Origin of the sequence: Priestia sp. LL-8 (assembly GCF_036227845.1) — a bacterium.
GTDB lineage: Bacteria > Bacillota > Bacilli > Bacillales > Bacillaceae_H > Priestia > Priestia zanthoxyli.
The window spans coordinates 2,550,861-2,607,991 of sequence record NZ_JAZAQH010000001.1 but is presented as its reverse complement, the minus strand read 5'-3'; the positions used below and the strand labels follow the sequence as shown (position 1 = coordinate 2,607,991).

Here is a 57,131-nt window from a genome sequence, read left to right as displayed (position 1 = left end):
ACTGACCAAATACTTGAAATAATTAGCCTAGTGGGTATTATTGTTTCGTATAAGGATATTTATGATGAACGTGATATTGGACTAACATTTGATTGTACATGGGATATAGAAAATGGATTGGGACTTCGTTTATTAGATGAACAGGTGAACGACGTAGGGTGGCATGATGTGACCATCTAAATAAACTGTTTTTTATCCGACAACAATCTATAAGCATATTTACAAGAGAAAACACGGTAGAAAATAAAGATAGTTTAATAAATGAATTTAAGCGGATAAATAGGAGTGATTCTAAGTGGATAAGTTGTCTTTTCTGCAACAATACAGAAAAAGTATTGAGTTTGTATCTAATGAAGACTTACTAAATATTAAGAAAGAGAACATCCCGAAAGAATGGGTGGAAGTATTTATAGAAACTGACAAGACTGAGAGGAAAGATAAACTAATTGCTTTATGGAATCGGGTATGTGAAAAAGAATTAAGTCACACGATTTCATATTTAAAAGAGAATTTAGTAGATGTTGAACTCATTATAGATAATGGACAGTACGCCATTCTATATAGTGTGAAGAGTGAAAATGACGAAATTCTTTATTATGAAGGGGGAATACCAAACAAATCAATTTACGATTTAGACATGGAACAAGCTTGGTCAAGTGTTCCGCAATCTATTGTTAAATTTTACGGAAAGTTACATAATGGCTTTTATTATATGCCAAGTCGAGCAATGGGTCTAGTACCGTTAGAGAGAGTAACTTATTTTAAAGAAGATGAATGGGGGATTCTTGATGATTTAGAGCATCCATTAGAAATCAATCTTGATACCACTTATGGATTTTTTGAGAATGGTATGGGTGGATACGTTGCGGTAGATTTGAACAATTGTACGCATAATGGAGCAACACTGTGGTTCACCAATGACCAGCCTGAATATAGTGTTGATTTCTGGGATATTGTAGATGAATGGATTTTAATAGGGTTACAAGATAATTAAAAAATAATGTGTAAATAGACTAAGTAAGTTTATATAGCATATAGCACTTGATTGTCCATAAAAGGAAGCAGGTGCGTTCTTTTATTTGAGCGTAACAATCAGTACAATCATAGAAAAGTTCAAAAATGAATTACGTGTACGTTAAAAAAATGGAAAGATTATTAAATAAACATAAAGAGGATTTTGTGAAAAATAAATTCATTCTTAATTTGCAAAGTGAACGAAAAGTTGGGGTTGTTTTAATTGTTGCTGAAAGAGTATTTTCTGTAATAAGTAAAGGTGATGAAAGATATCCAGCAGGTAGAGAAGCGTTAGACAAATGTTGGTTATGGGGTGAATCTCATACTGTAACTGGAGATGAACTCTATGAGCTTATTGACAATGCAGACTATACAGGGATCTCAGAATTTGCTGAGGAAGAAGAAGACTTGAATATGGCTAGGCTATGGTCACTACTAGTGGATGCCGCCGCTTATACATCTTGGGAAGCTTATAAAAACGAAAAAGTAAAATATGTACCGCAAGCACTGGAAGGTATCGGTGCAGATAGTAGCACTGTCTTTTTGAATAGCGCAGTTGAGACCGGTTTTATCACAGTAGAGGAAATTGAAAGAATGGAATTAGTTTTTTATGATTATGAGTGTACAAGCAATGAAACCTCAATAAAAAGAGAAGATTTTATGAAATTATTTTAACTCAGTGTATGGAACCCATTGAATAAAGAGAACGAATGAGTAAGTGTAGACCACTACAGCAAATAGTGAGAACTAACAGTCAGCAAACCTCAATAAGCAGTTAAATGCACTATTTTTAACAGCACGTAATTGTTAAAGAAAAGAAAAAGGTGTTTTTTACGTTTTAGGATAGGGATTAATAGGTCTAGTCAAATTTTATAAGTGCAAAACTATTAAATAACAATGTATCTTTAGTCTTAACAAGTCATCCCATTTTATTAAGGAGAATGTAAATGAAAATGGAATTAAATATCCAACAAAGAGTTGGAGAATATAGAGTGAAAAGTGATCAGTTATTTGAACAGAAAAATTACCAACAATCTGTTGATGTATTAATCAAAGGGTGGGAAGAAATTCCGCTTCCAAAAGGGTTATATAGTGATACTTATGAGGTGGTAAAAGATATCATTGATACCTTTATCATAATGAATGACTATGAAAGTGCCCAATATTGGCTAACTCATCTATACTCATCAGGCTTTAAACGATTTGATGATGGTGAAAAAGAGTTTATTTCAGGCGTTATTTATTATGAAGTGGGATCTCTTTTAATTGCCAAAGAGTTTTTTGATATAGCTAATCGAAAATCAGAAGGAAGATTATTTGAAGGGAAAGATACGAAATACATAAAATTACTCAAAAGGTAATCATGTATGAAGGAGAATCACCAAATCAAATGAATCGATTTAATAATTTGAGCAAGGATGCTAAAGTCGAGTATCTATTGTCACTATCTAATTTACTATTACACTTCATCATAATGTTAAGGAGGTATACAAATGGAATGTAAGGATGGATCAATCAATCATTTATCCCTTGCCGGACGATACTGTGCTTTCTGAAAAGGAAGGTAAATGGAGAATAAATTTACCAGAAACGTATAAAGAATTTGTGAAAAAAAACAGCACTGTTAGTAGAAATATTATGGGAAGGTGTACAAGTGACTATGGAAATGTATTATTGTGACGAATGGTCAGATATCAAAAAGAAGCCTTGGAACATTCTTGATGAGCATACTGCATACACATACCACCAAAAACATAAACCCTATACGGTCGTACTAAGGGAAGATGAGAAGCACAAGTATATTATAAATATTACAAATGAATGGGTTTCGGTAGGGTTTTACGATGAACTAATTCGTAAATATTTAAATTATGACTTCGAAGTTATGAGTGAAGGTATGGTTTTTTTAAGAACAGCCATGTATTGGGAATATGATGATGAAACTGATACAGAAGTAGGTATTTTGATTTTACATTTCCGAGAAGATGGTTACATAGCAATGGAAAAGCGAGATTTAAAGAATGGTTCAGTCGAGGAGCGCGAAACAAACAATATCCTTGGGGAAAACTGGGATGCGTTTCCTGAATTTGGCCAATACTTATATTTGTGCAAAGAAGAACGCTAATTCTTTTGTAAAGCTAGAGTTCATAAGATGTGTCAGCGTAATAGTTGCTACGATATATATAAGTATCATACTTTTACTATGAAAGTTACAACATTAATGCTACTAAAAAACAGATGGCCTTAAAGCACTTGATTTTGTACAAAAGTAACCAAGGGTCTTTTTTTAGTTGTCTGACATGGATTTGAAGAAACATAAAAAAGTTAAAGATAAACAGTTAGAATAACATACCAAATTGAAGATGAAGAACTAGGGATAGCAACAGTTGAAAACCAGTCAGGAGGATAAATTCTATGCAAATGGAAAGCCAGTTACAGGAATTGTATCAAGAAATAGCAGAAACGGTTAATAATATGATTCCAGAAGAATGGGAAAGATTTTATTTTTATGCACAGATTGATGAATCCGGGGGGCGAGTTTACTTTTTTTATAAATCAATTAGAGATAATAGCTACACGTACAGCCTAGATATACCAAAACAATTTAATCTATCGGAACTAGAATTTAATAATAAAGAAGATAAGCTTTTTGATCTTAGTGAACAGCTTAGAGAAATCTTTAAAGAAAATAGCCAGGAGCTATGGTATTCTTTTACGCTAATGTTAGATCAAACAGGGAAGTTCTCTGTATCATTTGATTATACAGATTGGCTGAATACAGATTACGGATTTGTAGCACAGAAAAAGATTTGGAAGTATAAATATTTGGATGAAGCACCAGCGGATGAAAAAACTAAAAGTTTAATAGATCAATATTTAAAAGAATATCCAAATAATCCTATTTAAACAATTATTAAGGCTATACAAATGAAGGAAGCAGTAAGCACAAAGTGAAAATGCGGGATTTTCGAGTACAAATATTTAAGTAGAGAATTAGCGGATGAAAAAGGTAAAGAACAAATGATAAAAAGAAATAACGGGGCTTCTCCAGAAGCAAAAGCTTTTAAAGTGAAGAGTCATAGCTATGTATTAATAAGGTTTTTATGTATTCTTGAAGCCCCAGAGAACAATGAAGCCGGTACGTTTGATATTGATGTAACATGGACTCAATTAGAGGATCGGCTTACAGATGATGGAGATTTATTGGGAGTAGCTTTATTACCAATCGCGACTTTATTTGCAGGAGATTTTGTGTGTTTAGATTATAGAAATTCAAGAGATAACCCTAGCGTTTGTGTATGGGATCATGAAAATTCTGCTGAGCTTGAGCCGAACACGTACCCTGTTGCAGATACATTCAAAGAATTTTTAGCTATGCTTCATTAATCCGCAGCTAAAGTAGGGCATGAAAATAATTGTGGATTTTTTGAGGCTCTCATAGAAGTAGGCGTGATCAAATAGTAAATGTTGATTCAATTAATTATAAAAAGGGGATACAAATGAAGAAAATCGTAGAATTATTTCATGATATAGATTGTACGTTGTCTCCCATGATAAGTTTTTATAGCGCTTTATCAGATCAAAAATTTTTAAAAGTCTTACACTATTTTTCAGAGGAAACTGGTTATGGAAATGAGTACCACATTTGTACATTTTCAGACGACTTAGAGCCGTGGGAAGAGGGCTATGTTGAAAACGGCATTGAATTTCTAGACGGTACGGGTGACACTGACAAAAGTGTTATTGTCGATTATGAAACGTTTTTAACTTACTTGCACAAAATTTGCCACGTATATATGGAAGATCATGCCCATGATAAAGAAAAAGTGATGGCTCTTTTACATAAAATCAAACAAAATCATAGTAATGAAGACTAGTAGGAGTATATAAAGAAGCAACGAATCGAGTCTTGCTATAGACAATAAGCTCCCCACACTACAGCGCATCACACCAAGCAGAGAGACGATATATTTTGGAGAGGATTCTACAAGGTAGAAAGTAGAGGGAAAACGAAAAATGGAAACAACTCACATAGCAAAAGCTATTAGAGGTGCTATAAAAGGTCGTCACTTAAATAAAGTAAGAGACTTATTTGAGAAAAATCCAGAAATGTTAACATTGGTCACACCTTTTGGCACATGGCTACATGTAGCAACAGCTCATGGTCATTTAGAAATTGTACAATACCTTATTCGTGCTGGAATAGATGTGAATGCACAAGGAGGAACTTTTTCTACCAATGCCTTAGAAAGAGCGGCTGCAAAAGGACATATAGATATTGCTAAGTATCTTATTAACCATAATATTGAACTTGATATTAGTGAACCAGATAGAAATCCGCTGTTTGCTGCCATATATAACGGTCATTTTGAGATGGTTAAACTGTTAGTTGAGAATCATATTAATATATCGATTACATACTCTGGTGAAAATATGAAAGAGATGGATGCTTACGCATTTGCGATTGAACGAGGACAAATAGAAATTGCTGAATATTTAAAGGGAAAGTTGAAATAGATAATTTACTTAGCGAAAGCAGGTGTAATGATGGTAGGCTCAAGAAACCTTATGAATAGTATATGGTTTGGTGAAAAAACCACTTTATCTCAAGCTGAAATAAAAGAACATCTATTGAAAAGCCATACAGAAAGAGACATTTTATTTAATTTAATCGAGTTATATAAAATAGGGGATTTTACTCAAAAGCCGCTATTAATTCAATTGATGAACGGGACTCAAGATGAAGCGGTTTTGAATTTATGTATAAGGGTCTTTTTCGCTATCGCAACACATGACGACTTAAGAGATTTAAACAACCTGCGATTTTTGAGTAAAGGTACTGAAGAAACGATTGATACGTTTGCATCCGCAGCGACAACATCATTTTCTCTTGAAGTAGTTCCGTATTTATTGGCTTTACTTGAAGACTGGAATGAAATTGACGATACGGCTATTATCATAAAGGATTCGCTTGATTTTTTCCTTGACTATGAAGCAAAAATCGGAGAAGAGGCGACTGTCGAGGAAATAGGAAACTATTATGTTGAGTATTGCAATGAGAATGATACAGAAAGTTATTACTTTCAACAAAATGTAGCTTTTCCCGGAGACTTAGCAAAAAAATTAGTCCAAAGAGCGATGATTGCAGCACATAACGAAGAACCATTAAAAATGGAGTTGATTCCATCTTTATTATCCATTTTAACTGGGGAAAAAGTGCCTGTAGATTACCGCACAATTATGAATGCAAGCTATTATAAAAAAATGATGGAGTATATCGATAATCTTTCCATTAAAAACTGGGAAAAAGGACAAAAGTATTTTTATGGGTATAAGCTATAGAAAGCAACCTTACGTACTGTCCAAACGCAATATATTTGGCAACAAAATTAGTGAAAAAAGAAAGGGAAGAATAATTGAAAAAATTCATTAAAAATATAGGGGATAAAGTAGTCGTAGTTCAAGCAGAACACGAATTAAAAATGCAGATTGAGAGTCTATTTCGTATCTTTGAAACGATAGAAAGAGAAAAATGGACTGACGGCTTTTCGATACAAATAGGATGGTCGAACTTTATTGTTTGTGTAAAGAATGAAGAGTATTACATTCTTTCACCGGACTATTCAGGGAATCCCTTTGAGGATTATACAGAAGATTTAACGCTTGCTCTATGGGTGCAGTTGGAACAAGTTCACTTTTTGCGCAAGTTAAACATAAAAAATGGTGAAGGTGTCAGCTTTAGAGATAAAGTCGTGGTAGCTAAAAATATACTAGAAGTAGATAGTATTTACTTACAAAGAAGCGGCGGAGCTGAACGAGGAGATTCTGGCTGGTACATAGGGCCGGTAAATGAAGAAGATGATACAGAAGAGCTTGAGGCTTTTTATGTTTATCAATTATTAAAGATTCGTCCATCCCTTATTCAAGTTTTAGCTTTACCATACGAATATATGGTGATTTTTGAAAGAGATCAAGTGAAGGCAGTATTAAATGAAAGAGATGAAGATATTTTGAGTGGAGGAAGAAATGATACAAATTGAACCTGAAAAGCAAGTGAGAATTGAGAAATATAAGACCAAAAGCGATGAATGCTTTGAAAATAATGATTACAAAACATCTATAGATTTATTGGTACAAGCTTGGGGTGAAATTCCACAGCCTAAAGGTTTATATCCTGACACTTACAATATTGTACGGGATATTATTGATACATTTATAGTGATAAAGAATTACAAAAGCGCTAAGCAGTGGTTAAATCATTTATATACATCGGATTTTGAAAGAATAGATGAGAGAGAGCGTGAATTTTTATCAAGAACTATTTATTATGAGTTGGGCGAATTAAATGTCGCAAAAGAATTTTTTGATATTGCTAATAAAAAGTCAGAAGGAAGATCGTTCGAAGGGCAAGATGTCAAATATATAAAGCTGCTAAAAGGATCATGAAGATGAAACCTTATTATTTCAGTAGGGAGATGCTGTAATGGAAATGAACAAGCAACTTCACCAGCAAATTGTCAAGTTATGTGAAGAAGGTGATCGATTCGCTGAACTGAAACAAATGAGTGAAGCGATTGCATCTTATCAACGAGCACTTGAATTAGTTCCAGAGCCAAAGGAAAAATGGTCAGCGGCTACGTGGATTTACGGAACTTTGGGTGATACATACTTTTTAATAAAAAACTACGAAGATGCTATACGCAGCTTGGAATATGCCTTGAAGTGTCCGGACGGAAATGAAAATCCTTTTCTGTTGTTGCGGTTAGGGGAAAGTTTTTATGAGCTTGGAGAGTTTGAAAAAGCAAAAGCGTATTTGTACAAGGCTTATCAAATTGAAGATTATAAAATCTTTTTTCAGGAAGATGATAAATACTTTAAACTTATTATAGAGTTAATTTAAATAGAGAAAAATACAGTTTAAGTGAAGAGTAAAACCCTCAGTAGAGCAGGCTATTGAGGATTTTTGGTTTTAATGCATATGAGTAGGGCGTGTGAACCAATATGCTGAAATAGAGTAAGAGTTTAATAGAGCACTATTTAAAAGAATATCCACATAATCCTATTTAAATCATTAGAAGAATTCTGGAAGGGGTTTCAGAAGGCTAAAGAAATCTCTCTGATACTATAAACTGGTGAAGAAGCCGTATGAACAAAAATATCTTAGGAGGTTTCTATGGATAATAAGGAAAAAGCAGTTAAAACCTATGATTTCATTAAGAACGGTGATACAGAACAAGCAAAAGAGATTCTGATTGCAGATAAAAGGTTGCTTGAATTTATAACTCCTTTTGGAACGTGGCTACACGTGGCTGCTAGAGCTGGTAGCCTTGATATGATAAAGTTCCTAGTTGAATACGGGATGGATATTAACACAAATGAAGGTGTACCAAAGTCAGCGCCAATTGCACATGCAGCGAGTGTAGGTGAATTTAGCATAGTTCAGTACTTATACGATAGAGGTGCAATATTAGATGTAAGCGATTCGAGTAGAAATCCTTTATTTTCAGCGATTTATGGTGGTCATCTTGATATTGTAAAATACCTTGTTCAGAGTGGTATTGATATTACTGTAACATATACAGGGGATACGATGAAAAATATGGATGCCTGTGAATTTGCGATTGAACGAGGACAAATAGAAATTGCTGAATATTTAAAGCAGAAGGTGGACAGTAAATGGAATTAAAGCTTAATAATATTTATCAAAAGGTGGCCGATAATTTAAAGGAAATGATACAAGAAGACTGGCGAGAAATCTATTTGTATGCAGAAGTAGGAGAAGGTTCTCAAACAACGTATTTCTTTTATTATCCAAAAGGAAGCGATGAACCTATATATAGTCATGATATACCTGAACTATTTGAGGTGTCAGAACAGAGCTACTTAGTGTTATTAGATAAACAGTTAGAGTGCTTTCGTGAGTTGTTAGATGTATTTATAGAAAACAAACAGGAGATATGGACAAGTTTAACTTTGCATTTAGGTCATGATGGGAAATTTGAGATAGACTACAGGTATGAAGATATTCTTACTGTTGACCCGTATGAACAACAGGTGATTTGGGAGTATAAGTACTTAGGGATTATTTCAGAAGATGAATATGATAAAAAGATCATAAAAAAATTTCTTTCCTAATCATAGAAGAGCAAAAGATATATAGACGGAGGAGTTAAGCTCATCATAGTGAGAGAAGTGGAAATGGAGTTTAAGAATGACTAATGCTAATTTCAATAGTTTAACAGAACATGATAAAGTGATATTTTTTCTGGCACTTTCAGAAAAAGTAGTACCGGTACTTTCTCGTACGGAAGATCAAATTTCAGCCCGGAAAGTTATATGTAAATGCTGGGAATGGTTAAAAGACAAAGAAAATAGTGGAGATACTCTTTATGAATTATTAGATCACGAGGAAAATGGTATCACAATAATTCAAGAGACGTCAGATAATAAAACAGATGTTATAGCCTGGGACTGTATTATTGATGCAGTTGCCTATACTAGTAGAAAAGCATTTGAAAGAGAAGGCGTCGAATATTATCCCGAACCCATTGCTTTAGTTAATGATACATTAGTAGAGCATTTTATAAATGGTTTTGAAAGATGTATAGAGAATGCGGATAGTTACATAGAAAGATTAACTTCTTTATTAAATGATGATAAGAATAGGAAAACAGTGAATGATCTGCGAACAAAAGTCTTAAAAGAACTACAAGTACGACAGTGAAGTTCACTGACCACAACTATTTAAAAGTAAAAACGGTAGAAACAGCTAAATTAAGGGGGATATGCTTTGGAGAAAAACAGTGTCAATAAAGCAATAAGAAATGCAATTAAACGTGGTGACATTAACTCAGTCAAAGAATTAATAGGTAGTAATAAAGCAATTCTACACACCATGACTCCATTTGGTAGCTGGTTGCATATAGCAGCAAAAAAAGGACAGATGGAAATAGTAGAGTATCTAGTGCATAAAGGAATCGATGTAAATATAAAAGGGGATATATTTGATGCTTCTCCCTTAAGAGTGGCAGCAGGTGAGGGGCATGTAGAAATAGTACAGTACTTAATCCAATCTGGAGCAGAATTAGATGTAAGCTCAGCAAAAAGAAATCCATTATTCGCAGCAATTTACGGTGGTCATAGAGAAGTAGTTGAACATCTAGTTGATCAAGGTATAGATATTTCCGTTCAATATACCGGAGAGAATATCGAGGATATGGATGCGTATCGATATGCTAAGGAATTTGGACAAATAGAAATTGCTGAATATTTAAAACGAAAGCTGAATGGAAAAGTACAAAAGAGAGTGCTTGAAGACTAATAAAATTGTATACAACAGGTCACAAAACTAATAAAAGCAAGGAGGTCCATCTCATGCTAGAACCCATATATGCTGAAACCGTAATTGTCGGAGTGATACATAAAAAGCAGTTTCAATGGTATGTAACCGATCGAGAGCTATGGTATTTAGATTATGTAAAGTTTGCACAAGCTTTTGAAAATGAAGTTGATTCAGCGGTTAATGAATACATCGAACCTGAACGAAAAGGGATCGAAGTTCTCAGCAATGAAAATGCTGAGCTTTTTTTAAAACGTATAGAGTCGTATCAAGCAGACACAACTACTCTTTTAAAGCTGTTTAAAGATAAAATAGAAAGCCAAGATGAAGAAGACGTATTAGATTTTAGCCCTTCGTTTTTGGTGGATTTTGATCAAAAGACGTTTTACTCACTGTTTCCTGAGCCGGCTTCATTTGAAGAATATGTTCCAAGCGATTGGAAAGGAACGTATGAAGACTTTACAGCTTTGATTCCAAAAATAGAAAAGTATTGGGTAAATAAGGACGGAGAAAATTTATTTGAGCTGTGAAAGTAAACAGAGCATGGAGGGATAACGTTGTTTTGTGTTCAAACATTCATTAAGCGTCCAGATATTTTGATTACCGATTTATCATCTCTATATGAAAAGGAATCGCACTATTTTATCGATATATCGAACGAAGAAGAACTCATTCGTTACGGTAATCAGCTTGATTTTACTTGCCTTGAAGGAGCTATTAAGCTTGAATACTACGGTGAGTCGCTTCTTGATGTATCTGCATGGGATGTTATAGATGGGATGTGGCTTTATTTGGTGGATGTAATGGAGAGTTTAAAAGAGACCGGATATGGAGAGATGAATTTTCCAGATCAATCGTTAGTATTAACCTTAAAATCGGCTTCTGAACAGTTTGTACTGTATACCTTGCATACATCTCCTCCCGTAAAAGCAGTGCTTCCGAAACAAGACTTTTTTATGATGGTGTTAGGAGGAGCGGAGCAGTTTTTTAAAACGATGGAGAGATGTTTTAAAGGGAACTTTCAGTATTTCAGTGAAATTAAACGTATTGAAGCGTTAAAAAGGCAGTAAGGAAGACGAGGTTACTAGTAAAAGACTACAGGGACTATGGCCACATTGTGACGGCAAGTGTAATTACTCGGCGGGCGCTTCCTTTTTCGAGCTGTTGTCCGATAGCACTTGATGTTTGCACCCAATTCACTTCATCCGGATAATTTGTAATGACTCCGTCGCTTTTTGTTTTCCACAAAAATGAAGCGGGAAGCCGCTTGGTTCCAGACCACGGTGATATTTTCATTCCAGCAGAATGGACTTGGTGGATAAGAGCAGGCGTTAGGATGTCATAGGAAGGGTTAAAGTAAGTGGCAAAGTCAGCGAATTGCTGAATTGAGTTTGGGTCTGTATCTCGCTCTGAAGAAGTTAGTATGCCTATAGGAACGTTTGGGAGAAGCTCATGTATTTTTTTCATGGATGAAACGTTAAAAGACTGAACGATGACGTGATCGAGCTTTCGCTTGTTGATTTCAAAAGCTACTTTTTTTTCAATTCCAGGATAAAGTTCCGGGGCTTTTAACTCCATTAATATACCGATTTTCCCTTGAAATTCATCTAACACTTGTGAAAGAGTTGGAATTTTTTCATTCGCAAACGAATTGTCTTTCCAGCTTCCTGCATCCAAGCGCTGAAGCTCCGCGTACGTTAACTCTCGAATGTGTCCGCTTCCGTTTGTCGTTCGGTCTACGGTACGGTCATGCATAATAACGAGTACACCGTCTTTGCTTTGCTGCACGTCAAGTTCAATGTAATCTGCATTCATTTCTAGCGCTTGGTGAAAAGCAGCCATTGTGTTTTCAGGTGCGTAAGCGGAGGCTCCTCGGTGCGCGATATTTGTAAGTTTTTCTTCCGTGCGTGCAAAAGCAGAAGAGGCGATTGAACAGCATAATAAGGCGACTGCGCTTAGACCAGCTAAATATTTTTTCATCACGTTTCTCTCCTATACGTTAGTATAGAAATAGCGTAACGAAAAAATGTGATGCTGATATAGAGAAAGTGTGTAAAAAGCGTTGACATTTCGTAAAGAAAAATAGGGATTTTTTCATGGCGATGTTTACAAAAAATGCGTAAACGAATAGGGATTTTAATCAAACGTTAAGGAAACAGCGCTATAATAAAAGGTGTGAAAAAAAGAATAGGAATTTCTTAGAAAATAGTTGTATAATAGGTGAGTCAGTCAATGAAAGGAATGGAACATGGATATTCAGTACATACATACGTTTACGATGCAAACGAAAGAGGAGTGCCGGACGCTTCAGCAAAAGCTAAAAGCACAAATTGATTTAACATCAGGCGTCAAAATGACGCATATACATAACTGTGCTGGTGTTGATGTTGCGTATTGGGAAGAAAACGGCATATCTTACGGAGCTTGCAGCATTGTAGTGGTTGATTATCAGATGAAAAACGTTGTAGAAAAAGTGCACAGTGTAGGAGAAGCAACCGTTCCTTATCTCCCTGGATTCCTAGCTTTTCGAGAGCTTCCTTTAATTCTTGAAGCGGTTAAAAAACTTCAGGTAGAGCCCGACGTGTTTTTATTTGATGGCAACGGATATTTGCACTACGAGCACATGGGAGTAGCCACACATGCTTCGTTTTTTCTCAATAAACCTACCGTTGGAATTGGGAAAAGCTATTTAAAGATCAAGGGACATGATTACGTTATGCCTGAAGATACAGCAGGCGCTTATGAAGATATTGTGATTGATGGCGAAGTTTATGGTAGAGTAGTAAGGACAGCCAAAGGGGTAAAGCCTATTTTTCTGTCGTGCGGAAACTATATTGATTTGGACATGTCATATCAGCTTATGATGCATTTTATTTCAAAAGAAAGTAAGCTTCCGATTCCAGTCCGCCTAGCAGATCTGCATACGCATGAGCTGAGGAAAAGGTACCGGCAGTCAACAGGGAAGTAAGCTGTTCATAATGAGTTCATAGTTTCCTTTTATACTGATGGTTGGAATATAGTAGTAGTGTAAAATTATTAAAGAATGAGTAAGGTGATTAAAGGTGAGTTCATTTATTACGAGTATTTTGGATTTTTTAACGAGCCTTGGCTATTTAGGTATTGCGCTCGGCTTAATGATTGAAATCATTCCAAGTGAAATTGTACTAGCCTACGGGGGGTATATGATTTCTCAAGGCATGATCAGTTTTCCAGGAGCAGTCATTGCCGGAATTATTGGCGGAACGATTGCACAGTGGTTTTTATATTGGATTGGAGCCTACGGAGGACGTCCGTTTCTTCAAAAATACGGCAAGTACTTATTTATTCATGATAAGCATATCGATCTTGCGGAAAACTGGTTTAATAAATACGGCGCGGGTGTGGTTTTCTCCGCTCGTTTTGTCCCGGTTGTTCGACATGCGATTTCGATCCCTGCAGGTATTGCTAAAATGCCGTTTTGGAAGTTTACGTCTTTAACCGTGTTAGCGATGATTCCTTGGTCGATTTTATTTATTTACTTAGGCGGAAAGCTAGGCGAGAACTGGGCGAACATTGAAGACGTAGCAAGCAAATATACGCTTCCGTTTGTAGTTGCGGCATTTGTGATTATTGTTCTTTATTTCGTATTCAAACGCACGCGTACAAAGCGCGTATAAGATCGTTTTTGGACTACAAGCATGGCGAAAAGCCATGCTTTTTTTGCATGCGCAACCAGAAGCTCTTTTATTTGCTCATGACTTCTTCAAGTGCTATTATTTTTCATACGCACTAAAAAAGGAGACGATTTAACGTGGTACAAGAAATTGTATTAAATGATACGCCTATTCAAATTTACAGCTATGAACAAGAAATTGTAAAAGGCAAAACAAAAGTTTCAGTTGATTTTAAGGTAACAAGTGAGGAATATCATGATATTACTACACTTTTATATAAAGGTACTTTTCATGTAAATGTCCCGGAAGAAGATCTCGATTTCCAAGGAACGATTCACCAGTACTCTACGTCTTTTACAAATTTATATGAAAAAGGCCAGGTAGGGGATTTTTCATTAAGTTTAATTGAAGTGAACGAATAAGGAGCAGATGCGTGATGAAAGTAAGTATACTTGACCAATCGCCCGTTTCATCCCATCAGACCCCAGCGGAAGCGTTAGAAGCATCAATGGAGCTGGCCAAAGCGGGTGACAAGCTTGGCTATGAGCGCTACTGGATTGCAGAGCACCATGATTTGTCTGGACTTGCCTGTTCGGCTCCTGAAGTGATGCTTGGCTATATCGGCGCACAGACTAATAGAATTCGAATTGGATCGGGAGCGGTGCTGCTGCCTCACTACAAGCCGTATAAAGTAGCTGAAACGTATAACATGCTGGCAACGCTGTTTCCTGGGCGCGTTGATTTAGGGATTGGGCGCGCGCCGGGTGGATCGGCTGAAGCAACAAATGCGCTGTCGGATAACTTCTTGCAGCAAGTATTTAAAATGCCTGAACTTGTTGAAGAGCTTCTGCAGTTTTTAGACGATAAATTTCCAGCTGAACATGAGTACGCCAAGCTTTCAGCTTCGCCGCTTCCGCCTGTCTCTCCAGAACCGTGGCTGCTTGGCACAAGTAAAAAAAGTGCCGAGCTCGCTGCTAGAAACGGAATGGCCTATACGTTTGGACAGTTTATGAGTGAACAAGACGGTTCAGCTATTATTGATCAGTACAAGCAGGCTTTTCAGCCAAGACAGAGCGGGAATCAGCCCTATGCGATTGTCACTGTATCGGTCATTTGCGCTGAAACAACCGAGCAAGCGCATCGCATCGCAACGAGCTCACTCGTATGGAAAATTCAACAGGATAAAATGGAAGCAAAAGGTGTGCCTTCTATTAAAGAAGCGGCCAGCTATCCGCTGACAGAAGAAGAAGAGAAAAAAATGAAGAAGATGAAAGAAGCTATGATTATCGGAAACCCGGAAGAAGTACACGTCCGTCTTCAAGAAGTTCAAGCACGCTACGGAGCGGATGAACTCATGCTTGTCACCATTACGCACGATCCGGCTGACCGATTAAAATCATATGAGCTTGTCGCAGAGAAATGCAAAAAATAAGAGCCAAATGTCGGCTCTTATTTTTTATGCCCGTAATAGTACTCAAATAAGTGCTGAAATGCTTCTATAGCACGTAAAAAAGAAGCGGCGTCTTGGCGGTCTTCTATTAACCAGCACGTGGCTAATACAGAATGAGCGTATCCCCACAGTAAAATGCGTTTTTTATTTACGTTCAGTTCTTTTACAAATATATTGATTCGATGGTCAATTGTCTCTGCTACGTTTGTCTTAGGCAGATGATTTAAAAGAAAAGGGATAATTTCGTACTCTTTTTCTCCAATCAACCCTTTTGGATCAATTATTTTCCACGCTTCACCAGACTGTAAGATGTTATCATGATGCAAGTCTCCGTGAAGCAAAAAAAGCTGCTGAGAAGTCCGGTTTAATTCAGAGAAAACGGCTAGCGCGTGTTGAAGCGTTTCGGAAGAAAGAAAATCAATGCCGCTTGGATACATTTGTGTATACTCTCGAAGCTGCTTCTCTCTTTTAACGGCTGTTTCTTCGATAGTGGAGTCTGATTGAGGCATGCGCCACAGAGATTTCATGAGCCCAGCAGCGATTAACACAGCCTCTTCTTTAGTTGATAAAGAGGAAAGCGGGCATCCGGGAGACAGCTTTTCAAGCAGTAAAATGCCTTTTTCAGCATCGCTGTCCACTGTTTTTACCGTGTTCTCACCAGCTATTGCTGTCAGTGCTTCTTGCTCATGAAGCAGCTCTGAAGGCTCTACAAAAAATTTGACAACTAGTTCGCTTCCATCTGCTTTGCGCGCAGGAGCAACAAAGTGGTAAGAAAGGGGAAAGTGACTGTGAATGGTGATACCCCAGCGCTGTTCGCAGTAGCGAATCAGCTGAGGGAAGTCAGCGAGCCACTTTTGGCTTTTATGAGGGTAAAGGTGAGTAATTGTATCACAAAATGTTTGAGGCAGCGTATACATGCGTTTATCTCCTTTGTCGTTTCCAAATTTTTCTGATAAACTCATCATATACAGCCTACATAGAATCTGTAAAGAAAGAGGAGATCGTACGTATGAAGAAAAAGAAGGTGAAATCTCCTTGGGCTCTCGTTGGGTTTCCTATTTATATCATTGGATTTTCACTTTTACTTGCTGGAAGCGCACCTGAGTGGGTAGAAACAGTGAGTAAAATCATGATTGCTCTTGGAATCATTTTGCTTATTATAGCAGGAATTGATCTTAAAAAACGAAAAAAATCAGCACAAGCCTAAAAAACTGCCGTTTGGCAGTTTTTTTATTTGGAGAAAGGGTAACAAGATAACTAGATAAAAATGTTGAATTATTATTCTTTTTGATGTATAAATATAATATAGAAAGCAACGGTATTGAGAGGAGAATGAACGTGTCTTACGTAATAAAAAAAGAGGTTCCGTTATTTGAGCAGTTTGCAGCTCTGCATGAAGCGAGCGGATTACATAAAAGTAAAAAAGGCAATTATACAAAAGAACAGCTGTTTGAAGCGGTAGCCAACAGCTGGTTTAGAGTCGGTATTTATGACAATGAACAATTAATTGCATTTGGCCGTATGATTTCAGACGGAATTTACCAAGCGCTTATTTGCGACGTGATGGTTGATCCCTCGTACCAAAACAAAGGACTTGGAAAGCAAATTATTCAAGAACTGTTAACGAAATGTCAAGAAAGCGGAATTGAATCGATTCAGCTGTTTGCAGCAAAAGGAAAGCATCATTTTTATAAAAAATTAGGGTTTCAAGAAAGAGAAGAAGACTCGCCAGGCATGTCGCTTGTTATGTAAAAAGCTCAGTGATCAATCATACTCACTGAGCTTTTTGTATTATGCCGTTTTTAAAACCGTACTTTTTTGGACTAAATTCCAAGCAACTTTTACTAAATAAACAACAAGCAAAACGTTCAGCATCGACGTAGCAAACATAGAAAACGGATAGGACGTACTGTTTTGCATATTGTTGTCACCGTATAAAACAAAAAAAGTGTTCATAAAAATACTGATGCTAAATCCAAGGGATAAGTAAAGCAAGTTTTTGTCTTTCAAATAAATATAAGCGAGCAAAGCAAGCGCTGCTGCTGGAAACAAGTAGCGTTCATGCATGCTTGAAGAAAACGTAAATACCCCGGAAATTTGAATAAGCGCTGCAAGAGCGGCGTATTTAAAGCTGCGCCCTTTTATATAAATAAGCCATGAAAAAATAGTTGTCGCGACGATAAAAATAAGTCCCCACGTATGATAGCTGAAAAGCAGCAGCGTTGCAGAGCTGTCTTTATAGTTTGCGCCTATTAAACTAAAGAAGTTATAGGCGTTAACAGAGGCATACGGGTACTCTCCAATGGTGGATGAGAATAAATCAATAATCCACGTAGGACTTTTTCCTGCTGAAAAAGGCAATAAAATCACTGTAGCAGTGAAAGCAGCCGTTAAAGCAATGCCAAAGAAATGCTTAACTTGCTTCAGGCGAATGAGTTCGAAAAATAAAATAGGCAGGATAATAATCGCCTGCGGCTTCATTAAGACCGCTGCTGTAAAAATAACGGCCGACGCGTAAATTCTTTTTTCCGTAATCATTACAATCGCTAGGACAATAAGCAAAGTGAAAAATGAATCGACTTGTCCCCAAAACGTTGAATTAACTAAAATGGCCGGATTAAATAAATACCCAATTGCTAACAGATAGGCAAAAGAAGGTGCCAAGTATTTACGAGCTAAACGATAGAGTAAATAAGATGTGACAACATCTGCTAAAATAGGCGGGATTTTAATCAACAGCGAAAAATACTGCTGAAAATCCGGTAAACTGCCAACTTTCCCAACGATAAACAAGATATAAATATAAAACGGCGGATAATCGCTTCCGCTTTTAGCATAGAAATTTGAAAAATGATTAGCCGCAACCGATGCCCAGTTTTTGAAAAGAGATGCATCCATATGAGAGCCTACCCACGGAATCAGCGCAATCCGGATAAATAGTCCAGTGCCAAGTAATGACCATAAAATAACGCGAGAATGCTCTATCGAATGATGCCATTTCTTTTTCTTTACTAATCCGTAAACGAAAGCTGCTGCTATAAAAAAGCCCACCGTATAAAGAGCGAGCGGCATTTCATAGTCTTTATTAGCTCCTTGACTTCCGGCACCGTTATCCATAGATAGATTATGAAAAGGCGTTACGTGTTCTCCGGAGTTGGTAGACGAAGCGGGACCGTTTCCTGAAGGAAGACGATGATCCCTCGAATTATTATCAAGAACAGATATACCATTCGTAATCTTTTTTAACTGATGACTTTCTTGAATCGAAAATAAATGTTCTTCTCCTTTATAGTGTGATAGTGAAACGATACTGAAAACAAATGCTAAAAGAAAAGCCGCCGTTACGATAAAAGCCGTTCTTTTTTGTAGTATGTTCATATAAAATCCTCCGATGACAATGTATCGAATAAGTAGTAGTGTGTATCCATACTATAAGGGGAGTTAGTGAAAATAAAGTGAAACTTCGTTAATAAAGAGCTGATGAGCACACAAAAAAGCAAGGTCTTGGTAGACCTTGCTTTTGGTACTGCTTATAGTACAGCATCAAACTTATTTACTTTCCACTGTGAACCAGATTTATAAAATGTAACGGTGCGTTTTACACTTCCTCCGTCAACTGTTGGAACCGTAAATTGATAAGAGCGAACATCGGCGCGCTGATAAGTTAGTTTTGCTTTTGCTTTGTTCCACTCTAGCATGCTGAATCCGTCACCGACAGGACGAGCAAGCTTTCCGTTATATGTGATGTAGCGATAGTTTGTTAATCCTTTTTGAATAGCACTGTTTGTAAACGTTTCAGATAAATAGCTTACTAGTTTGGTTTTTGTATTAAAATCCTGACAAAGATATGAGTACTGAGTGCCTTTATAATTAAATGTTTTTTGAGTACATAAATTACCTTTAGATCCATGAAGTGCATTCCAGAAATGGTTGCTTGCGTTTGCTGCAATTTTTACCGCATTAGTCGTTGATAGATTTTGTGATGCTGCTTGAGCTGTAACTCCTGTGCTTAGTGAAAAGAAAAGAGCAAGTGATGCTAAGATTATTCCAAATTTTTTCATTTCCATTTCCCTCCTACTCATTCATTGAAATATATGTAACATTCGTGCTGTTAATATTACAATTGTTACATTTATATTACAATACTTCTTTAAAGAAATAAAGAGTATTTCTTATATATGTTTGAATTATTCCCGTATTTTCTTAAATAAAACGTAGAATTAAAAGAAAACATATAAACAGTATGTCAATTATGTGTCACATATTTCGTCACTTTACAAGTTCGTATATAATAGGAATAAACCGACCAATATGCTGATGTAGATAAAAAGGTCAGGCACAAAAGGAGAACGTAAACTAATGGGTGTTTCAGAAGTAACATCAGGAATTATTATTACCACTGCTGTAATTGCTATTGTGATTATTACAGTTGGTGTTTTGGCTACAATGATTGCGATTGCGAAGAAAGCAAATAAAAAGTAAGTGTGTAGAGGAGAGTTAGTATAATAACTAATTCTCTTTTTTTTGAAAAAAACCTATTATTATTTTTATAATAAAAATGCATAAATGACGCTTGCATTATTCATAGAAAAAAGCAGGAAATTTACGTTTTGAAGCTAATAGATACATAAGGCAAGCTGCGCACTTTCATTACAAAAACAATGGAAGGGGTTCTAACAGACTTCAAGTGATATCGCCTATTTTATGTCATAATGAATGATATTCATTAACACCGCATCTTAGACGCACTTTATGACCAAATAATGAGGAGAGTGGTTGAGTTGCAACGACAAAAAGTAGCAGTGAATGGAGAAAGGTTAAAAAATACGCTTGAACGATTTGCCGAGTATGGACGAACACCTAATAACGGTGTAACCCGCTTAGCGCTGTCAGAAGAAGACCGCTTAGCACGAGACTATTTTTGTTCATGTTGCCGTGACCTTGGAATGGATATTAAAATCGACGATCTTGGATGTATTTACGCTACGCTTGAAGGACTAGAAGATAAGCCGCCTGTTGTGATTGGCTCACACATGGACAGCGTAAAAAAAGGCGGAAGGTTTGATGGAATCCTCGGTGTAGTTGCAGGATTAGAGTTAGTAAGAACGCTGGTTGAACATAATATTAAGCCGAAGGTGCCGATTACCATTGTTAACTTTACGAATGAAGAAGGAGCGCGTTTTGAGCCTTCTATGATGGCTTCAGGTATTTTATCGGGCAAATTTCAAAAAGACGTTATGATGAAGAAGACAGATGTTGACGGCGTGACGTTTAAGCAAGCCCTTCAATCATGCGGATATGAAGGCGATACGAGTAGCCGTCTTACTGAAGCGTCGGCATTTGTAGAATTACATATTGAGCAAGGGCCTATTCTAGAACGAGAAGCCAAATCAATCGGTGTAGTCGAGTGCGTGCTAGGAATGGTATGCTATGAAATTGAAGTTGCCGGGGAGTCAGATCACGCCGGGACGACGCCGATGGATATGCGGAAAGATGCGCTATTTGCAACTAATAACCTGATTGCTGAAGCTCGTCATGAGCTCGGCAGATTGGATTCAAATTTAGTCTATACAATGGGTCGTATGAACGTACTGCCTAATATTCATACCGTTATTCCAAATAAAGTTATTTTTTCACTTGAAGCGAGACATACCGATGAAGACGTCATTGCATCCGTGGAAAAGATCATTCAGTCACTGCCTGATCAAGCGGAGCTGTTAGAAGGCTGCGAAGTGCGGGTGACCAAGCTTTGGGGACGCGATACCGTGTGGTTTGATAAAACCGTTTGCGATGAAGTGGAAGAATCTGTTCGTTCGCTTGGGTATTCCTACAAGCGAATGGTCAGCGGAGCTGGACATGACGCACAGTTTTTAGCTAGCTATATTCCGACGGCTATGATTTTTATTCCGAGCGTAAACGGAAAAAGTCACTGTGAAGAAGAGTTCACTCCTTGGGAAGAATGCGAAAAAGGTGTAAATGTACTGTTAGAGACGGTGATGAAGTTAGCTCAGAAGTAACAGGACCAAAGAGTAAACCTTAGAGGTTTGCTCTTTTTTAGTGCTTAGAAAGACTGCGAACTATCACATTGAACTTTTGGTTTATTATGGATACAATAAATGAGAAGCATCCGGATGGGTGTGAAAAAAGGATGTGAAAAAAAGTGAGATGTTCTCACTTAAAGAAATGAAAATTACTATTATTATTGCAGATGATAATTCGTTTATTCGAGAAGGAATGAAAATTATATTAAATACATACGAGGAATTCGACGTTGTCGCTACTTTAAAAGATGGTCAGGAAGCTGTTCAATATTGCAAGAATCATTCCGTCGATATTGCGTTGTTAGATGTAAGGATGCCTGTTATGGACGGTGTAGAGGCTACAAAGCTTATTTCAGAGTCAACGAAAGCAAAGCCGCTTATTTTAACTACGTTTGATGACGATGAATATATTATTGATGCCGTAAAAAACGGAGCTAAAGGCTACTTGTTAAAAAATACAGAACCAGAGCGCATTCGAGACGCAATCAAAAGTGTGTTCAACGGACATACGGTGCTGCAAGATGTTGTGCTTGATAAGATTAAATCAAGTTTAAACGCTGCAACTGAGCGCGAGTCAAAAGCGGATATGACACAGTTTACAGAGCGTGAAACAAGCATTATGAAGCTGATTGCCAAGGGGCTTTCAAATAAAGAAATTTCTAAAACACTTTTTATTTCAGAAGGTACCGTAGCAAACTATATTAGTTCGATTTTAAGTAAAACGGGACTTGAGCATCGTACTCAAATTGCTATTTACTATTTAACCGGTAAAGGGAAGTAGAGCTATGGAAGTTGGATTAATGATGACTAAGCTCATCCTCATGCTATTTTTGGCTATTACGTACATTCAGTTTAATTATGTACACTCGATTTCAGCTATTGTGTTGGCACTGCTTCTTTACAGCTGTGTTAATATTGCAGCGTCCATTGTGAAAAAGAGCGCGTTCAAGCGCATGTTTATTACTTTTTCAATAGTCCTTATTCTATATTGTGCGTATAAACTTCATCCTTTGTTTTTTCTTCTTTTGCCGCTAAATCTTTGTGAACTTATTGGAGAATCAGTCGCAAAAAAATGGGTGGTGCTGCTGCTTGTGTTGCTTCCAGTGCTGCTTGTTCCCTCTGACATTAGCGCACTGTATGCGTTAGTCGCTGCGTTTACTTTCTTTATTTATACAGGAGCAGCTCTCTATCAAAAACGAACGATTAATTATGAGCAAAAGCTCGATGAAATGAGAGTAAGTATGCAAAAACTGCAAAAGCATGTCAATGAAAATAAAGAGTATGTAAGACAGTCTCAATATGCTTCAAAATTAGAAGAGCGAAATCGATTATCACAGGAAATTCACGATAAGATTGGTCATTCAATGACAGGAGCGCTTATTCAAATGGAGGCAGCAAAGCGCGTAATGAAGCAAGACGAGGAAAAAGCGCTGTCTCTTCTTCAAAATGCGATTACGATTTCCAAAGAAGGTATTGAAGAAATTAGGCTAACGTTAAAAAGTATAAAGCCTCCTGCTGAGCAAATAGGAATCAGCCGACTTAAATTATTTATTGGTGAGTTTGAGGCTAAGCATAGTATCGCAATGCCTCTTGTATACAAAGGTAATTTAGATCTTATCACGCCTCTTCAGTGGAAAATTATCCATGAAAATATAACAGAAGCTATTACAAACGCTTTAAAATATGCAGAAGCAACGATGATTTCTATTGAGCTTCACGTACTAAATAAAATGGTGAAAGTAGAAGTCAAAGACAATGGAAAAGGCGCTCACTTGTTTCAAAAAGGCCTTGGCATAGCAGGAATGGAAGAACGAGCTGCTTCCATTAACGGAACGGTGATTGTTGACGGAGCAAACGGATTTTCTGTTACCACACTCCTGCCGATAGGTGAGAAACTTCATACATAAATAATGAGATTTCTCATGTGAAAAAGGTGAACTTATGCACTGACGTAAGTTTGCCTTTTTTTCATAAAATAAGGATATACCAACACACTAGAGGTGAAATGATGAACGTATTATCAATTCAAAAACTAACAAAAAAATTTGGAGATTTTATTGCAGTAGATAATTTATCTTTGCAAGTAGAAGAAGGAGATATATTTGGCTTTTTAGGAACAAACGGAGCAGGAAAAAGCACAACGATTCATATGGTTGCTAGCCTGCTTCAAAGCAACAGCGGCGATATTGAAGTGCTGGGGAAAAATATAAAGAAGCACCGAAATTTTGCAAAGATGAACATCGGGATTGTTCCGCAAGACTTAGCGATTTATGAAGATTTGACAGCCTATGAAAATGTGAAGTTTTTTGCAGGACTTTACGGATTAAGAGGCTCACTGCTTAACGAACGAGTCGAAGAAGCTTTAGCATTTGTAGGGCTTTTGGATAAACAAAAGGCGTATCCGAAAAGTTTTTCAGGAGGAATGAAAAGAAGGCTAAATATCGCATGCGCAATTGCTCATCGCCCAAAGCTTATTATAATGGATGAACCGACGGTGGGCATTGATCCTCAGTCGCGAAATTATATTTTAACATCTGTAAAAAAGCTAAATGAAATGGGAAGCACAATCATTTATACGAGTCACTATATGGAAGAAGTAGAAGAGGTATGTACAAAGATTGCGATTATTGATCACGGCAAAATTATTGCTGAAGGAACAAAAGAGCAGCTGAAAGCGATTATCACCGATACAAAAGATATTTGGATTGAAGTAAAAGAAGCGGACGATATAGATTGCAGCGGTCTAAAAGACATTCCGGGAGTAACAGCCGTTACGTATGAAGATGGAATCATTAAAATTAATTCAAATGCTGAAGTGAATAACTTGAACAAAGTCATTCAGTATTTAATGAGCCACCATATTGAAATTAAAGCAGTCAAGGAGCAAGCGCCAAATTTAGAGACGGTCTTTCTGACGCTCACAGGACGCAGTCTAAGAGATTTATAAAAGAAAGGAGGAATAACGAATGAATATTATTGCAATTGCTTTGAAAGAAATGAAAAGTGATCTGCGAGATAAGCGTGCATTTATTTTTATGATTCTCTTTCCGCTAGCTCTTGTCCTTATTTTAGGAACAGCTTTGTCTCAAGCTTTTAATAACGACATGACGATAGACGATAGCTATGTTCTCTATAAAATCGACACGAGTAATGAACAATCTGCCGCATTTAAGCAGTTTGCTGCAAACGCAGAAAAATCCGGCATTCACTTTAAAGCGTTGAAAAAAGATCAGGATGGAAAAAAAGAAGTAAAAGAGCAGCGTTATACAGCTTATGTAGAAGTGAAAGACGGAGACATTGATCTCTACGGAAATGAAGAAAACAGCATTGAATTTAACGTGGTGCAAGGTATGTTAAGCACGTTTACGGATAAGTACAACGTGGCTATGGAAGTGGCAAAAGTAAATCCTCAGCAAGTGGAGAATCTGCTGCGTGCGTCTAAGCATGACTATATTCAAGAAACATCCCTTCATTCTCAAAAACATCCCAATTCAATAGACTACTACGCTATTTCAATGACAACCATGATTGTTTTGTACGGATCTATCTCAGCGAGTTATTTAATTAGAGGAGAGCGTATGCGAAATACGGCCAATCGATTAGTAGCCGCTCCGATTAAAACCGCTGAAATTTTTGTCGGGAAAATTTTAGGTACTGTTTTGGTTCACACTATTTGTGTATTAGTCGTCATTATGTCGACTAAATACTTTTTTGATGCGAATTGGGGAGATCATTTACTCTTAGTACTCGTAATGTTAGTATCTCAAATTCTTTTTGCTATTAGCTTTGGACTAGGAGTTAGCTACCTTACGAAGACAGAAGCGGCGTCAAGAGCAATTATTATGGTTGTGATTCAAGTGTCGTGTATTGTAGGAGGAACCTATTTTCAAAATGGATCTGGAGAGGGCTTCGTCAATGTATCACCTTTAACTTGGATGAATAATGGACTTATTAAATTGATTTATACAAATGATATCGGCGCTTCTCTTTCAGTTATTGGGTTGAATGTAGGCTTCTCTATTTTATTCTTGGGCACAGCCATTGTGCTTTTGAGAAAAAGAGAGGGGTTATAACATGAAAAATATCATGTGGCTTGTCACAAATATGCTGAGAAATATGCTGCTTAGAAACAAAAGGACGCTTGTGCTTGTTATTGGTTTGCCTATTGCAGGTATTTTGATGTCCGTTCTTATTTATGGAAACACAGGAGGGACTTCGGTGAATATCGGAGTTGTCAATCACGACTCAACGGATATCACAAAAGACACCGTTCAGTTTTTAAAAGGGCTGCATAAAACAAATGTTAAAATGCTTACGGACAAAGAAGTGGACCATGAAATTACGTCAAAGAAAGTTGATGCTGTTATTACCTTTGAAAAAGGGTTTTCTGAAAGCGTCAAAGCGAACAAACCAGGTCATATTACGATTACTTCAATAAAAGGAGCAGAAGTAACTGGCTTTATTAAGTCTTATTTGTATCAATATATTGATAATGTTTCTGCGCTTAATCAAGCAGCAGGCGGCGACGATGCTGCGTTTAACCAAATGTATGAGAGTTATCAAAAAGCGCCATTCCACGTCTCTACGCACGCCCTTGAAGACAAAGGAACCGATCAAAATATTGTCAAGCAGACAATTGGGTATTTAATTATGTTTATGCTTTTTTCTGCCGTAAATCTATCGGCTCTTATCACAAAAGAAAAAGAGCAGCGCACGTATTTTAGACTGCTAGCTTCGCCAGTTAGCGCAAGGCAATACGTGATATCTAATGTTATTACAAATATGATTTTATTAACTTTGCAAGTAATGATTACACTTGTTTGTATTACAACTCTTTTTCACGTAGATATGAACATTCCCGTGTGGCAGCTGTTTTTCATTTTAGTTTTGTTTGGTCTAGTAGCCATCGGCTTGTCTCTTGTAATTATCGCTTTTACAGAAAGTTCAAAAGCAACGAATGGTCTTCAGACTCTTATCATCACGCCAACTTGTTTACTGTCCGGCTGCTTTTTCCCGCCTGAATTTATGCCGGATGTGATGCAGAAAATAGCCGACTTTCTTCCTCAAACGTGGGTATTAAGTACGTTAAAAAGTGTTCAACAAGGAGCTGATTTAAGCAGCCTATGGTTAAATATCAGCATTTTACTAGCTTTTGCACTTGTTTTTTTCCTGCTGTCGATTTATAAATTAAATCGAAATAATACTGTTCAAAAGTTTATTTAAATGGTAAAGTCAGAGAATACCTCTGGCTTTTTTTGTAATTTTTAAAAAGTTACAAAAAAGATTGAAAAATATAAGATGAAATTTTAGAATGAAAGAGGAAAGGGGTATACAAAAAGAGAATAAATAGGGGAGAAAAACGAAGTTCATGTTGGTTTTTTGCACAAATAAATGAAATCGCTTACATAAGTCAGCATGAAAAGACGGAAGGAGAGATTGTCAGCGAGATAACAAAGGGGGAAAAAACAGTGGCAATTTATGAATTACTTGTACCACGCACGGTTTTATATGGAGAAGGATCATTTTCTAAAATTGGAGAACAGGCTGCACTGCTTGGGACAAAGGCATTGCTTATAAGTGATGACGTTATGGCGAAAGCAGGCAATGTAGAAGCTTGCCGTCGTTACTTAGCAGAAGCTGGCATGGACTGTGCCGTGTATACAGGTGTAAATTCAGAGCCAACGGATATTCATCTAGATGAAGCGCTTGCCGTATGCAAAACGGAGCAGTGCGATGTGGTTATTGCTTTAGGGGGAGGCAGCTGTATCGATACTGGGAAAGCGGTTGCCGTGATGATGACTAATGAAGGGCATTTACGAACGTATTTTCAAAATCAACAAGATTTTCAAGGTAGCCCTCTTCCTTTGATTGCGGTGCCTACGACTGCCGGAACCGGCTCAGAAGTGACGAAAGCGACAGTTATTACAGACACGGCGTACGATGTAAAAATGATGCTCGCAAGGCCTCAATTATTGCCTGATACAGCCATTGTTGATCCGTTATTAACTCTATCATGTCCAAAACACGTAACGGCAGCTACAGGAATTGATGCACTCAGTCATGCAGTGGAAGCGTATTTGTCTAAAAAAGCACATCCTTTTACAGATTCCCTTGCGCTTCAAGCAATTGAGTTAATCATGAAAAATATCCGTCTTGTGTACAGAAATGGAGAAAATGTTCAAGCAAGGAACGAAATGGCCTATGCTTCTATGCTGGCAGGGATGGCGTTTTCAAACTCATCCGTTGCGCTAGTGCACGGTATGTCAAGGCCAATTGGCGCGTTATTCCATGTGCCGCACGGTATTTCTAATGCGATGCTCCTGCCTGCGGTTTTGGACTATACAAAAGAGGCTTCAATCGATCGTTTAGGTGAAATAGGACAAGCTCTTTTTCCGAACGTATCATATACAAAAAAAGAAGGAGCAGATGTGTTAATTGAAGCCATTAAGCAGCTTTGTATCGACTTAGAGATTCCTAATCTTCAATCGTGGGGCATTGATCGACAGCTGTTTTACGCGGCGGTTGAGAAAATGGCAGCGGATGCGATTCAAAGCGGAAGTCCTGCTAATCATCCGATCGTACCGACGGCAGAAGAAGTTATTCAGCTTTATTACACGTGCTATGAATATGAGTTTGAGTCTGCACTTTATAAAAAATAAGACAAATTGAATAAGGGATGAAAGGGGAAACGTTATGGATTTGCTGATTATTTTGCTGTCTCTGGGGCTTTTGATGCTGGTTGCTTACCGCGGATTTTCAGTTATTTTGTTTGCTCCACTTTGTGCGCTGCTAGCCGTTATTTTAACGGAACCAAGCTATGCACTCCCGTTTTTCTCAAACGTTTTTATGGAGAAAATGGTTGGGTTTATTAAAAACTACTTCCCTGTCTTTCTATTAGGAGCGGTTTTCGGGAAGATGGTTGAAATGTCTGGAGTCGCTGAGTCGATTGCGAAAACAATTGTTAAAGTCGTAGGGGCTAAACGTGCGATCTTGGCGATTGTTTTAATGGGAGCAATCTTAACCTACAGCGGCGTAAGTTTATTCGTTGTTGCGTTTGCAGTTTATCCGTTTGCAGCTAACTTATTCCGCGAAGCGAATATTCCAAAACGATTAGTACCGGGAACGATTGCATTAGGAGCTATTTCGTTTACCATGGATGCACTTCCGGGTACACCGCAGATTCAAAACGTTATTCCAACGACTTTTTTTAAAACAGACATCTATGCTGCTCCGACACTGGGGATTATCGGATCGGTTATTGTCTTTAGCTTAGGTCTTTGGTATTTGGAAAGTCGAAGCAAAAAAGCAAGAAAAGCTGGAGAAGGCTACTACGGATTTAATAATGAACTAGCGGCTGCTGCAGAACTAGAAAAAGAGTCAGTGCCTTCTACAGAACCTAAGTATGAACCTAGCGTAGCAAGACAGATTTTAGCATTTGTTCCTCTTGTGCTTGTAGGGGTTGCAAACAAATTTTTTACTGTTTCTATTCCAAAATGGTATCCAGAGGGTTTTGATTTTGCCAAAATTGGCCTTGAAGCGTTCGGAAAAGTAGATTTAACCGCGGTTGTTGGTATTTGGTCAGTGGAATTGGCACTTGTTATTGGAATTATCACAACGATTGCGTATGATTGGAAGCGAGTGACCACCGGTTTCCAAGCAGGTCTTAATGCAAGTATTGGCGGAGCGCTTCTTGCTGCGATGAACACGGGAGCTGAGTATGGCTTTGGAGGCGTTATTTCATCTCTTCCTGGGTTTGCAGCCGTTCGTGACGGTATTTCACATACATTTACAAATCCGCTTGTCAATGGAGCCGTTACGACAAACATTTTAGCGGGTATTACAGGCTCTGCTTCTGGAGGTATGGGAATTGCGCTTAGTGCGATGGGAGATAAGTATGTAGAAGCTATTAATCAGTACAACATTCCTCCTGAAGTTATGCATAGAGTTGTAGCGATGGCATCAGGCGGTATGGATACGCTTCCTCATAACGGAGCCGTTATTACACTGCTTGCTATTACCGGGTTAACCCACAAGCAGTCTTACCGAGATATTTTTGCCATCACTATTATAAAAACGCTTGCATGTTTCTTAATTATTGGAATCTACAGCTTAACTGGACTCGTATAACCAGTAAAGAGGTTGAGAAAAAAGTAGTTTCGTTGAAGAAAGATCCGAACGATGAATTGTTCGGATCTTTTTATTGTTGCAGTGATTTAGTTGTATATCAAGATTTTTGCTCTAAAACAGATTCTTTGACTTTCTAAACTGTAAGTATTATGATTACACTACTTTCTGCAGTACTATATGCCGTTACATTAATTCTTAGCATGTTTATGAAGAAAGGAGAATGACTGTGAAGCTATTTGAAGGAAATTTAAAAGTAGGCGACTGGGTCAAAGGAAAGTCTCGCGACGGTGAACTTATATACGGATATATTAAAACGATTAATCCATCTAAAAAAGCAGCACTAATCAACGTTGTGAAAAGTGATGATGAAAAAATGGTCGGCACAACCATTGGCATGATGGATGAAAAAATAGAAAAGCTGCCCCTTCAAAAAACGGCGCACGAAGAGCAAATTCTTTCATTAATTGATCTCGCGCTGCTAACGAAAGACGAAGCTTGGTTTATTGAATTAACAGCTGAATTAAAAAGATTACAAGATAAAAAGCAAGGCTGACATTCCTGATAAGGAATGAAGGCCCTGCTTTTTTTATTATTCCTAGGGGAAAAGCAGGAATGGAAAGCAGCTTGCGAGAAGAAGTAAATGACGACATTAAAAGAAAAGGTGATAAAAGATGAGTAAACGTGTCTTGATTTTAACAGGAGATGCCGTGGAGGCTTTAGAAGTTTTTTATCCGTATTATCGCTGTTTAGAAGAAGATATTCAGTGTACCATTGCTTCTCCAGTGAAAAAGAAGCTCCAAACGGTTGTTCATGATTTTCTTCCAGAAATGGAAACATTCACAGAAAAAACGGGATATAAAATTGATTCTCACGCTTCTGTAGATGAAGTGGATCCCGCTGATTTTGACGGACTTATTATTCCTGGAGGACGAGCGCCTGAATATATTCGAATGAACACAAAAGTTCAGGAAATTGCCGCTCATTTTTTAAAAGAAAACAAACCTTTAGGCGTTATTTGTCATGGTCAGCTCGTGTTAACGACGGTTAGAGAGTATCTGCAAGACAGAGAAGTGACAGCGTATCCTGCTTGCCGTCCGGAAGTAGAAGCGGCGGGTGCAGTATTTGTTGAACAGACGCTTCATGTAGACAGAAACTTAGTAACGGGACAAGCTTGGCCAGATTTACCTAAATTTATGAAAGAATTTTTTAACGTGCTAAAAAAAGCTGAAAAAGTGAACGCATAATAAAAAAGCGGGCTGAGAGAAAAGAATTCTTTCAGCTCTTTTACATGATGATAGGTGAGGTGTAAACAACGTGCAGCTTGTGTCTGAACTTTCGAAGAAAATTATAAAAGAAGTGCAGCTTGTGATGAAAGAACATGTAATTGTAACAGATCCAAGTGGAATTATTATTGCGTCAACAGAAGAAAAACGGGTTGGTTTTTTTCACGAAGGCGCGTGGAACGTGATGCAAAGAAAGCAAAAATTATATATATCCAAAAAAGAAGCAGCGGATTTAAAAGGAGTTAAGCCTGGTATTAACTTGCCTATCAGTTATCAAGGAGAGATTATTGGGGTTATTGGCATTACAGGTACTCCAGAAGCCGTTGAGCCTTTTGCAGATATTATTCGAAGATTAACAGAGTTAATTATTCGTGAGGCATATTACATAGAAACAAAGGAATGGGAAAATAAAGGAGTGGAAGCTTTTTTTCGTGAATGGATTTATAGCCAGCAGGTAGATGCAGAATTTATTGAACGAGGCCATATTTTAGGAGTACAAGCAGACAGTGCTTATTGCTGCACACTGTTTCAAATTGATTCATCTCTTTCGAAAAATAAGCAGCAGCAGGTACAAGAAACAATTCGCTACTGGTTTGAAAGTCATAAAGCTGACGGAGATTATATCGCAAACTGGGGATATGATCGTTTGCTTTTACTGAAAGAGGCGGTAGGTGAAAAGGCAAGGCATGGATTTAAAGAAGAATTAAAAAAATGTCAGCAGTACATTCAAGCAAACAACCAAGTTATGGTCACTATTGGTGTAGGAAAGTCAGCGGAGCAATTTAATTTGCATGCTTCATATGAAGAAGCGAAAAAAGCGCTTAAAGTGGCTTCAAAACGTCAAACCGTTGTTTTTTATGAGGAGCTGCTGATGGACATGATTTTAGAAGACGTTTCTAAACCTGTAAAAAAGGAATTCTTGAGTCGAGTGCTTTCCACTCTCTTAAAAGAAAAAGAGCTGCTTGAAACGCTGAAGTGCTATTTGGCCAATGATCAATCATTAAAAAAAACGGCAGTTGATTTACATATTCATATTAATACGCTTCATTACCGCTTGAAGCAAATAAAAGAGCTCACAGATATTGATCCTAAAAGCGTAAAAGGTATTACGCTTTTTTACCTTGCGCTATCTTTACTAGAGTGAAGTGCGTCCTTCGTTGGATAAACATACAAAAAAAGAGTTTTTAAAGCGCTTTTTTTTAGTTCTTTATCTATAGTCCCTCGTTGCTTCTGTAACTATAATAAGAGTAAGAGATACATATAAGGAGGAACGTTATGCTTAATGAACGAACAAAAGCAAAGCTCATTGAAGTTGTAGGATCAGCCAATTTTCAAGATAGCAGTGAAGCAAGACTCGTGTATTCCTATGACGCAACACCTAACTTTCAGTCGCTTCCTGATGCGGTTATTATGCCTGAAAACAAAGAACAAGTGAAAAGAATTTTAACGATATGCAACGAAGATCACGTGCCCATTGTTCCAAGAGGTTCAGGTACAAATTTAAGCGCAGGAACGTGTCCCACGCAAGGAGGAATTGTTCTTACCTTTAACCGGATGAATAAAATTTTAGAAGTTGATGAAGAAAATTTAACGGTTACCGTTCAGCCGGGTGTTATTACGTTAGATTTAATTAACGCTGTAGAGGCAAAAGGTTTATTTTATCCTCCTGATCCAAGCTCCATGAAAATATCAACTATTGGAGGAAACATCAATGAATGTTCAGGAGGATTACGAGGCTTAAAATATGGCGTGACAAAAGATTATGTTCTTGGTCTTGAAGTAGTTCTTGCAAACGGCGACTGCATAAAGACGGGCGGCAAGTTAGCTAAAGATGTAGCTGGCTACGATTTAACGAACTTGTTTGTTGGTTCTGAAGGAACGCTGGGCGTCGTGACAGAAGCGATTTTAAAGCTCATTCCAATACCTGAAACAAAACAAACTCTGCTTGCACTGTTTGAAGACATGGACGCAGCTGCTAAGACGGTTTCAGCAATTATCGCCAATAAGATTATTCCGGCTACGCTTGAATTTTTAGACCAGCCGACGTGTGAAGTAGTAGAAGATTTTGCGCAAGTTGGGCTTCCAACTGATGTAAACGCTGTCTTATTGATTGAACAAGATGGCCCGCCAGAAGTGGTGAAGCGCGATATTGAAATGATTTCACGCATCTGCAGCGAAGGAAACGCTGTATCGGTAAAAGTAGCGGCTTCGCAAGCAGAAGCAGAAGCGTTAAGTACAGCCAGAAGGTCAGCCCTTTCTGCTTTAGCACGGATGAAGCCAACGACCATTTTAGAAGACGCAACCGTTCCACGGTCTAAAATTAGTGAAATGGTCAAAGCAATTAATGAAATTGCTGTAACATATAACGTTAAGATCTGTACGTTTGGTCATGCGGGAGACGGAAACCTGCATCCGACTTGTTTAACAGATGCGCGTGACGAAGAAGAGCTTCACCGGGTCGAACAAGCTTTTGAAGCAATTTTTCATAAAGCCATTGAGCTCGGAGGAACGATTACAGGGGAACACGGAGTTGGAGAAATGAAAGCACCGTATTTGGCGTTGAAGATGGGCGGAGAAGGAGTAGCAGCGATGAAAGCAATTAAGTATGCTTTGGATCCGCAAGGAATTATGAATCCAGGGAAAATTTTTGCTAAAGACACGAGAAAAAGAGTGGTGGTTCGTTCATGACGGCAACAAAAGACATTCAGCAAGCGTTCAAAGAACGGTTAGATTATGACGAGTTAATGAATTGTATGAGATGCGGTTTTTGTTTGCCGAGCTGTCCGACGTATGGACAAACGAATCAATATGAAGCAGCGTCACCGCGCGGAAGAATTGCTTTGATGAAAGGAGTGGTAGACGGACTTATTGAACCTGATGAATCTGTTGAAAAGCAATTGAATCTTTGCCTTGGCTGCCGAGCGTGTGAGCCTGTTTGTCCTTCGGGTGTGAAGTACGGACACTTATTAGAAGAAGCGCGTGATATTATTCAGCAGAAAAAACGACATAAATGGCCGGTAAAAGCGCTCAGGCATATGGTGTTTGAACAGCTTTTTCCCCATAAAGAACGATTAAAAAATGTACATTCTCTGCTTGCTTTCTATCAAAGAAGCGGCTTGCAAAAAGCTGTTCAAAAAACAAACATACTAAACGTTCTGCCCGGTAATTTAGCACAAATGGAAAAAACGCTTCCGCCTGTGCCAACAAAAAAAGAAATGAAGAAACGTCCTTTTTTATTTGAAGCAGAAGGAACAAGAGAGCGTACGGTTGCTTTTTTTACAGGGTGTTTAATGGATACGATGTTTATGGAGACAAACAACGCGACGATTGCACTTTTACAAAAAGCGGGGTGTAAGGTCGTTATACCAGAGGTGCAGACGTGCTGCGGCGCACTGCATGCGCACGGAGGAGAAAAAGATCAGGCAAAGAAGTTAGCGAAGCAAAATATTATGGCGTTTGAATCCATTCAAGCGGATGACATTGTTCTTAATGCAGGAGGCTGCGGTGCGCTGTTGGTAGAATACGATCATTTATTAAAAGATGAGCCGGAATGGAAAGAAAGAGCGGCGGCTTTTTCTGCCAAAGTCAAAGATTTTTCAGAGATTTTATTGCAGCAGCAGTTTGTGGAAAAACAAAAGTTATCGCTTTCAAGTCAAGTTATTACGTATCAAGACTCGTGTCATTTAAGAAACGTGATGAAAACGTCCAGCGCACCGAGAAAACTGATCCAAGCGATTAACGGCACGGTGTTTAATGAAATGGAAAATGCGGATCATTGCTGCGGCTCAGCCGGTATTTATAACTTAACGGAACAAGAGATGTCTATGCAAATTTTAGATTATAAAATGGAAAAAGTGAAAGAAGCCCATGCACATACGATTGTAACAGCAAACCCGGGCTGTCTCATTCAAATGAAGCTAGGCGTAGTCAGAGAAGGAGTAGAAGAAAGTGTAAGGGCCGTTCATCTTGCAGATTTACTTCTTGAAGCAGTAGAAAGCAAATAAAAAGGCCGGACACGTCCGGCCTTTTTATTATTTGAACAGCTGAGAAACAATTTCGTACGAACGAAGGCGAGCTTTGTGATCGTAAATTTGAGCGTTAATCATCAGTTCATCTGCTTCTGTTTCTTCAATAAACTGTTCCAGCTTGACTTTAATCGTCTCAGGGCTTCCGACAATAGAAGAGCCCAGCTGCTGTTGAAGAGAAGCTTTTTCAAAGTCAGTCCATAGTTCATCCATATTATCCACAGGAGCTTTTAGTTTACCTGGTGTGTTTCGAATTAAATTTAGAAACTGCTGCTGCATAGAAGTAGCCAAGCGTTCAGCTTCTCTATCTGTATCAGCAGCGATTACGTTTACACCTAACATTGCATATGGTTTCTCTAACACGTCGGACGGCTTAAAATAACGGCGATACATGTTAAGAGCTGTCATTGTATTATTAGGTGAGAAGTGACTCGCAAATGAAAATGGCAAGCCTAGCTGTGCAGAAAGCTGTGCGCTAAAACCGCTTGAGCCAAGCAGCCAAATCGGAATGTTTAAACCTTGACCGGGAACAGCTTTAACGCGCATCTGACTTTCTGAAGCCGGTTTAAAGTATTCTTGCAGTTCAGCTAGCTGTTCTGGGAAGTCACTGCTGTCGCTTCTGCGGTTGCGTCGCAGGGCATGCGCTGTCAGCTGATCTGTCCCTGGCGCTCTTCCTAAGCCTAAATCAATACGTCCTGGAAATAGTGATTCAAGCGTGCCAAAATGTTCAGCAATAACAAGCGGAGAATGGTTAGGAAGCATAATACCTCCAGAGCCTACGCGAATACGTGACGTGCCTGCAGCTACATGACCAATTACAACAGATGTAGCGGAGCTTGCGATACCTGTCATATTATGATGCTCAGCTAGCCAGTAGCGGTTATATCCCCATTTTTCAGCGTGCTGAGCTAAATCTAATGTATTTCTAAGCGAGTCAGATACAGTTCCTCCTTCAACTACAGGAGAAAGATCTAATACGGAAATCGGAATATCTTTTAATGCTTTACTCATCAATTTCATCTTCTTTCTTTAAAGACTTCATAGGCCTTGTTATTTCAATGGAATACAAGTATTTTAACAATAATCTTTCGAGTTCCAAAATATTTTGCTTCGGTTATTTTCCTTTACGTTATTGTTCTTTAGTTACACAAGATTCCAAGAAGCAAAAAGCTTGTACGGTATAAGGCAGAAGCCGCCTCTTTCTATAAAAAGCTGTCATATTTTATAGTAGAAGGGAGGATGAACATGGTTACTTTAAATGAACTAAAAAGCAAGCAGTACGATATGATATATAGCTTAGGCTATAACTGTTTTCCAGGGATATACATGAAAAAATATTCTTTGCGAAAACAAGCCGGCGTGATTGATTGGTGTATTAGCATTTCTCTTTCTCATGTTAACCAGCTGTTGAAAAATCGCTGTAAAGACTTATTTTTGTATGAACACTTAACCTATATCAGTTCTTTCGGAGATGGTTCTACGCTTAGGCTGCGTGATAAGGTGTATCAAATTGATTCTGCTCATGATTTTCCGTCGTCTATTAATACAGAAAATAACTGGCTTTCGTATAATGAAGTCAAAGAAAAGTATGAGCGGAGAACGGAGCGATTTTTAACGTCGATGGAGACCAGTTCTTGTATATTGTTTATTCGTATGGGTGGAACGTATGAAGAAGCGAAAGAATTAGAGCATACTTTAAAGGGAATGGTCAAAAGCGATTTCTATATACTGCTGCTGACAAACAGTGAAAAAGAACTTTTGTCCGAAGCTAACTGGGACTTGCCTTATACATGTGTCTTACATGCACCTATTTTTTCAATGGATGTGCTGCGCGACGACAAAGTATGGGAAGAGCTTTTAAGCGGACTTGTTATAAAATAAAAGGAACTCTTTTTGCTCAATACGGGAATGAAAAAGCTCGTTTTTTTCATAGACTTTGTTATATCTGTTTATCAAAGGAGATGAAAAGATGGAGTCCAATGTGCGGAAGGCGATAAAAGAAATTGTATGGCTGCTACTAGAACAAGACCAGCGCTGGAACGAGTATTTAGTACAGCTGGAGGATTTGAAAATACAAGTGGATTTGAACAGTTCCGCATATGAAGTTCTTAGAAAGATGACGGGTAATTACGAAGTGCTGCTTGAACATATGGATCTCATTCAGCAGTTTGAAAATCATTCTAAAAGTGAAACAGCGCTGAATGACTTGGTTAACATCGTTATGAAGCATTATTCGTTAAAAAATTCATAAGCCTGCTTTGTGCAGGTTTATGGAGTTTCATCTCTCGATGGAATCGGGTAAAGATAATCGTTTATAATAAGTACATATGGTGATGAAAGGGTGATCGATATGGAAGAGAAACAAGAAATTGTACCCGTTCGTACAGAGGAAACAGCCAAATATTATTCGGAAGAAAAATTTTGGGACAAGCTTAAAAAGTTTGGTAAAAAAGCAGGGGCAAACGTTGTTTATGCCGTATTGCTTTTATACTACACGCTGCAAAAGCCTGATATTCCGCCAAAAGCAAAAGCAGTTATTATAGGAGCATTGGGTTATTTTATTCTTCCTTTAGATTTAATTCCGGACTTTGCAGCAGGAATTGGGTTTACAGATGATTTAGGAGCTCTAGGGCTTGCATTGATTCAAGTTGCCATGTACATTGATGAAGGTGTTAAACTTAAGGCAAAAGAAAAAATTAAAACGTGGTTTTCAGAAGAACACAATTTTTCCATTATTGATGCTAAAATAAAGTAACGTTACGATCGAAATGTCATTATTAAATAAAGTGAGCAAAAGAAGGTGATAGATGAATCATCTTCTTTTTAACCGATAATATATAGGTCTTTATGACTATTTTAATCCGTTTTATGTAAAAAAAACAGGATTAAAATATTTTTTTCATTAAAATTTTAAGCAATGTAATTGAATAATTGCCCTACAAATGTTAAGTTAAAACATGTTCATAAATTCGTCACAGAAAGCAATATACAAATAAGTAAGGTTGTTTGTAAAAACTTTGTGAAATTATGGAACTTTTTAACTAAGAGTTTCAAACTCTTAGAGATTCTTCCTCATCAATCAGAAGTAGCTTTCTTTCGTCACAAGATTAAGCATCTTTCATTTGAAGGTGTTTTTTTTCAGCCTAAGTAAGCCAACAACATGATTGTATGACAAGTTTTTACTAAGGTTGTATAGTTACTGTATTGTATGACAAGTTTTTTGTGATTTGATGTTAACTAAATGAACAGTTTCGAAGTAAATAAATGATTGCAGAAAAACAAAGTCCATGCGTTTTCATGAACCATTATACGTTACTTCATATTTGTAGAGATGTTTAGCAAAAGGGGAGATGAATGGCCTGACGTAAACAATATCCATAAACAAGCCTTAGAAGATAATTATCTTTCTAAGAAAGCAAATTTATATGATTGATTCTAATCTAAACAATGGAGTGTTCAAAAATGGAAATTAGTCAAATCTTTATTATTTTAACCCCAATCTTTTTTGTTATTTTGCTAGGTTATTTAGCAGGGTATTTTAAAAAGTTTGATGCAACAACATCTAAAGGGTTAAATACGCTTGTAACAAAATTTGCGTTACCTGCACATCTATTCGTTGGTATTACAACAACATCAAAACAAACGCTTATTGAAAAATGGCCTTTTTTACTAGCATTAGTTCTTGGTATTATTGGATTTTATGTTCTTTTCTTACTTGTTGCAAAATATGTATTTAAATACTCACTAACAGGCGCGTCTATGTTCTCTTTAAACTCTACGCAGCCAACGTTTGCGTTTATGGGTATTCCCGTATTAGGTAGCTTGTTTGGCGCGGATGTAGTAGCAATTCCAATCGCTATTACGGGTATTGTAGTAAACGCGATGCTCGATCCTTTAGCAACTATTATTGGTACGGTTGGACAGCGCGAAAGAAGTGAAGGGGATTCAGAAGAAAGCTTATTTAAAGTAACGATTAAATCAATCTTACACGGTCTTTCTGAACCATTAGCTTGTGTTCCGTTAATCGCAGTAGTATTAGTATTATGTGGGTTCCAGTCTCCAGATTTACTTTCAAGCAGTTTAGATCAAATTGGTTCAATTACATCTGGTGCGGCACTATTCGCAGTTGGGGTAACAATTGGTATCCGTAAAATTCAATTTAGCCCAGCGGCATTTGGTATTGCGATTTTAAAAGTTGCTATTCAGCCGCTTGTAATGTTAGGAATTGCAACAGCAATGGGCCTATCATCAGCTGACATCGTAAAATTAGTATTATTAGTAGCGTTCCCGGGTTCAGCTGTAGCAGCGATGATTTCAGTTCGCTTTGACAGCTTAGCTGGTGAAACAGCTTCAGCATTCGTACTTAGTGCCATTATGTCACTTGTTACATTACCACTGTTAATTTCTTGGTTAATGTAGTCACATATATAAATATAGAACATAAAAAAAGACTTTGCTATTTTAGCAAAGTCTTTTTTTATGCATTTATATTTAAAAAAGCTTTAAAAATTCTTGGGCGATTTTGGGAAGGTAACTATCCGTACGCCACGTAACTAAAGGTTCTATTACAAATGGATTATCTTCTATACTTAGAATTTTAATATGTTCTAGCGAAAAAGAGGAAAGCATTGAATAAGGAACAATGGCAGCACCAAGGCCACGACATACTAAATTAAGAAGCATCGCTGAATCATGGCATTCGCATAAAATGTTGGGTATTACACCTATCTTTTCAAATTCCTTCACAATGCGATTATATATGCTTATTTCCCGGTTTGAACGAAGAAGAATAAGAGGGAGAGAAGCAATTTCAGCGACTGAAATTTTTTCTTCTGCATGATCACTTTCTTTAGGAACGGCTACAACAAAAACATCTGGTGCAAGTGTTTTTGTTTTTACCTGTTGATAAGGTAAGTCTGTAGTGGTGACCGCTACATCAATTTTCCCTTCTGTTAATAATTCATTTAAATGAGCTGGTTCGTTTTCATAGATATTAAAAGTGCTGTTTGGATACTGTTTTTGGATAAGAGTTAGCTTATCTAGAACCGTAGATGCACAGTAGATTGTACATCCGACTTCAAGCTTTTCATTTGTTACGTTTTTACATTCCTGTACTTCTAATACTGATTTTTCGACCCTTTGCACAATTTCTTTCGCTCGTTTTAAAAAAAGCTTTCCCTCTGCCGTTAACAATAAGCGCTTATTATTGTTTCGTTCAAAAAGCAAAAGGCCCAGCTCATTTTCGAGCTGTTTTAGCTGTCTGCTTAAAGGAGGCTGAGCCATATGCAGGCGCTTTGCTGCTTTAGTTACATTTAATTCTTCAGCTATGACGATAAAATAATGCAGCTGTCTTAATTCCACTGTATTCAACTCCATACTTTAAAGGTATTATTATATACTTTATCAATATTTTAATTGTATGGAAAATGAGTGTAAAGTTAAATGTGTAACCAAAGCAGAGAGGAGGAAAAGAAATGAAAATAGCTGTAGGAATCACAGGAGCCACGGGAGCTATTCTAGGTATTCGAATTTTAGAGCTTTTGAAGAAGACTTCTGTTGAAACGCATTTAGTTATGTCGCCTTGGGCTCATGCCACAATTAAGCTGGAAACACCTTATAGCGTTCAGCAAGTAGAAGCGTTAGCAGATTATTGCTATTCATATCAAGACCAAGCAGCAAAGATTTCGAGCGGTTCTTTTCGTATAGATGGAATGATTGTTAGTCCTTGCAGTATGAAAACATTAGCATCTATTCGAATGGGACTAGCAGACAACTTAATAGCGAGAACGGCAGATGTAATGTTAAAAGAAAGAAAGCCGCTGGTGCTACTTCCTCGCGAAACGCCTTTGAATACAATTCATTTAGAAAACATGCTGGATCTTTCAAAAATGGGCGCTATCCTTGTGCCTCCTATGCCGGCATTTTATAACAAACCTGAGACGATTGAGGATATCGTCACGCATATTGCTGTTCGAACGTTAGATCAATTAGGGATTGAGCTTCCTGAGGCAAAAAGATGGAATGGAATTAAACATTTATCACAAGGAGGAAAATAAACATGGCTTATAAAGACTTTAGAGATTTCCTTAATACGCTACATAAAGAAGGGCAGCTGCTGAAGATTACAGATGAAGTACAGCCTGATCCAGATTTAGGTTCAGCAGGTCAAGCCATCAGTAATTTAGGAGACCAAACGCCAGGGTTATTATTTACCAATATTTATGGGTACAACAGCGCAAAGGTAGCCCTAAACGTAATGGGTTCCTGGGCAAATCACGCGTTAATGATGGGACTGCCGAAATCAACTCCTGTAAAAGAACAGTTCTTTGAGTTTGCTCGGAGATATGAAAAATTTCCTGTCAAAGTAAAAAGAGAAGAAACAGCGCCATTTCATGAGTGTGAAATCACAGATGATATTAACTTATTCGACCTTTTGCCGTTGTTCCGCTTGAATCAAGGAGACGGAGGCTACTATCTAGATAAAGCGTGCGTCATTTCTCGTGATCAGCATGATAAGGAGAACTTTGGCAAACAAAACGTAGGTATATATCGTATGCAGGTCAAAGGGAAAGACCGTCTAGGCATTCAACCTGTGCCACAGCATGATATTGCCATTCACTTGAAACAAGCCGAAGAAAAAGGTGAAAACCTCCCTGTATCAATTGCTTTAGGATGTGAACCTGCGATTGTCACAGCAGCTGCTACGCCGCTTCATTACGATCAATCAGAGTATGAAATGGCAGGAGCTATTCAAGGTGAGCCGTACAGAATTGTGAAGTCTCAGCTTTCTGATTTAGATGTACCTTGGGGAGCAGAAGTGATTTTAGAGGGAGAAATTTTAGCCGGTGAACGTGAATATGAAGGTCCTTTTGGCGAATTTACAGGTCATTACTCCGGTGGCAGAAGCATGCCTGTTATCAAAATCAATCGCGTATATCATCGTAAAGAGCCTATTTTTGAAAGTTTATATATCGGTATGCCTTGGACAGAAACAGATTATTTAATTGGAATCAATACAAGCGTTCCTTTATATCAGCAGCTAAAAGAAGCATATCCTGAAGAGATTGAAGCTGTGAATGCGATGTATACTCACGGTCTCGTTGCTATTATTTCAACGAAAAGCCGATACGGAGGATTTGCTAAGGCGGTTGGTATGAGGGCATTGACTACGCCGCATGGATTAGGATATTGCAAGCTAGTTATTTTAGTAGACGAAGATGTGGATCCGTTTAATTTACCGCAAGTCATGTGGGCGCTATCGACAAAAATGCACCCAAAACATGATGTTATAACAGTGCCTAATCTTTCAGTTCTTCCACTTGATCCAGGATCTGAGCCGGCTGGTATTACAGATAAAATGATTTTGGATGCTACAACACCAGTTGCACCGGAAACAAGAGGCCACTATTCGCAGCCTTTAGATACACCACTTGAAACTGAAAAATGGGAAAAAATCTTAACGAATATGATGCAAAAATAAACAAGGAGGAATCGACATGCATACTTGTCCAAGATGTGAAACCAAACAAGCAAACGTAGTATCTAAATCACCAGTTGAAGGAGCCTGGGAAATTTATTTATGCGACGTGTGTTTGTTTACCTGGCGTTCTTCTGAACCTGAGACCATCACCAATCCTGAAAAATACCCTCGACCATTTAAAGTCAATCCAAAAGACGTACCGCTGGCAACGCACGTGCCTCCTGTGCCACCCCGATCTTACTAAGCAAAGGCGGTAAGTAAAATGAATAAAGCAGAGCTGCCAAAAGCCGTGCGCGTATTTTTAAATGGAAAAGACTTAGAAAGAAAACAGCGTGATGCGATGTTGCTATCTACAGTGACATCCGAGGGTTTTCCTCATGTAGCAATGATTAGCGCAGGAGAGCTGGTAGCTATTAGCTCTTCACGCGTCAAGCTGTTAGTATGGAAAGGTACAACGTCTGCAAAAAACATGATACAGAATCATAAGGCAACCGTTACATTAGTTGTTGAAGGGAAAGCTTATTACATTAAATTTTGGCTGAAAAAAGAAGCTCCTGTGTTATCAGGCTATGAGTTATTTACAGGAGAAGTAGCCGCTGTTAAAGAAGATTATGCAAAATATGCCGTTCTAACATCAGGAATTCAATTTCAGCTTCATGATTCCAAACAGGTACTAAGCCGCTGGAAGCAATCAATTGCAGCTGTTCTTTCTACTGAAAAAACCGATTCTTAAAAATAAGAATCGGTTTTTTAGCTGTAGTGAAATTTTTTCAAATAGCACGCTAGCTGGACTTTTAATAGGTGCTCACTATTTGTAAATGATATGTTCATTTTGTCTTCGATTTTCTTTAAGCGCTGATAAAGTGTATTAACGTGAATATGAAGCTGCTTAGCTGTAAGTGAAGCAGAGCGATTATTATCGAAGTAGGCTTCTAACGTTTGTTCTAAAGGTTCATCATTCAAATAATTGTTTTTAAGAGGGAGGAATACTTCATCAATAAAGGTTTTTACCTCTTCTTTCGATTGATTAATAAATAATCGGTTAATTCCTATTTCCTCATACAATATGCATCCATCTTGCTGCTGAGACAAAAGGTAAGAAATCGCTTTTTCAGCTTCGCTATAACTTTTTCCTATTTGGGTAAAGTGAGAATAGCGACTTCCAATTCCTATCTTTACATGACATTCATTATAGTAACGCCATTTTGAGAGTAAATCCTCTAATTGTTTGACAATAGCATGATGTTCTTCGTAAGGATCAAGCGTAAATACAATGGTTACTTTGGTGTCAAATCCGTATACGACCGGTGCTTTTGAAGTGAAAACAGATTTGATATCAGACACAAGGCGATGAAGATGTAAGTTTAAGAGCTGCAGATCAGCTTGTGAACGAATGGTGATGAGAGCGACTAGAATATGCTTTTTTGTATCAATGTTTAACTCATTTGCTTTTTGATACAGCAAAGTGGTGTCATAACATGCTAAGTATTCACTAAATAGTTCATGCGTTCGCTTGTAAAATAAATCGACTAATGTTTGTTTTTTCAGCATTTCTAGTGCAATAACAGAGCTGCTTTGTTCGAGTGCCACTTGATCTAAAGGGGAAAGGTCTCCTTGATTTGCCTGCAGAATAACTAACCCTAAGAGCGTGTCAATGCCGTGTATAGGTTGAATGTAGACGCTGTGCTTCTGGTTGTTTGACTCAATAGTATAAAAGCAAGGTTTTGTATGTAAAAGAAAGCGCGTGTGAAATTCAGCTGTTTTTGTGTCTACATCAAGGAATTTTAAAAAGCCATAGCTCTTATTATCAACAAAATCTACAATGGTCACAGGAGATGTAACCATTCGGCGCAATTCTGTAAGTATCGGTTCAATTCCGTTACTATGAAGTGAAACATTCATGAATGTGCGGTGAATTTGATCGCGGCGTATTAAAAGTTCATTTTGTTTTTTAACACCTTCAAAAAGCGCTGAGTTTAAGAGAGCAATCGATACTTGATCGGAAAAGCTTTCTAACAGCTCTTTATCCTCTTCATTTAAAAGAGGGGTTGTGCCGTTTTGATAAATAATGAGTACGCATACCGTTTGTTCTTCCATACAAATTGGGACAGAAATAATAGATTGAATGTTTGTAAACGTATAGGACTGATTAAGATAATGAATATTATCGTCAGTCATAGTAGAAGAATCGCGTAATATATCCTCTAAGTTCGTATACATATAGCTTTTATTACGCTGAAATGTCTTTCCGATAATTCCTTCCCCAACTTTCATTTTCATGTTTTGAATTTCACTGTTTGGACCCCCTGACCAGGCGCGAGGCAAAAGAAATTGAGTGGAAGAATCAAACATCCACAGCACGCCCATATCCGCAACAGAAATAACTGAAAGAGCATTTTCTAGAATTCTTGTTAATAGATAATCAGAGTCTTGTAAAAGTGAAATTTCCTTAATACTTTTCATAAGTACGTTCAAAATGTGCTCATGCCGCTCTAGCTTTTTTTGCAGCACGTAAGGAGAAAAGTTAGCTGATAGCTGTTTGATTTGTTGTGGTGTCCAGTGATGCTTAGCAAATATGCGAACGACAAACGCATAGCGATTTGGAAAGGATAAGTAAATTTCTTCGAACTCTTCATATGCGATATGCTTTTGAAAGGAATCACTGCCGTTATGTAGGCTAGTGGGAGGAGCATAAAGTAGAGATGAGCATGAGGAACTGGAAAAAATCATGTTGAAATTTGCGGAATCAACACTTGCCCAAATTTGATACGAATTGTTTTTGATAACAGATGTAAGATAACCTTTCATATTAGCTAATAAATCATTCACGTTAACAACCCCTTATAGACTACTTAATGTAAAAAAATACATAGTTATAGTTCTTATTATATAGAAATACACATTGAAAAAATAGTCAGAATTTTTTAATATTTATATAACGAATCGATTTGTTACAAAACATTACATTAAATGGAATAAAAAGGAGATGAGCGCGTTTATGCTAGCAAGGTCGAACTGGAAATACGTCATTTTATTTTTATTATTTTTAGGCTGGTCGCTTGGAAACTTAGATCGTTTTATTATTAATTACGCTATTTTAGATATCTCGAAAGATCTACACCTTAATGCTTCTTCTACGGGCATCATCTTAAGTAGCTTTTTTGCAGGATACGCACTGATGCAAATACCTGGTGGGTGGCTAGCAGACCGCTTTGGATTTAAAAAAGTCATTACAATTGCCGTGCTTTTATGGTCTTTGTTTACGGTTTTTACTGGAATGGCCTGGTCTTTTGCTTCTATTATTATCATTCGCTTTTTATTTGGTTTAGGGGAAGGGAGTTATTTTCCATCCGCATCGAAAGGAATCGCAGGGTGGTTTCCTCAGCAAGAACGCAGTAGAGCCATGTCCTTTTTGTTATCGTCAGGTACGATTATGGGCGTGGTTACACCGATTCTAGCGACGCAGTTGATGCAAACAATAAGCTGGAGAAGTATCTTTTATATCATAGGAGCCATCGGGCTTGTTATTACAGTTCTGTTTGTTTTTTTACTAAAAGAAAAGCAGCAGGGGGAAAAAAGAGAGGCTTCTGCTATTCCTGCTAAGCAGATGACATTAAAAGAAATTATCAAAACCCCGATGATTTGGAATTTATTTATTGCATATTTCAGTATTTACGCTATTAACTGGGGGCTCATGTCGTGGATGCCTACATATTTAGCCGAAGTAAGACATTTGAATTTAACGGACATCGGTTTTCTTTCCGCTATCCCAGCATTTGTAGGCATTATAGGAATGTTTGTTAGCGGCTTTATTTTAGACAAGCTTCCAGAAGGAAAAGACAAGACGATAGCAGCGGTTTTTGGTTTACTGATGGGCGTTTTTCTTTGCTTAATGGCTATTTCACCTAGCGTAGGCATGTTTATCGTTTTTCAAAGCGCAGTAACTTTACTGTTTTCATTTAATGTGATTTTAATCGCTTCAGCTCCTTTAAAAATGTTGCCTGAATCAGTGGTCGGTTCAGCAAATGGTTTTATTAATACAGGGGCTCAAGCAGCCGGCGTATTAACACCAATGCTTATTGGTTTTTTAGTACAATCGTTTGGCGGGTCGTATAATGCAGCGTTTGCTTTATTAATTATCTGCGCTCTTGTCTGTGCTATTTCGTTGTTTTCGATTCGACCTGCAAAAGTGGTAGTGAACGCACAAAATGCTGTTAAATAATGAGGGAAAAAGGAGAGTGTCTCATGGATATTGTCAAAAAAGTCGAACAACTTATTGAACAAAAGCGACACGAGCTAACTCAAATCAGTGATCAAATATGGGAATATGCAGAAACGAGGTTTGAAGAGTATAAGTCGGCACAGCTAATTTGCGACATGTTAGAAAAAGAAGAGTTTACGCTTCGTACACATATTGCTAACCTTGAAACAGGTTTTATTGGAAGTTACGGGCACGGTTATCCGATTATCGCTATTCTTGGTGAATATGATGCGCTTACCGGGCTGAGTCAAAAAGATAAGTGTGCAGTAGCAGATCCAGTCAAAAAAAATGGAAATGGCCATGGGTGTGGACATAACCTACTTGGCGTAGGCTCACTAGCAGCTGCGCTTGCAGTCAAAGAATACTTAAAAGAAAAAAATGTTCCGGGAACCGTTCGATACTATGGATGTCCAGCTGAAGAAAGTGGATACGGAAAGACGTATATGGTACGAGAAGGATTTTTCCAAGATGTAGACATCGCGTTTTCGTGGCATCCGGCTACCGTTAATGGTGTCATGCATACGTCATCGAATGCGGTTATGCAAGCAACTTTTAAATTTAAAGGAAGAAGCAGTCATGCAGCTGCTAGTCCTCACCTTGGCAGAAGCGCTTTAGACGCTGTAGAGTTGATGAATATTGGTGTGAATTATATGCGTGAACATATGATAGATGAAGCGCGCGTACACTATGCCATTACAAACAGCGGAGGCATTTCTCCTAATGTTGTTCAAGCAGAAGCGGAAGTCATGTACTTAATTCGTGCTCCGAAGCCATCTCAAGTAAAAGAACTTTATGAACGGGTTGTGAAAATTGCAAAGGGAGCGGCTTTAATGACTGAAACACAAATGGAACAGGAAATTCAAGGAGCCTGTGCTAATCTAATTCCAAATCAAACAATGGAGCAGCTGATGCATAAGCAAATGATGCAGATAAATTTGGCTGAAGTGAAACAAGAAGACATGGCTTTCGCCAAAGCTATTTACGAGTCTACATCCGCTGAAGACAAAGAAGCAGCAAAAAAACAAGTCGGTTCACTGCTAGACAGAGCTTTAGCAAATCATCCAGTCTTCAACCAAATTGCTCCTATGTCTAAAAATGTTTCCTTCATGACGGGATCAACCGATGTCGCAGACGTTAGCTGGAATGTTCCCACTGCACAGTGCGTGACCGCAACGTGGGCTTATGCTACGCCGTTTCATACATGGCAAGCTGTTGCTCAAGGGAAAACAGAGTATGCTCACGATGCGATGTTGTTAGCTGGAAAAGCCATTGCGGCTACGGCGATTGAAATGATAGAAAATCAAGAGCTGATTAGTCAAGCGAAACAAGAGCTAGAGGATAGGCTAGAAGGGGAAAGCTATGAATGTCTTGTGCCTTCACATATACAGCCACCTAATTACTCAGAAAGTGAGCACGAAGACTATAGTGTGGTATAAAAAATGAGGCTGGGAAAAAAGTGTGTTAGTTCAAGGGGAATCCGAACGATGAATCGTTCGGATTTTTTCAATATGACGGTGAACGTAGATTAGATTGATGTAGTTATGTCTCAATCTCTTTTTGTTTTTATTAAAAATAAATGGTTAAAAATATGTCTCTTTGCTGAACCTAACCCTATCTAATTGTTTAGGAAAAGAGGTAAAAACATGAGAGCATATAAAATAGAAAAAGATGGTTCAATTTCAACTTCACTAAAAGGAAAATCAGTTTTATCCACTTCTTATTTAAACAAAGGTTCTGCTTTTACTGAAGAAGAAAGACAAGACCTTCATCTGCAGGGGCTTCTTCCTCCGACGGTCTTAACGTTAGAAGAACAGGCAAAAAGAGCATATGAGCAGTTCAAAAAAGCACCGAATGATCTTCAAAAAAATAATTCGTTGAATGATCTACATAATCGGAACGTCGTGTTGTTTTATCGTTTATTAACCGATCATTTAAGTGAAATGCTTCCCATTATTTACACGCCTACTGTAGGTCAATCCATTCAAGAATACAGCCATGAATACCACCGTCCTGACGGCTTATATTTATCCGTAAATGAAGCGGATCGATTAAGTGAGGCGATTGAAAATTTAGGGCTCGACAGCGAAGATATTGATTTGCTTGTAGTCACGGATTCAGAAAGTATTCTAGGCATTGGGGACTGGGGTGTAGGAGGGATAAATATTGCAGTGGGAAAGTTAGCGGTCTACACAGCTGCAGCAGGAATTGACCCAAGCCGCGTACTGCCTGTTGTTCTTGACATGGGGACCAATAACAAAAAGCTTCTTGAAGATCCTTTGTATTTAGGAAATCGTCATGAACGAGTAAAAGGAGAAGACTATAATCGTTTTATCGCTCAATTTGTAAAAGAAATAACGGCCAAGTTTCCTAAAGCGCTTCTTCATTGGGAGGATCTTGGTAATATTAACGCGCGTCACATTATGAAAGAATATGGCGATAAAATTTTAACATTTAATGATGATATTCAAGGAACGGGAGTAATTACTCTTGCAGCCGTTTTAACAGCGGTTCGTATTACAGGAACGCCTTTAAAAGATCAGCGAGTTGTTGTATTTGGACCAGGATCTGCTGGAATTGGGAATGCCGATCGTATTCATAGTGCGATGATGCTTGAAGGGCTATCTGAAGAAGAAGCGTATGATCGTTTTTGGGCATATGATTACAGGGGTCTGTTAACCGAAGACATGGAAGATTTAGCTCCTTTTCAACAGCCTTACGTTCGCCAAAATGAAGAGATTAAAGAATGGGAAAAAGACGATGAAAATAAAATTTCACTGTTGGAGCTTGTGAAACAAGTGAAACCTACCATTTTAATTGGAACGTCAGGCGTCACGGATGCTTTTACCGAAGAAATCATTAAAGAAATGGCCAAACATGTAGAGCGCCCCGTTATCATGCCGCTTTCCAACCCAACTAAACTTGCTGAAGCTGTTCCGGAAAATATTATAAAATGGACGGAAGGAAAAGCGCTTATTGCAACGGGAAGTCCATTTGAACCCGTTGAATATAACGGGCATACTTATGAAATCGGACAGGCTAATAATGCATTTGTGTTTCCGGGTCTTGGTTTAGGTGCAATTGTGGTTCGCGCTCAAAAGTTTACTGAATCTATGTTTGCAGAAGCAGCCAATGCAGTAGCGCGTATAGCAGAAACAGATACAAAGGGAGATACGCTTCTCCCAAATATTAAAGATCTTCAAAAAGTATCAAAGGCGGTTGCTGTGGCAGTTGCCGATGCTGCTGTAAAAGCTAACGTAGCAACTGTTACCGAAAAAAATGTAACTAAACTTGTAGAAGAAGCGGTATGGCAGCCTGTTTATAAACCTGTTAAGGCAAGAAATGAATGAGGTGAATGATAAATGAGCATAGGTCAAATTTTTCTCATTCTCGCGCCTATCTTTTTTGTCATTTTGCTTGGTTATTTAGCAGGGCGCTTTAAAAAATTTGACAAGCAAACGTCTAAGGGGCTTAACACATTAGTAACGAAGTTTGCGCTTCCTGCACACTTATTTGTAGGTGTGACGACAACGCCAAGAAAAACACTCATAGATGAATGGCCGTTTTTAGTTGCGCTGATTTTAGGCATCGTCGGGTTTTATCTCATTATATTGCTCATCGTGAAGTATGCAGGGAAGCATACGCTAACTTCTTCTTCTATGTTTGCTCTAAACTCAGCTCAGCCAACGTTTGCTTTTATGGGCATTCCGGTACTTGGAGGCTTGTTTGGTGCAGGTGCAGTAGCGATTCCAATTGCCATCACAGGAATCGTGGTGAACGCGATTTTAGATCCGCTGGCAACGATTTTGGGAACCGTTGGCCAAAGGGGACGAAAAGAAGGGGAAGAGAAAACAAGTTTATTCAAAGTAACGGTTCATTCTATTTTGCATGGTCTATCTGAGCCTTTGGCATGTGTCCCGTTAATTGGAGTGATTTTAACGCTTTGCGGCTTTCAGTCACCTAAACTGTTACAGGATATGCTTGATCAAATTGGAAGTATCACATCCGGAGCAGCTTTGTTTGCAGTAGGAGTAACGATTGGAATTGGAAAAATTAACTTCAGTAAAGGCGCGCTTGGGATCGCTGTCTTAAAAGTAGCGGTTCAACCGATCGTTATGCTCGGAATTGCAGTATGGATAGGGCTGTCTTCAGATGAAGTGACAAAAGCTATTTTACTGGTAGCTTTTCCTGGGTCTGCTGTAGCTGCCATGATTGCTTTGAGGTTTGAAAGCTTGGAAAACGAAACGGCATCTGCTTTTGTCATTAGTGCTATTTTATCGCTGGTTACGCTGCCGCTTCTTATTTCTTGGCTTATGTAAATAAAAAAACGAAAGAGGAGAATTCCTCTTTCGCTTTAAGACGGATTAATAAGCTAATGCGAATAATCCTTTGATATGAGATAAGTAACGAACGTTACTTGCTTCTTTCATAAGTGATGCTGGTAAACCTTTTAATTGCGTTTTGTTTCCGCCGATTGTACCAATTGCATCTTTGCGTCCAAGACTTCCTAGTGTACCAGAGAAGACAGGAACGAATGATTCCATTGCTCCGCCGCGAATAGCTACTGCTAAGTTCACGCCTACAACTTCACCCATTTGCCAAGCTAATTGAGCAGTAGGTGGGTAAGGGCGACCTTCTGGACCCATTACAACCGCTGAGTCACCAGCAAGGAATACATCTTTATGAGATGTAGATTGTAAGAATTCATTTACAAGTGCACGACCGCGGTTTACTTCGATACCTGAGTTAGCAACTACAGAGTTACCTTGAACTCCGCCAGTCCATACCATTGTTTTTGTTTCGATTTTGCTGCCGTCTTTAAGTTCAACAGTTGTAGCATCCATTTTTGTTACAGGTGTACCAGTAACGAATGTAACGCCACGTTTTGTTAAACTTGATTGAGCGCGCTCTACTAATTCAGCAGGGAAGCCTGGAAGAACTGTAGGAGCTGCTTCTACACAGTATAGAGAAATTTCTTTTGGATCAACACCGTGTTTTAGACATAGGCTTGGCATTAAGTCAGCGTATTCACCAACAAGTTCGATACCTGTTAATCCGCCACCGCCAACTACGATTGTACCGTCAGCTTTATTTTTTGTTTTGCTGTATTCAGCGATACAAGCTTCTACGTGTGCACGTAAACGGTTTGCATCATTTACTGATTTAAGAACGAAGCTGTGCTCTTCTAAACCAGGGATACCGAAGTAAGCAGTTTCACTACCTAAAGCTGTAACAAGGTAGTCGTAGCTTAATTTTGTACCATCTTCAAGAGATACTTCACGTTGATCTGGTGAGATTTCTTTTACCGTTGCAATTTTTAAATCAACGTTGTAGTTTTTAAGTAATTTATCAAGTGGTAAAGCTACCGCTTGTTCAGAAACGCCGCCTACAGCTAGACGGTGTAATTCTGTAATGATTTGGTGAGTAGCAAAACGGTTCACTACTGTAATTTTTGCTTCATCCGCACTTAGGTGTTGGCGAGCTGTCATTGCAGTTAATAAACCACCGTAACCGCCGCCTAAAATTAAAATATGTTTTGACATAGTCGATCCTCCGTCCACACTTTTTAATGAAAATTATTTTTGTTTTTCGTTTGTAATGTCTAAATACGCTTGTGCAAAGCGGAATAGTTTTTGAGCTTGTGGATCTTTAAGCATGCGTAATAAACCGAATAAACCGATTGAGTTAGAAGCATTTGCTTCTGCACGATCGTTTGCTTCGATTGCAGTAGCTGCAAGACCTTTTACTGTTCCTTCTACCGGCTCGATAAATTCTTTTACTCCACCAAGTAGATCTTCTTTTAATACGTCGTCAGTTAATAATGATTGCGCAACGTCGTAAGTTTTTGTAAGCACCGTTACCATTTCAGATAATTTTGGTAAATTATCTACAAGAACAGTAAGAGCTTCTTGTACTTCAGGCTTTAACAATTGATCTAACACATCCGCTTGACCTTTGTTAACTGCCGCTTCTGTTTGTACAGCAGCATTTTCCTCTGCAGCTGATTTTTGAATAGTTGATTGAGACATGAAAAGTCCTCCTTTGCTGGATACTGTTGCATATGTAGTTCCTAGTTATCTGCTAGACTTTCAAACTACATTGTGAAGTTGTGAAATCTTGCACATAATTCTATTTTAATTTTAATACGAGATAAAATCAACTCATTTCGTTGAAAAAATAAGTGAAGAACCTCGTAACCCTTTGTTTAATAAAAGTTTATAAGAAATAAAGCGAATAATTGCCTAGGTAAATAAAATTAAAATAGGGAACTAACATAATTCCTCTTCCTACGATAAAACAAATAACGTCATATTTCAACACATACGAACTTAATATTCTATAAGTAGTAAAAAGATAGGGCGCATTTACTATTTAAAGAGTTTTCAAAAAATTACATTGACTTACTATAGTGTTCTACATATAATCTAAATATAACATCTTATGTAAGGAGATATAACATGGTTATAGTGGATGAACTTTATCATAATGTGGTCATTACATTGCCTCAATTAAAACTAATTGAATTTATAATGAAGTTAAAAGAAGCTAAAGCACAAGAAATAGAAGATATAAAAATGAAAATTAGTAAATACGAAGAGAAGAAACGTGCTGAAGAAGCTTGGTATCAATCACTATCACCGTTTCGTAAATTTTTTACCGGGCGTCCTTTAAGTCAGCATCAAGCGGTCGAGTATATGGTATACGTAAAGGAACGCTTTAAAAAAATTGATCACCTTAAAGCACAAATGCGAGAACTTCATGAAGTTCTTGAATTAATAAAAGCGGAAAATGAAGAAACAAGTGAAATTACGCTTTCGCCTGCTATTGTACAAGAAATAAAACGACTAAAAAGCAGTGGAGGCGCGGAGATATGAGTGTTAATGAACTAAGTTTAGGTATAAATACGACGTGGGTTGTGTTAACAGCCGCGATGATTTTGTTAATGGAAGGCGGCTTTGCCTTGCTAGAGGCAGGGTTTGTCCGCTATAAAAATAGCGTGAATATTATTATGAAAGTATTCGCTGATATTACAATAGGAACGCTTTGTTTCTATTTAATTGGGTTTGGATTAATGTACGGAGATGATTTAGGTGGAGTTGTCGGTAAAAGCGGTTTTGCGCTCTCAGGTAATTTATCGCACCTTGACATTCCAATTGGGCTTGAAACGTTTTGGCTGTTTCAATGTGCGTTTGTGATTGCAGTCATCTCGATCGTTTCTGGAGCGGTAGCAGAACGAATTAATTTCCGTGCATACCTTTTATATGCCATTTTAATGACTACATTTATTTATCCTATAGCCGGCCACTGGATTTGGGGAGGCGGATGGATTAGTAAGCTAGGAATGCTTGATTTTGCCGGTTCGGCAGTTATTCATGCGCTAGGCGGTTTTTCAGCTTTAGCAGCTGCAATAATGATTGGACCAAGAAAAGGGAAATTTACGCAGAATGGAATTAGTTCCGTTTCTCTTCCAAGCAATTTGCCGCTTGCCTCAGTTGGTGCTTTTTTATTATGGTTTGGATGGTTCGGGTTTAATGCAGGAAGTACGCTAAGTGCCACTGACGTTAGAATTGGTCACATTGCTATTGTCACAATGTTATCAGCAGCAGCAGGCGGAGCAGCTACTTTATTTTATACTTTATTTCGCTACAACCGTTCAGATGCACCTTCTGTGATAAATGGATCGCTTGCCGGACTGGTTGGCATTACGGCCGGGTGCGCTTTTGTTAACACACCATCTGCTATTTTTATTGGAGCTGTATCTGGCTTATTAATGATGGCAGCTACAAACTGGCTCGAAGCACGTCAAATCGACGATCCTGTAGGAGCTTTTCCTGTACACGCTGCTTCGGGAATATGGGGCACGTTGGCTGTGGGCTTGTTTTCTACAGACGGCGGTGTGTTTACAGGAGGGGGCTGGACGTTACTTGGCGTTCAACTTCTTGGATTAATGGCTCTATGCGCTTGGGGATTTGTTACGACGTGGATAGGGTTAAAGGTTATTTCCTTGGTGGTTCCGCTTCGGTCTACGGAAGAAGAAGAAGAAGTGGGCTTAGATATCAGCTACCACGGTATCATGGCAGCTCATCAAGCTCCTGAATTTATTGAATATGAAAACTACTATGCGGAAGTAAAAGAAAAAGCCGCAGATTCGTAATAAAAGGCCGCGCTTTATAACAAAAGGGCGGCCTTTTGTTATAAAAAAATAGATTTAAAATACTTGGTTTAAATGATTGAAAAGTCAGAATATTTGTGTTATATTATAAAAAAGCCAAGGAGTTGATTTCTTATGAAAAAGAATTTACTTAATTCACCGCAAAAATCCAACGGAAAGGTGCTTGATGCATTATTCGCTGAGATGATTTTAGACAAGGCGATTGCAGAATTTCGTAAAGCACAGCTAAAAGAAGAAATCGACCGCACGCTATTGATGAAAAATAAAGAAGAGTTTTTAAAACTCTCATCAGAACTTAAACAAATTTCTTAATTACTTACTATACTTCACACACCATCTAAAATAGATGGTGTGTTTTATTTTTGAGACCTACTAAAAGGAATTAATTAGTAATAATTATGGACCTCCATGTACGCTTAATGAGTTTACAGGGTCTCGAAACGGGGAAACTGTTCCAGAGTTCAAATTTGATAACTATTATCCACCAGCAAATGGATTTATTCCATACAATGACACCACTTTCACAAAAGAAGTTTCTAGAGAGGCTGTTGAAGAAGTGTTTTTTGTAGCTCCGTATGCTATTTATCAAAATGAAACGTTTGGAGTATCAGATGCTTCTAATAGTCGAGTGCTTCTGACCACATCTGAAGAAGAAAAAGCTGATAAACATCATTTTCAACGAACGGATAAATATCTATATGAAAAACGTGTGTTAAAGGAAGAAGTGAAGTTAACGGAGAAAAAAACTCCTTATTTATAAAACGCCACAATAAAAAGAGGATGCAAATGCATCCTCTTTTTATTTAATCAATTTTCTTGAAGTGTTTCTGTTCGTATTATCATTTGTACGAAGGAAGGTAATGCCAAGACCGATTAATCCTCCTACAATAGCAGGAACTACCCAGCCGAGACCCACTCCATACATAGGTAGAATCGATGTAAACAGATCGTTTACTGCCGCGATTTTGAATCCAGCAGCATTTAAGCCATCAAACAAACTAACGATAAACGTGAAAAGAAGGCTTACTTGGTAAACTTCTGAACGTCCTTTAAATAAAGGATGTAAGAATGTCAAAGCAATTAACACTATAGCTAACGGATAAATAGCTGTTAAGACTGGAACTGAAATAGCGATTAATTCCGTTAAGCCAAAGTTTGCTACAACCGCGCTGAATGCTGATAAAATGACAGCAATCAACTTATAAGAGACCTTTGGAAACAACTTATGGAAAAAAGATGAACAAGATGTTACAAGGCCTACACTTGTCGTTAAACAAGCAACGGTAATCATCAGACCTAAAAGAATTCCTCCGTAAGAGCCAAAGTAGTAATTCGATACTTCAGCCAAAACCGTACCTCCGTTATCAAGACGTCCAAGCTCTGATACGCTTGAAGCACCCATATAGGACAATGCGCTATAAATAAGAGCTAAAATAACGGCAGCGATAGCCGTAGCTTTTGCACAAATTGCGATAATTTGTCGATTGGTTTTTGCTCCTTTTTCTTTGATTGCATTAATGATAATAATTCCAAAAACAAATGATGCTAGTGTATCCATTGTTAAATAACCTTCTTGGAAGCCTTTAAAGAATGCGTGCGTTGTATAAGCTTCGCTTGGTGCTTCAAATTTTCCAATTGGGTTCACAACGGCTACAACTACCAATATTCCAATAAACGTTAATTTAATAGGTGTTAAAACTTTTCCTACTAAATCGACAATTTTCGCAGGATTTAGCGAAAAAAAGCACGTAATAGTAAAGAAAATTACCGTGAAAATGATAAGGGGAAGGTGACCTGAATTTTCTGATAAAAAAGGCTTAACGCCAATTTCAAACGAAACACTTCCCGTTCTTGGCATTGCAAAAAGCGGTCCAATTGCCAAGTATAAAATTGTAGTAAAGATAATACCGAAAGCTGGGTGTACACGACTAGCTAAAGACTGCAGATCCTCTTTTCCGGAAAAACCAAATGCGAGAACACCTAGAAGAGGTAGACCTACACCCGTTACTAAAAATCCAGCATTTGCTGACCAAATATTGCTTCCAGCAGACTGACCTAACATTGCAGGGAAAATTAAATTACCTGCGCCGAAGAATAGGGCAAAAAGCATGAAGCCAATAACCACTATAAATGAAAAAGGAACTTTGTTTGACACATTAAAACCTCCAAAATTATAAATGCTTTTTATTATCGTGTTGAATAATTAAAATTTTCAGAATTTTATATTCGAATAATAAAAATAAACATGTATCGTATTATACTAACCTAAAATGCATATTTCAATATA

At 37.9% G+C, this 57,131-nt stretch carries 64 protein-coding genes and 1 pseudogene (1 of these 65 only partly in view); 55 read left to right on the top strand and 10 right to left on the bottom strand.

Annotated features, from left to right (window positions below; genetic code table 11):
* The 19 genes and pseudogenes from U9R83_RS13290 to U9R83_RS13200 all read left to right on the top strand — a co-directional run.
* Positions 1–180: pseudogene (locus U9R83_RS13290) on the top strand (DUF6985 domain-containing protein) (its annotated part extends 3 nt beyond the left edge of the window); the annotation flags it as partial.
* A 115-nt stretch (positions 181–295) separates the two neighbouring features.
* Positions 296–994 (top strand): SMI1/KNR4 family protein, encoded by a 699-nt coding sequence (locus U9R83_RS13285; RefSeq protein WP_182421599.1) that lies wholly within the window; start codon positions 296–298, stop codon positions 992–994.
* Positions 995–1,143: 149 nt separating this feature from the next.
* Positions 1,144–1,689 carry an Imm6 family immunity protein gene (locus U9R83_RS13280; RefSeq protein ID WP_226701296.1) on the top strand — a complete coding sequence of 182 codons (546 nt, stop codon included), beginning with the start codon at positions 1,144–1,146 and terminating at the stop codon, positions 1,687–1,689.
* 272 nt (positions 1,690–1,961) lie between these two features.
* A complete protein-coding gene (locus U9R83_RS13275) occupies positions 1,962–2,375 on the top strand; it encodes a hypothetical protein (protein ID WP_098626658.1) in 414 nt (137 codons plus the stop codon).
* A 299-nt stretch (positions 2,376–2,674) separates the two neighbouring features.
* A complete protein-coding gene (locus U9R83_RS13270; protein ID WP_209366649.1) occupies positions 2,675–3,139 on the top strand; it encodes a hypothetical protein in 465 nt (154 codons plus the stop codon).
* Between the two features lie 296 nt (positions 3,140–3,435).
* Complete coding sequence (locus U9R83_RS13265; protein WP_209369356.1) at positions 3,436–3,921, top strand: antitoxin YezG family protein; 486 nt, start codon at positions 3,436–3,438, stop codon at positions 3,919–3,921.
* Positions 3,922–4,035: 114 nt separating this feature from the next.
* On the top strand, positions 4,036–4,401 hold the full coding sequence (locus U9R83_RS13260) for an SMI1/KNR4 family protein (protein WP_209366647.1): 366 nt from the start codon (positions 4,036–4,038) through the stop codon (positions 4,399–4,401).
* A gap of 113 nt (positions 4,402–4,514) precedes the next feature.
* Positions 4,515–4,892, top strand: coding sequence for a ribonuclease toxin immunity protein CdiI (gene cdiI, locus U9R83_RS13255; RefSeq protein ID WP_047751848.1), 378 nt, complete (start codon positions 4,515–4,517; stop codon positions 4,890–4,892).
* A 139-nt stretch (positions 4,893–5,031) separates the two neighbouring features.
* A complete protein-coding gene (locus tag U9R83_RS13250) occupies positions 5,032–5,532 on the top strand; it encodes an ankyrin repeat domain-containing protein (protein ID WP_209366645.1) in 501 nt (166 codons plus the stop codon).
* 30 nt (positions 5,533–5,562) lie between these two features.
* Positions 5,563–6,357, top strand: a complete 795-nt coding sequence (gene imm47 / locus U9R83_RS13245; RefSeq protein ID WP_209369354.1) for an Imm47 family immunity protein — start codon at positions 5,563–5,565, stop codon at positions 6,355–6,357.
* Between the two features lie 74 nt (positions 6,358–6,431).
* A complete protein-coding gene (locus tag U9R83_RS13240) occupies positions 6,432–7,055 on the top strand; it encodes an immunity protein Imm33 domain-containing protein (protein ID WP_209366643.1) in 624 nt (207 codons plus the stop codon).
* Entirely contained in the window at positions 7,042–7,461 is a 420-nt protein-coding gene (locus tag U9R83_RS13235) for a hypothetical protein (RefSeq protein WP_209366641.1), read from the top strand. Before U9R83_RS13240 ends, U9R83_RS13235 begins: the two co-directional genes overlap by 14 nt.
* A gap of 37 nt (positions 7,462–7,498) precedes the next feature.
* Positions 7,499–7,915 (top strand): tetratricopeptide repeat protein, encoded by a 417-nt coding sequence (locus U9R83_RS13230; protein WP_182421597.1) that lies wholly within the window; start codon positions 7,499–7,501, stop codon positions 7,913–7,915.
* Between the two features lie 273 nt (positions 7,916–8,188).
* Entirely contained in the window at positions 8,189–8,701 is a 513-nt protein-coding gene (locus U9R83_RS13225; RefSeq protein WP_209366639.1) for an ankyrin repeat domain-containing protein, read from the top strand.
* Positions 8,692–9,150 carry an immunity protein YezG family protein gene (locus U9R83_RS13220; RefSeq protein WP_209366636.1) on the top strand — a complete coding sequence of 153 codons (459 nt, stop codon included), beginning with the start codon at positions 8,692–8,694 and terminating at the stop codon, positions 9,148–9,150. Before U9R83_RS13225 ends, U9R83_RS13220 begins: the two co-directional genes overlap by 10 nt.
* 76 nt (positions 9,151–9,226) lie before the next feature.
* Positions 9,227–9,739 carry an Imm6 family immunity protein gene (locus tag U9R83_RS13215; protein WP_098113065.1) on the top strand — a complete coding sequence of 171 codons (513 nt, stop codon included), beginning with the start codon at positions 9,227–9,229 and terminating at the stop codon, positions 9,737–9,739.
* Positions 9,740–9,805: 66 nt separating this feature from the next.
* The gene (locus tag U9R83_RS13210) at positions 9,806–10,336 is read left to right on the top strand and encodes an ankyrin repeat domain-containing protein (protein WP_217027646.1); all 531 of its coding nucleotides are present in this window, start codon (positions 9,806–9,808) and stop codon (positions 10,334–10,336) included.
* A gap of 53 nt (positions 10,337–10,389) precedes the next feature.
* The gene (locus U9R83_RS13205; protein ID WP_328575270.1) at positions 10,390–10,884 is read left to right on the top strand and encodes a hypothetical protein; all 495 of its coding nucleotides are present in this window, start codon (positions 10,390–10,392) and stop codon (positions 10,882–10,884) included.
* Between the two features lie 27 nt (positions 10,885–10,911).
* On the top strand, positions 10,912–11,424 hold the full coding sequence (locus tag U9R83_RS13200) for a hypothetical protein (RefSeq protein ID WP_328575269.1): 513 nt from the start codon (positions 10,912–10,914) through the stop codon (positions 11,422–11,424).
* A 34-nt stretch (positions 11,425–11,458) separates the two neighbouring features.
* Here U9R83_RS13200 and U9R83_RS13195 read toward each other — a convergent pair whose 3' ends face one another.
* Positions 11,459–12,334: a glycerophosphodiester phosphodiesterase gene (locus U9R83_RS13195; protein ID WP_217027651.1), complete on the bottom strand. Its 876-nt coding sequence runs from the start codon at positions 12,332–12,334 to the stop codon at positions 11,459–11,461.
* Positions 12,335–12,602: 268 nt separating this feature from the next.
* On the opposite strand from U9R83_RS13195, the gene U9R83_RS13190 reads away from it, so the two are divergent.
* From U9R83_RS13190 to U9R83_RS13175, 4 genes are all read left to right on the top strand, one after another.
* Entirely contained in the window at positions 12,603–13,322 is a 720-nt protein-coding gene (locus U9R83_RS13190; RefSeq protein ID WP_328575268.1) for an endonuclease V, read from the top strand.
* A 94-nt stretch (positions 13,323–13,416) separates the two neighbouring features.
* On the top strand, positions 13,417–14,010 hold the full coding sequence (locus U9R83_RS13185) for a DedA family protein (RefSeq protein ID WP_014459791.1): 594 nt from the start codon (positions 13,417–13,419) through the stop codon (positions 14,008–14,010).
* Between the two features lie 134 nt (positions 14,011–14,144).
* Positions 14,145–14,429 carry a DUF3219 family protein gene (locus tag U9R83_RS13180; RefSeq protein WP_014459792.1) on the top strand — a complete coding sequence of 95 codons (285 nt, stop codon included), beginning with the start codon at positions 14,145–14,147 and terminating at the stop codon, positions 14,427–14,429.
* Between the two features lie 14 nt (positions 14,430–14,443).
* Positions 14,444–15,439 carry an LLM class flavin-dependent oxidoreductase gene (locus tag U9R83_RS13175; RefSeq protein WP_217027655.1) on the top strand — a complete coding sequence of 332 codons (996 nt, stop codon included), beginning with the start codon at positions 14,444–14,446 and terminating at the stop codon, positions 15,437–15,439.
* 17 nt (positions 15,440–15,456) lie between these two features.
* On the opposite strand, the gene U9R83_RS13170 is transcribed toward U9R83_RS13175, so the two are convergent.
* Complete coding sequence (locus tag U9R83_RS13170) at positions 15,457–16,422, bottom strand: aminoglycoside phosphotransferase family protein (protein WP_286190595.1); 966 nt, start codon at positions 16,420–16,422, stop codon at positions 15,457–15,459.
* Positions 16,423–16,466: 44 nt separating this feature from the next.
* Here U9R83_RS13170 and U9R83_RS13165 point away from each other — a divergent pair, with 44 nt between their 5' ends.
* Positions 16,467–16,664, top strand: a complete 198-nt coding sequence (locus tag U9R83_RS13165) for a hypothetical protein (protein ID WP_014459795.1) — start codon at positions 16,467–16,469, stop codon at positions 16,662–16,664.
* A 131-nt stretch (positions 16,665–16,795) separates the two neighbouring features.
* A complete protein-coding gene (locus tag U9R83_RS13160) occupies positions 16,796–17,209 on the top strand; it encodes a GNAT family N-acetyltransferase (RefSeq protein ID WP_328575267.1) in 414 nt (137 codons plus the stop codon).
* A gap of 39 nt (positions 17,210–17,248) precedes the next feature.
* On the opposite strand, the gene U9R83_RS13155 is transcribed toward U9R83_RS13160, so the two are convergent.
* Together U9R83_RS13155 and U9R83_RS13150 are read right to left on the bottom strand one after the other, a co-directional pair.
* Positions 17,249–18,835, bottom strand: coding sequence for a hypothetical protein (locus tag U9R83_RS13155; RefSeq protein WP_328575266.1), 1,587 nt, complete (start codon positions 18,833–18,835; stop codon positions 17,249–17,251).
* Between the two features lie 152 nt (positions 18,836–18,987).
* Positions 18,988–19,524 (bottom strand): IseA DL-endopeptidase inhibitor family protein, encoded by a 537-nt coding sequence (locus U9R83_RS13150; RefSeq protein ID WP_208733429.1) that lies wholly within the window; start codon positions 19,522–19,524, stop codon positions 18,988–18,990.
* 292 nt (positions 19,525–19,816) lie between these two features.
* Between U9R83_RS13150 and U9R83_RS13145 the strand changes: the two genes are divergently transcribed.
* The 14 genes from U9R83_RS13145 (at position 19,817) to U9R83_RS13080 (ending at position 34,912) form a co-directional block, all read left to right on the top strand.
* A complete protein-coding gene (locus U9R83_RS13145) occupies positions 19,817–19,939 on the top strand; it encodes a hypothetical protein (protein WP_013057357.1) in 123 nt (40 codons plus the stop codon).
* 299 nt (positions 19,940–20,238) lie between these two features.
* A complete protein-coding gene (locus tag U9R83_RS13140) occupies positions 20,239–21,474 on the top strand; it encodes a Zn-dependent hydrolase (protein WP_328575265.1) in 1,236 nt (411 codons plus the stop codon).
* A 166-nt stretch (positions 21,475–21,640) separates the two neighbouring features.
* Entirely contained in the window at positions 21,641–22,279 is a 639-nt protein-coding gene (locus U9R83_RS13135) for a response regulator (protein WP_042992506.1), read from the top strand.
* Between the two features lie 4 nt (positions 22,280–22,283).
* A complete protein-coding gene (locus tag U9R83_RS13130; RefSeq protein ID WP_014459801.1) occupies positions 22,284–23,405 on the top strand; it encodes a sensor histidine kinase in 1,122 nt (373 codons plus the stop codon).
* 101 nt (positions 23,406–23,506) lie between these two features.
* Positions 23,507–24,445, top strand: a complete 939-nt coding sequence (locus U9R83_RS13125) for an ABC transporter ATP-binding protein (protein ID WP_140450953.1) — start codon at positions 23,507–23,509, stop codon at positions 24,443–24,445.
* 19 nt (positions 24,446–24,464) lie between these two features.
* Positions 24,465–25,571, top strand: a complete 1,107-nt coding sequence (locus tag U9R83_RS13120) for an ABC transporter permease (RefSeq protein ID WP_140450952.1) — start codon at positions 24,465–24,467, stop codon at positions 25,569–25,571.
* Between the two features lies 1 nt (position 25,572).
* Positions 25,573–26,721 carry an ABC transporter permease gene (locus U9R83_RS13115; RefSeq protein ID WP_140450951.1) on the top strand — a complete coding sequence of 383 codons (1,149 nt, stop codon included), beginning with the start codon at positions 25,573–25,575 and terminating at the stop codon, positions 26,719–26,721.
* Between the two features lie 245 nt (positions 26,722–26,966).
* On the top strand, positions 26,967–28,157 hold the full coding sequence (locus U9R83_RS13110) for an iron-containing alcohol dehydrogenase (RefSeq protein ID WP_035335513.1): 1,191 nt from the start codon (positions 26,967–26,969) through the stop codon (positions 28,155–28,157).
* A 34-nt stretch (positions 28,158–28,191) separates the two neighbouring features.
* The gene (locus U9R83_RS13105) at positions 28,192–29,625 is read left to right on the top strand and encodes a GntP family permease (protein ID WP_014459806.1); all 1,434 of its coding nucleotides are present in this window, start codon (positions 28,192–28,194) and stop codon (positions 29,623–29,625) included.
* Between the two features lie 226 nt (positions 29,626–29,851).
* On the top strand, positions 29,852–30,178 hold the full coding sequence (locus U9R83_RS13100; RefSeq protein ID WP_013057348.1) for an IDEAL domain-containing protein: 327 nt from the start codon (positions 29,852–29,854) through the stop codon (positions 30,176–30,178).
* A gap of 118 nt (positions 30,179–30,296) precedes the next feature.
* Positions 30,297–30,869 carry a DJ-1/PfpI family protein gene (locus tag U9R83_RS13095; RefSeq protein WP_013057347.1) on the top strand — a complete coding sequence of 191 codons (573 nt, stop codon included), beginning with the start codon at positions 30,297–30,299 and terminating at the stop codon, positions 30,867–30,869.
* A gap of 70 nt (positions 30,870–30,939) precedes the next feature.
* Positions 30,940–32,052 (top strand): CdaR family transcriptional regulator, encoded by a 1,113-nt coding sequence (locus U9R83_RS13090; RefSeq protein ID WP_042992088.1) that lies wholly within the window; start codon positions 30,940–30,942, stop codon positions 32,050–32,052.
* Between the two features lie 131 nt (positions 32,053–32,183).
* On the top strand, positions 32,184–33,596 hold the full coding sequence (gene glcD / locus U9R83_RS13085; protein ID WP_014459808.1) for a glycolate oxidase subunit GlcD: 1,413 nt from the start codon (positions 32,184–32,186) through the stop codon (positions 33,594–33,596).
* The gene (locus U9R83_RS13080; protein WP_014459809.1) at positions 33,593–34,912 is read left to right on the top strand and encodes a (Fe-S)-binding protein; all 1,320 of its coding nucleotides are present in this window, start codon (positions 33,593–33,595) and stop codon (positions 34,910–34,912) included. Before glcD ends, U9R83_RS13080 begins: the two co-directional genes overlap by 4 nt.
* 27 nt (positions 34,913–34,939) lie before the next feature.
* On the opposite strand, the gene U9R83_RS13075 is transcribed toward U9R83_RS13080, so the two are convergent.
* The gene (locus U9R83_RS13075) at positions 34,940–35,944 is read right to left on the bottom strand and encodes an LLM class flavin-dependent oxidoreductase (protein WP_328575264.1); all 1,005 of its coding nucleotides are present in this window, start codon (positions 35,942–35,944) and stop codon (positions 34,940–34,942) included.
* A 234-nt stretch (positions 35,945–36,178) separates the two neighbouring features.
* Between U9R83_RS13075 and U9R83_RS13070 the strand changes: the two genes are divergently transcribed.
* The 4 genes from U9R83_RS13070 to U9R83_RS13055 all read left to right on the top strand — a co-directional run bounded on the left by U9R83_RS13070 (position 36,179) and on the right by U9R83_RS13055 (position 39,352).
* Positions 36,179–36,814, top strand: coding sequence for a DUF1796 family putative cysteine peptidase (locus U9R83_RS13070; RefSeq protein WP_042992090.1), 636 nt, complete (start codon positions 36,179–36,181; stop codon positions 36,812–36,814).
* Between the two features lie 88 nt (positions 36,815–36,902).
* Positions 36,903–37,184, top strand: coding sequence for a hypothetical protein (locus U9R83_RS13065; protein WP_014459812.1), 282 nt, complete (start codon positions 36,903–36,905; stop codon positions 37,182–37,184).
* A 99-nt stretch (positions 37,185–37,283) separates the two neighbouring features.
* On the top strand, positions 37,284–37,688 hold the full coding sequence (locus tag U9R83_RS13060) for a YkvA family protein (RefSeq protein WP_063247858.1): 405 nt from the start codon (positions 37,284–37,286) through the stop codon (positions 37,686–37,688).
* Between the two features lie 707 nt (positions 37,689–38,395).
* Positions 38,396–39,352 carry an AEC family transporter gene (locus U9R83_RS13055; protein WP_028408284.1) on the top strand — a complete coding sequence of 319 codons (957 nt, stop codon included), beginning with the start codon at positions 38,396–38,398 and terminating at the stop codon, positions 39,350–39,352.
* Between the two features lie 72 nt (positions 39,353–39,424).
* Here the strand turns inward: U9R83_RS13055 and U9R83_RS13050 are convergent, their stop codons facing one another.
* A complete protein-coding gene (locus tag U9R83_RS13050; protein ID WP_014459815.1) occupies positions 39,425–40,294 on the bottom strand; it encodes a LysR family transcriptional regulator in 870 nt (289 codons plus the stop codon).
* Positions 40,295–40,407: 113 nt separating this feature from the next.
* On the opposite strand from U9R83_RS13050, the gene U9R83_RS13045 reads away from it, so the two are divergent.
* Genes U9R83_RS13045 through U9R83_RS13030 form a run of 4 tightly spaced genes read left to right on the top strand, consistent with a single transcriptional unit; the run spans position 40,408 to position 43,146 of the window.
* Positions 40,408–40,989, top strand: coding sequence for a non-oxidative hydroxyarylic acid decarboxylases subunit B (locus tag U9R83_RS13045; RefSeq protein ID WP_014459816.1), 582 nt, complete (start codon positions 40,408–40,410; stop codon positions 40,987–40,989).
* Between the two features lie 2 nt (positions 40,990–40,991).
* Positions 40,992–42,413, top strand: coding sequence for a non-oxidative hydroxyarylic acid decarboxylases subunit C (locus U9R83_RS13040; protein ID WP_014459817.1), 1,422 nt, complete (start codon positions 40,992–40,994; stop codon positions 42,411–42,413).
* A 16-nt stretch (positions 42,414–42,429) separates the two neighbouring features.
* Complete coding sequence (locus U9R83_RS13035) at positions 42,430–42,657, top strand: non-oxidative hydroxyarylic acid decarboxylases subunit D (protein WP_014459818.1); 228 nt, start codon at positions 42,430–42,432, stop codon at positions 42,655–42,657.
* An 18-nt stretch (positions 42,658–42,675) separates the two neighbouring features.
* Positions 42,676–43,146 (top strand): pyridoxamine 5'-phosphate oxidase family protein, encoded by a 471-nt coding sequence (locus U9R83_RS13030; protein WP_028413105.1) that lies wholly within the window; start codon positions 42,676–42,678, stop codon positions 43,144–43,146.
* A 17-nt stretch (positions 43,147–43,163) separates the two neighbouring features.
* Here the strand turns inward: U9R83_RS13030 and U9R83_RS13025 are convergent, their stop codons facing one another.
* The gene (locus U9R83_RS13025; RefSeq protein WP_140450949.1) at positions 43,164–45,242 is read right to left on the bottom strand and encodes a helix-turn-helix domain-containing protein; all 2,079 of its coding nucleotides are present in this window, start codon (positions 45,240–45,242) and stop codon (positions 43,164–43,166) included.
* A 169-nt stretch (positions 45,243–45,411) separates the two neighbouring features.
* Here U9R83_RS13025 and U9R83_RS13020 point away from each other — a divergent pair, with 169 nt between their 5' ends.
* The 4 genes from U9R83_RS13020 (at position 45,412) to U9R83_RS13005 (ending at position 50,990) form a co-directional block, all read left to right on the top strand.
* Positions 45,412–46,635 (top strand): MFS transporter, encoded by a 1,224-nt coding sequence (locus U9R83_RS13020; RefSeq protein WP_014459821.1) that lies wholly within the window; start codon positions 45,412–45,414, stop codon positions 46,633–46,635.
* 23 nt (positions 46,636–46,658) lie between these two features.
* Positions 46,659–48,110: a M20 family metallopeptidase gene (locus U9R83_RS13015; RefSeq protein WP_140450948.1), complete on the top strand. Its 1,452-nt coding sequence runs from the start codon at positions 46,659–46,661 to the stop codon at positions 48,108–48,110.
* A gap of 207 nt (positions 48,111–48,317) precedes the next feature.
* A complete protein-coding gene (locus U9R83_RS13010) occupies positions 48,318–50,021 on the top strand; it encodes an NAD-dependent malic enzyme (RefSeq protein ID WP_042992092.1) in 1,704 nt (567 codons plus the stop codon).
* Positions 50,022–50,033: 12 nt separating this feature from the next.
* Entirely contained in the window at positions 50,034–50,990 is a 957-nt protein-coding gene (locus U9R83_RS13005; RefSeq protein WP_014459824.1) for an AEC family transporter, read from the top strand.
* Between the two features lie 45 nt (positions 50,991–51,035).
* Here U9R83_RS13005 and U9R83_RS13000 read toward each other — a convergent pair whose 3' ends face one another.
* Positions 51,036–52,214: an NAD(P)/FAD-dependent oxidoreductase gene (locus tag U9R83_RS13000; protein ID WP_013057328.1), complete on the bottom strand. Its 1,179-nt coding sequence runs from the start codon at positions 52,212–52,214 to the stop codon at positions 51,036–51,038.
* A 33-nt stretch (positions 52,215–52,247) separates the two neighbouring features.
* Entirely contained in the window at positions 52,248–52,700 is a 453-nt protein-coding gene (locus U9R83_RS12995) for a DUF1641 domain-containing protein (RefSeq protein WP_013057327.1), read from the bottom strand.
* A 429-nt stretch (positions 52,701–53,129) separates the two neighbouring features.
* Between U9R83_RS12995 and U9R83_RS12990 the strand changes: the two genes are divergently transcribed.
* The 4 genes from U9R83_RS12990 (at position 53,130) to U9R83_RS12975 (ending at position 55,604) form a co-directional block, all read left to right on the top strand.
* Positions 53,130–53,546 (top strand): hypothetical protein, encoded by a 417-nt coding sequence (locus U9R83_RS12990; RefSeq protein WP_140450947.1) that lies wholly within the window; start codon positions 53,130–53,132, stop codon positions 53,544–53,546.
* Entirely contained in the window at positions 53,543–54,826 is a 1,284-nt protein-coding gene (locus tag U9R83_RS12985) for an ammonium transporter (protein WP_116740512.1), read from the top strand. The genes U9R83_RS12990 and U9R83_RS12985 overlap by 4 nt, the downstream gene beginning before the upstream one ends.
* A gap of 132 nt (positions 54,827–54,958) precedes the next feature.
* Complete coding sequence (locus tag U9R83_RS12980) at positions 54,959–55,156, top strand: IDEAL domain-containing protein (protein ID WP_013057324.1); 198 nt, start codon at positions 54,959–54,961, stop codon at positions 55,154–55,156.
* A gap of 244 nt (positions 55,157–55,400) precedes the next feature.
* A complete protein-coding gene (locus tag U9R83_RS12975; RefSeq protein WP_243549413.1) occupies positions 55,401–55,604 on the top strand; it encodes a hypothetical protein in 204 nt (67 codons plus the stop codon).
* Between the two features lie 39 nt (positions 55,605–55,643).
* On the opposite strand, the gene brnQ is transcribed toward U9R83_RS12975, so the two are convergent.
* Positions 55,644–56,999, bottom strand: a complete 1,356-nt coding sequence (gene brnQ, locus U9R83_RS12970; protein WP_099331067.1) for a branched-chain amino acid transport system II carrier protein — start codon at positions 56,997–56,999, stop codon at positions 55,644–55,646.
* Positions 57,000–57,131: the final 132 nt, after the last annotated feature.

What these genes read in the sequence shown, in the direction of transcription:
- U9R83_RS13155 (WP_328575266.1), bottom strand. Translation starts at nt 18,835, where the DNA reads ATGAACATACTACAAAAAAGAACGGCTTTTATCGTAACGGCGGCTTTT.
- U9R83_RS13005 (WP_014459824.1), top strand. Translation starts at nt 50,034, where the DNA reads ATGAGCATAGGTCAAATTTTTCTCATTCTCGCGCCTATCTTTTTTGTC.
- U9R83_RS13145 (WP_013057357.1), top strand. Translation starts at nt 19,817, where the DNA reads ATGGGTGTTTCAGAAGTAACATCAGGAATTATTATTACCACTGCTGTA.
- imm47 (WP_209369354.1), top strand. Translation starts at nt 5,563, where the DNA reads ATGGTAGGCTCAAGAAACCTTATGAATAGTATATGGTTTGGTGAAAAA.
- U9R83_RS13275 (WP_098626658.1), top strand. Translation starts at nt 1,962, where the DNA reads ATGAAAATGGAATTAAATATCCAACAAAGAGTTGGAGAATATAGAGTG.
- U9R83_RS13230 (WP_182421597.1), top strand. Translation starts at nt 7,499, where the DNA reads ATGGAAATGAACAAGCAACTTCACCAGCAAATTGTCAAGTTATGTGAA.
- U9R83_RS13000 (WP_013057328.1), bottom strand. Translation starts at nt 52,214, where the DNA reads ATGTCAAAACATATTTTAATTTTAGGCGGCGGTTACGGTGGTTTATTA.
- U9R83_RS13080 (WP_014459809.1), top strand. Translation starts at nt 33,593, where the DNA reads ATGACGGCAACAAAAGACATTCAGCAAGCGTTCAAAGAACGGTTAGAT.
- U9R83_RS12985 (WP_116740512.1), top strand. Translation starts at nt 53,543, where the DNA reads ATGAGTGTTAATGAACTAAGTTTAGGTATAAATACGACGTGGGTTGTG.
- U9R83_RS13170 (WP_286190595.1), bottom strand. Translation starts at nt 16,422, where the DNA reads ATGATGAGTTTATCAGAAAAATTTGGAAACGACAAAGGAGATAAACGC.
- U9R83_RS13125 (WP_140450953.1), top strand. Translation starts at nt 23,507, where the DNA reads ATGAACGTATTATCAATTCAAAAACTAACAAAAAAATTTGGAGATTTT.
- U9R83_RS12980 (WP_013057324.1), top strand. Translation starts at nt 54,959, where the DNA reads ATGAAAAAGAATTTACTTAATTCACCGCAAAAATCCAACGGAAAGGTG.
- U9R83_RS13070 (WP_042992090.1), top strand. Translation starts at nt 36,179, where the DNA reads ATGGTTACTTTAAATGAACTAAAAAGCAAGCAGTACGATATGATATAT.
- U9R83_RS13010 (WP_042992092.1), top strand. Translation starts at nt 48,318, where the DNA reads ATGAGAGCATATAAAATAGAAAAAGATGGTTCAATTTCAACTTCACTA.
- U9R83_RS13065 (WP_014459812.1), top strand. Translation starts at nt 36,903, where the DNA reads ATGGAGTCCAATGTGCGGAAGGCGATAAAAGAAATTGTATGGCTGCTA.
- U9R83_RS13190 (WP_328575268.1), top strand. Translation starts at nt 12,603, where the DNA reads ATGGATATTCAGTACATACATACGTTTACGATGCAAACGAAAGAGGAG.
- U9R83_RS13225 (WP_209366639.1), top strand. Translation starts at nt 8,189, where the DNA reads ATGGATAATAAGGAAAAAGCAGTTAAAACCTATGATTTCATTAAGAAC.
- U9R83_RS13095 (WP_013057347.1), top strand. Translation starts at nt 30,297, where the DNA reads ATGAGTAAACGTGTCTTGATTTTAACAGGAGATGCCGTGGAGGCTTTA.
- U9R83_RS13260 (WP_209366647.1), top strand. Translation starts at nt 4,036, where the DNA reads ATGATAAAAAGAAATAACGGGGCTTCTCCAGAAGCAAAAGCTTTTAAA.
- U9R83_RS13150 (WP_208733429.1), bottom strand. Translation starts at nt 19,524, where the DNA reads ATGGAAATGAAAAAATTTGGAATAATCTTAGCATCACTTGCTCTTTTC.
- U9R83_RS13060 (WP_063247858.1), top strand. Translation starts at nt 37,284, where the DNA reads ATGGAAGAGAAACAAGAAATTGTACCCGTTCGTACAGAGGAAACAGCC.
- U9R83_RS12995 (WP_013057327.1), bottom strand. Translation starts at nt 52,700, where the DNA reads ATGTCTCAATCAACTATTCAAAAATCAGCTGCAGAGGAAAATGCTGCT.
- U9R83_RS13215 (WP_098113065.1), top strand. Translation starts at nt 9,227, where the DNA reads ATGACTAATGCTAATTTCAATAGTTTAACAGAACATGATAAAGTGATA.
- U9R83_RS13115 (WP_140450951.1), top strand. Translation starts at nt 25,573, where the DNA reads ATGAAAAATATCATGTGGCTTGTCACAAATATGCTGAGAAATATGCTG.
- U9R83_RS13250 (WP_209366645.1), top strand. Translation starts at nt 5,032, where the DNA reads ATGGAAACAACTCACATAGCAAAAGCTATTAGAGGTGCTATAAAAGGT.
- U9R83_RS13235 (WP_209366641.1), top strand. Translation starts at nt 7,042, where the DNA reads ATGATACAAATTGAACCTGAAAAGCAAGTGAGAATTGAGAAATATAAG.
- U9R83_RS13045 (WP_014459816.1), top strand. Translation starts at nt 40,408, where the DNA reads ATGAAAATAGCTGTAGGAATCACAGGAGCCACGGGAGCTATTCTAGGT.
- U9R83_RS13270 (WP_209366649.1), top strand. Translation starts at nt 2,675, where the DNA reads ATGGAAATGTATTATTGTGACGAATGGTCAGATATCAAAAAGAAGCCT.
- glcD (WP_014459808.1), top strand. Translation starts at nt 32,184, where the DNA reads ATGCTTAATGAACGAACAAAAGCAAAGCTCATTGAAGTTGTAGGATCA.
- U9R83_RS13195 (WP_217027651.1), bottom strand. Translation starts at nt 12,334, where the DNA reads ATGAAAAAATATTTAGCTGGTCTAAGCGCAGTCGCCTTATTATGCTGT.
- cdiI (WP_047751848.1), top strand. Translation starts at nt 4,515, where the DNA reads ATGAAGAAAATCGTAGAATTATTTCATGATATAGATTGTACGTTGTCT.
- U9R83_RS13015 (WP_140450948.1), top strand. Translation starts at nt 46,659, where the DNA reads ATGGATATTGTCAAAAAAGTCGAACAACTTATTGAACAAAAGCGACAC.
- U9R83_RS13020 (WP_014459821.1), top strand. Translation starts at nt 45,412, where the DNA reads ATGCTAGCAAGGTCGAACTGGAAATACGTCATTTTATTTTTATTATTT.
- U9R83_RS13040 (WP_014459817.1), top strand. Translation starts at nt 40,992, where the DNA reads ATGGCTTATAAAGACTTTAGAGATTTCCTTAATACGCTACATAAAGAA.
- U9R83_RS13130 (WP_014459801.1), top strand. Translation starts at nt 22,284, where the DNA reads ATGGAAGTTGGATTAATGATGACTAAGCTCATCCTCATGCTATTTTTG.
- U9R83_RS13265 (WP_209369356.1), top strand. Translation starts at nt 3,436, where the DNA reads ATGGAAAGCCAGTTACAGGAATTGTATCAAGAAATAGCAGAAACGGTT.
- U9R83_RS13030 (WP_028413105.1), top strand. Translation starts at nt 42,676, where the DNA reads ATGAATAAAGCAGAGCTGCCAAAAGCCGTGCGCGTATTTTTAAATGGA.
- U9R83_RS13165 (WP_014459795.1), top strand. Translation starts at nt 16,467, where the DNA reads ATGAAGAAAAAGAAGGTGAAATCTCCTTGGGCTCTCGTTGGGTTTCCT.
- U9R83_RS13280 (WP_226701296.1), top strand. Translation starts at nt 1,144, where the DNA reads ATGGAAAGATTATTAAATAAACATAAAGAGGATTTTGTGAAAAATAAA.
- U9R83_RS13055 (WP_028408284.1), top strand. Translation starts at nt 38,396, where the DNA reads ATGGAAATTAGTCAAATCTTTATTATTTTAACCCCAATCTTTTTTGTT.
- U9R83_RS13220 (WP_209366636.1), top strand. Translation starts at nt 8,692, where the DNA reads ATGGAATTAAAGCTTAATAATATTTATCAAAAGGTGGCCGATAATTTA.
- U9R83_RS12990 (WP_140450947.1), top strand. Translation starts at nt 53,130, where the DNA reads ATGGTTATAGTGGATGAACTTTATCATAATGTGGTCATTACATTGCCT.
- U9R83_RS13120 (WP_140450952.1), top strand. Translation starts at nt 24,465, where the DNA reads ATGAATATTATTGCAATTGCTTTGAAAGAAATGAAAAGTGATCTGCGA.
- U9R83_RS13105 (WP_014459806.1), top strand. Translation starts at nt 28,192, where the DNA reads ATGGATTTGCTGATTATTTTGCTGTCTCTGGGGCTTTTGATGCTGGTT.
- U9R83_RS13135 (WP_042992506.1), top strand. Translation starts at nt 21,641, where the DNA reads ATGAAAATTACTATTATTATTGCAGATGATAATTCGTTTATTCGAGAA.
- U9R83_RS13205 (WP_328575270.1), top strand. Translation starts at nt 10,390, where the DNA reads ATGCTAGAACCCATATATGCTGAAACCGTAATTGTCGGAGTGATACAT.
- U9R83_RS13075 (WP_328575264.1), bottom strand. Translation starts at nt 35,944, where the DNA reads ATGAGTAAAGCATTAAAAGATATTCCGATTTCCGTATTAGATCTTTCT.
- U9R83_RS13175 (WP_217027655.1), top strand. Translation starts at nt 14,444, where the DNA reads ATGAAAGTAAGTATACTTGACCAATCGCCCGTTTCATCCCATCAGACC.
- U9R83_RS13035 (WP_014459818.1), top strand. Translation starts at nt 42,430, where the DNA reads ATGCATACTTGTCCAAGATGTGAAACCAAACAAGCAAACGTAGTATCT.